The organism is Streptomyces sp. TM32 (genome assembly GCF_004122755.1).
Taxonomy (GTDB): domain Bacteria; phylum Actinomycetota; class Actinomycetes; order Streptomycetales; family Streptomycetaceae; genus Streptomyces; species Streptomyces sioyaensis.
Window position 1 is genome coordinate 1 of sequence record NZ_SDIG01000021.1, and the last position, 56297, is coordinate 56297.

At 71.6% G+C, this 56297-nt stretch carries 48 protein-coding genes, 2 tRNA genes, 1 pseudogene and 1 riboswitch (1 of these 52 running past the window's edge); of the genes and pseudogenes, 28 read left to right on the forward strand and 23 right to left on the reverse strand.

Going from position 1 to position 56297, the window contains the following annotated elements; genetic code table 11:
- Window positions 1-56: 56 nt before the first annotated feature.
- Window positions 57-1142 carry a magnesium and cobalt transport protein CorA gene (locus tag EST92_RS07675; protein WP_129280224.1) on the reverse strand — a complete coding sequence of 362 codons (1086 nt, stop codon included), beginning with the start codon at window positions 1140-1142 and terminating at the stop codon, window positions 57-59.
- Window positions 1143-1555: 413 nt separating this feature from the next.
- On the opposite strand from EST92_RS07675, the gene EST92_RS07680 reads away from it, so the two are divergent.
- A complete protein-coding gene (locus EST92_RS07680; protein WP_129280186.1) occupies window positions 1556-3865 on the forward strand; it encodes a heavy metal translocating P-type ATPase in 2310 nt (769 codons plus the stop codon).
- Between the two features lie 335 nt (window positions 3866-4200).
- Entirely contained in the window at window positions 4201-5139 is a 939-nt protein-coding gene (locus EST92_RS07685; protein ID WP_129244502.1) for a beta-ketoacyl-ACP synthase III, read from the forward strand.
- A 54-nt stretch (window positions 5140-5193) separates the two neighbouring features.
- Here EST92_RS07685 and EST92_RS07690 read toward each other — a convergent pair whose 3' ends face one another.
- Complete coding sequence (locus EST92_RS07690) at window positions 5194-5427, reverse strand: hypothetical protein (RefSeq protein ID WP_129280187.1); 234 nt, start codon at window positions 5425-5427, stop codon at window positions 5194-5196.
- Window positions 5428-5542: 115 nt separating this feature from the next.
- Window positions 5543-6469, reverse strand: a complete 927-nt coding sequence (locus EST92_RS07695) for a glutaminase (protein ID WP_129280188.1) — start codon at window positions 6467-6469, stop codon at window positions 5543-5545.
- A gap of 308 nt (window positions 6470-6777) precedes the next feature.
- Here EST92_RS07695 and EST92_RS07700 point away from each other — a divergent pair, with 308 nt between their 5' ends.
- From EST92_RS07700 to EST92_RS07715, 4 genes and pseudogenes are all read left to right on the forward strand, one after another.
- Complete coding sequence (locus EST92_RS07700) at window positions 6778-7011, forward strand: hypothetical protein (protein WP_006603185.1); 234 nt, start codon at window positions 6778-6780, stop codon at window positions 7009-7011.
- 166 nt (window positions 7012-7177) lie between these two features.
- Window positions 7178-7768 (forward strand): N-acetylmuramoyl-L-alanine amidase, encoded by a 591-nt coding sequence (locus EST92_RS07705; protein WP_129280189.1) that lies wholly within the window; start codon window positions 7178-7180, stop codon window positions 7766-7768.
- Between the two features lie 46 nt (window positions 7769-7814).
- A pseudogene (locus tag EST92_RS07710) lies at window positions 7815-7985 on the forward strand (1-aminocyclopropane-1-carboxylate deaminase); the annotation flags it as partial.
- A gap of 76 nt (window positions 7986-8061) precedes the next feature.
- Window positions 8062-9696, forward strand: coding sequence for a recombinase family protein (locus tag EST92_RS07715; protein ID WP_129280190.1), 1635 nt, complete (start codon window positions 8062-8064; stop codon window positions 9694-9696).
- A 698-nt stretch (window positions 9697-10394) separates the two neighbouring features.
- On the opposite strand, the gene EST92_RS07720 is transcribed toward EST92_RS07715, so the two are convergent.
- Window positions 10395-11117, reverse strand: coding sequence for a GntR family transcriptional regulator (locus tag EST92_RS07720; protein WP_129280191.1), 723 nt, complete (start codon window positions 11115-11117; stop codon window positions 10395-10397).
- 837 nt (window positions 11118-11954) lie between these two features.
- Between EST92_RS07720 and EST92_RS07730 the strand changes: the two genes are divergently transcribed.
- Window positions 11955-12908 (forward strand): pyridoxal-phosphate dependent enzyme, encoded by a 954-nt coding sequence (locus EST92_RS07730; protein WP_129280193.1) that lies wholly within the window; start codon window positions 11955-11957, stop codon window positions 12906-12908.
- A 14-nt stretch (window positions 12909-12922) separates the two neighbouring features.
- On the opposite strand, the gene EST92_RS07735 is transcribed toward EST92_RS07730, so the two are convergent.
- The gene (locus EST92_RS07735; RefSeq protein ID WP_129280194.1) at window positions 12923-14524 is read right to left on the reverse strand and encodes a Na+/H+ antiporter; all 1602 of its coding nucleotides are present in this window, start codon (window positions 14522-14524) and stop codon (window positions 12923-12925) included.
- Between the two features lie 59 nt (window positions 14525-14583).
- On the opposite strand from EST92_RS07735, the gene EST92_RS07740 reads away from it, so the two are divergent.
- The 4 genes from EST92_RS07740 to EST92_RS07755 all read left to right on the forward strand — a co-directional run bounded on the left by EST92_RS07740 (window position 14584) and on the right by EST92_RS07755 (window position 17071).
- On the forward strand, window positions 14584-14844 hold the full coding sequence (locus EST92_RS07740; protein ID WP_129280195.1) for a UBP-type zinc finger domain-containing protein: 261 nt from the start codon (window positions 14584-14586) through the stop codon (window positions 14842-14844).
- Window positions 14845-14876: 32 nt separating this feature from the next.
- Window positions 14877-15365, forward strand: a complete 489-nt coding sequence (locus tag EST92_RS07745) for a GNAT family N-acetyltransferase (RefSeq protein WP_129280196.1) — start codon at window positions 14877-14879, stop codon at window positions 15363-15365.
- Between the two features lie 289 nt (window positions 15366-15654).
- A complete protein-coding gene (locus EST92_RS07750; RefSeq protein ID WP_006603191.1) occupies window positions 15655-16068 on the forward strand; it encodes an anti-sigma regulatory factor in 414 nt (137 codons plus the stop codon).
- 43 nt (window positions 16069-16111) lie between these two features.
- On the forward strand, window positions 16112-17071 hold the full coding sequence (locus EST92_RS07755) for an RNA polymerase sigma factor SigF (protein ID WP_129280225.1): 960 nt from the start codon (window positions 16112-16114) through the stop codon (window positions 17069-17071).
- A gap of 89 nt (window positions 17072-17160) precedes the next feature.
- Here EST92_RS07755 and EST92_RS07760 read toward each other — a convergent pair whose 3' ends face one another.
- Window positions 17161-17622: a hypothetical protein gene (locus EST92_RS07760; RefSeq protein WP_129280197.1), complete on the reverse strand. Its 462-nt coding sequence runs from the start codon at window positions 17620-17622 to the stop codon at window positions 17161-17163.
- A 95-nt stretch (window positions 17623-17717) separates the two neighbouring features.
- Between EST92_RS07760 and EST92_RS07765 the strand changes: the two genes are divergently transcribed.
- Together EST92_RS07765 and EST92_RS07770 are read left to right on the forward strand one after the other, a co-directional pair.
- Window positions 17718-18701 (forward strand): diacylglycerol kinase family protein, encoded by a 984-nt coding sequence (locus EST92_RS07765; protein WP_129280198.1) that lies wholly within the window; start codon window positions 17718-17720, stop codon window positions 18699-18701.
- A gap of 320 nt (window positions 18702-19021) precedes the next feature.
- Entirely contained in the window at window positions 19022-19279 is a 258-nt protein-coding gene (locus EST92_RS07770; RefSeq protein ID WP_003983230.1) for a WhiB family transcriptional regulator, read from the forward strand.
- Between the two features lie 176 nt (window positions 19280-19455).
- Here EST92_RS07770 and EST92_RS07775 read toward each other — a convergent pair whose 3' ends face one another.
- Entirely contained in the window at window positions 19456-20928 is a 1473-nt protein-coding gene (locus tag EST92_RS07775; RefSeq protein WP_129280226.1) for a PAS domain-containing sensor histidine kinase, read from the reverse strand.
- A gap of 631 nt (window positions 20929-21559) precedes the next feature.
- On the opposite strand from EST92_RS07775, the gene nagB reads away from it, so the two are divergent.
- Window positions 21560-22342 (forward strand): glucosamine-6-phosphate deaminase, encoded by a 783-nt coding sequence (gene nagB, locus EST92_RS07780; protein WP_129280199.1) that lies wholly within the window; start codon window positions 21560-21562, stop codon window positions 22340-22342.
- A gap of 58 nt (window positions 22343-22400) precedes the next feature.
- Here the strand turns inward: nagB and EST92_RS07785 are convergent, their stop codons facing one another.
- A complete protein-coding gene (locus tag EST92_RS07785) occupies window positions 22401-23951 on the reverse strand; it encodes a glycoside hydrolase family 3 N-terminal domain-containing protein (protein WP_129280200.1) in 1551 nt (516 codons plus the stop codon).
- A 380-nt stretch (window positions 23952-24331) separates the two neighbouring features.
- Here EST92_RS07785 and EST92_RS07790 point away from each other — a divergent pair, with 380 nt between their 5' ends.
- The 3 genes from EST92_RS07790 (at window position 24332) to EST92_RS07800 (ending at window position 27249) form a co-directional block, all read left to right on the forward strand.
- Window positions 24332-25087 carry a GntR family transcriptional regulator gene (locus tag EST92_RS07790; protein WP_129280227.1) on the forward strand — a complete coding sequence of 252 codons (756 nt, stop codon included), beginning with the start codon at window positions 24332-24334 and terminating at the stop codon, window positions 25085-25087.
- A gap of 216 nt (window positions 25088-25303) precedes the next feature.
- The gene (locus tag EST92_RS07795) at window positions 25304-25564 is read left to right on the forward strand and encodes a DUF3311 domain-containing protein (protein ID WP_129280201.1); all 261 of its coding nucleotides are present in this window, start codon (window positions 25304-25306) and stop codon (window positions 25562-25564) included.
- Complete coding sequence (locus tag EST92_RS07800) at window positions 25561-27249, forward strand: sodium:solute symporter family protein (RefSeq protein WP_129280202.1); 1689 nt, start codon at window positions 25561-25563, stop codon at window positions 27247-27249. The genes EST92_RS07795 and EST92_RS07800 overlap by 4 nt, the downstream gene beginning before the upstream one ends.
- Before the next feature lie 72 nt (window positions 27250-27321).
- On the opposite strand, the gene EST92_RS07805 is transcribed toward EST92_RS07800, so the two are convergent.
- On the reverse strand, window positions 27322-27909 hold the full coding sequence (locus EST92_RS07805) for a Uma2 family endonuclease (protein ID WP_129280203.1): 588 nt from the start codon (window positions 27907-27909) through the stop codon (window positions 27322-27324).
- Window positions 27910-28068: 159 nt separating this feature from the next.
- Window positions 28069-28135, forward strand: a riboswitch (cobalamin riboswitch).
- A 213-nt stretch (window positions 28136-28348) separates the two neighbouring features.
- Between EST92_RS07805 and EST92_RS07810 the strand changes: the two genes are divergently transcribed.
- The 3 genes from EST92_RS07810 to EST92_RS07820 all read left to right on the forward strand — a co-directional run bounded on the left by EST92_RS07810 (window position 28349) and on the right by EST92_RS07820 (window position 33962).
- Window positions 28349-30811, forward strand: a complete 2463-nt coding sequence (locus tag EST92_RS07810; protein ID WP_174243954.1) for a ribonucleoside-diphosphate reductase subunit alpha — start codon at window positions 28349-28351, stop codon at window positions 30809-30811.
- Window positions 30811-31872, forward strand: a complete 1062-nt coding sequence (locus EST92_RS07815) for a ribonucleotide-diphosphate reductase subunit beta (RefSeq protein ID WP_129280204.1) — start codon at window positions 30811-30813, stop codon at window positions 31870-31872. The genes EST92_RS07810 and EST92_RS07815 overlap by 1 nt, the downstream gene beginning before the upstream one ends.
- Before the next feature lie 107 nt (window positions 31873-31979).
- Window positions 31980-33962, forward strand: a complete 1983-nt coding sequence (locus EST92_RS07820; protein WP_129280205.1) for a transglycosylase domain-containing protein — start codon at window positions 31980-31982, stop codon at window positions 33960-33962.
- Window positions 33963-34011: 49 nt separating this feature from the next.
- Here the strand turns inward: EST92_RS07820 and def are convergent, their stop codons facing one another.
- The 6 genes from def to EST92_RS07850 form a co-directional block, all read right to left on the reverse strand.
- On the reverse strand, window positions 34012-34656 hold the full coding sequence (gene def, locus EST92_RS07825) for a peptide deformylase (protein ID WP_129280206.1): 645 nt from the start codon (window positions 34654-34656) through the stop codon (window positions 34012-34014).
- A 68-nt stretch (window positions 34657-34724) separates the two neighbouring features.
- Window positions 34725-35723: a hypothetical protein gene (locus tag EST92_RS07830; protein ID WP_129244538.1), complete on the reverse strand. Its 999-nt coding sequence runs from the start codon at window positions 35721-35723 to the stop codon at window positions 34725-34727.
- A 427-nt stretch (window positions 35724-36150) separates the two neighbouring features.
- Window positions 36151-37326, reverse strand: coding sequence for an HD domain-containing protein (locus tag EST92_RS07835; RefSeq protein ID WP_129280229.1), 1176 nt, complete (start codon window positions 37324-37326; stop codon window positions 36151-36153).
- Between the two features lie 182 nt (window positions 37327-37508).
- Entirely contained in the window at window positions 37509-38978 is a 1470-nt protein-coding gene (locus tag EST92_RS07840; RefSeq protein ID WP_129280207.1) for an HD-GYP domain-containing protein, read from the reverse strand.
- A gap of 186 nt (window positions 38979-39164) precedes the next feature.
- On the reverse strand, window positions 39165-39575 hold the full coding sequence (gene rsrA / locus EST92_RS07845) for a mycothiol system anti-sigma-R factor (protein ID WP_129280208.1): 411 nt from the start codon (window positions 39573-39575) through the stop codon (window positions 39165-39167).
- On the reverse strand, window positions 39572-40267 hold the full coding sequence (locus EST92_RS07850; protein WP_216849082.1) for a sigma-70 family RNA polymerase sigma factor: 696 nt from the start codon (window positions 40265-40267) through the stop codon (window positions 39572-39574). Before EST92_RS07850 ends, rsrA begins: the two co-directional genes overlap by 4 nt.
- A gap of 362 nt (window positions 40268-40629) precedes the next feature.
- Between EST92_RS07850 and EST92_RS07855 the strand changes: the two genes are divergently transcribed.
- Window positions 40630-41220: an XRE family transcriptional regulator gene (locus tag EST92_RS07855; protein WP_129280210.1), complete on the forward strand. Its 591-nt coding sequence runs from the start codon at window positions 40630-40632 to the stop codon at window positions 41218-41220.
- Window positions 41221-41241: 21 nt separating this feature from the next.
- Here EST92_RS07855 and EST92_RS07860 read toward each other — a convergent pair whose 3' ends face one another.
- Window positions 41242-41889 carry an alpha/beta family hydrolase gene (locus EST92_RS07860; RefSeq protein ID WP_129280211.1) on the reverse strand — a complete coding sequence of 216 codons (648 nt, stop codon included), beginning with the start codon at window positions 41887-41889 and terminating at the stop codon, window positions 41242-41244.
- A gap of 133 nt (window positions 41890-42022) precedes the next feature.
- Window positions 42023-42856: an SOS response-associated peptidase gene (locus tag EST92_RS07865; RefSeq protein ID WP_174243955.1), complete on the reverse strand. Its 834-nt coding sequence runs from the start codon at window positions 42854-42856 to the stop codon at window positions 42023-42025.
- Window positions 42857-42891: 35 nt separating this feature from the next.
- Between EST92_RS07865 and EST92_RS07870 the strand changes: the two genes are divergently transcribed.
- From EST92_RS07870 to EST92_RS07885, 4 genes are all read left to right on the forward strand, one after another.
- Entirely contained in the window at window positions 42892-43605 is a 714-nt protein-coding gene (locus tag EST92_RS07870; protein ID WP_129280212.1) for a M50 family metallopeptidase, read from the forward strand.
- Window positions 43606-43777: 172 nt separating this feature from the next.
- Window positions 43778-45127 (forward strand): 3-phosphoshikimate 1-carboxyvinyltransferase, encoded by a 1350-nt coding sequence (gene aroA / locus EST92_RS07875; RefSeq protein ID WP_129280213.1) that lies wholly within the window; start codon window positions 43778-43780, stop codon window positions 45125-45127.
- A gap of 14 nt (window positions 45128-45141) precedes the next feature.
- Window positions 45142-46149, forward strand: coding sequence for a ribosome small subunit-dependent GTPase A (rsgA, locus tag EST92_RS07880; protein WP_129280230.1), 1008 nt, complete (start codon window positions 45142-45144; stop codon window positions 46147-46149).
- A 153-nt stretch (window positions 46150-46302) separates the two neighbouring features.
- Complete coding sequence (locus tag EST92_RS07885; RefSeq protein WP_128511529.1) at window positions 46303-46626, forward strand: multidrug efflux SMR transporter; 324 nt, start codon at window positions 46303-46305, stop codon at window positions 46624-46626.
- A 37-nt stretch (window positions 46627-46663) separates the two neighbouring features.
- Here the strand turns inward: EST92_RS07885 and EST92_RS07890 are convergent, their stop codons facing one another.
- Entirely contained in the window at window positions 46664-47401 is a 738-nt protein-coding gene (locus EST92_RS07890) for a TetR/AcrR family transcriptional regulator (protein WP_129280214.1), read from the reverse strand.
- A gap of 174 nt (window positions 47402-47575) precedes the next feature.
- On the opposite strand from EST92_RS07890, the gene hisN reads away from it, so the two are divergent.
- Together hisN and EST92_RS07900 are read left to right on the forward strand one after the other, a co-directional pair.
- Window positions 47576-48379 carry a histidinol-phosphatase gene (hisN, locus tag EST92_RS07895; protein ID WP_129280215.1) on the forward strand — a complete coding sequence of 268 codons (804 nt, stop codon included), beginning with the start codon at window positions 47576-47578 and terminating at the stop codon, window positions 48377-48379.
- Between the two features lie 151 nt (window positions 48380-48530).
- Entirely contained in the window at window positions 48531-48932 is a 402-nt protein-coding gene (locus EST92_RS07900; RefSeq protein WP_129244622.1) for a CBS domain-containing protein, read from the forward strand.
- Window positions 48933-49118: 186 nt separating this feature from the next.
- Here the strand turns inward: EST92_RS07900 and EST92_RS07905 are convergent, their stop codons facing one another.
- Window positions 49119-50600: a catalase gene (locus tag EST92_RS07905; protein WP_129280231.1), complete on the reverse strand. Its 1482-nt coding sequence runs from the start codon at window positions 50598-50600 to the stop codon at window positions 49119-49121.
- A 143-nt stretch (window positions 50601-50743) separates the two neighbouring features.
- On the opposite strand from EST92_RS07905, the gene EST92_RS07910 reads away from it, so the two are divergent.
- Window positions 50744-51163, forward strand: a complete 420-nt coding sequence (locus EST92_RS07910; protein WP_093485087.1) for a Fur family transcriptional regulator — start codon at window positions 50744-50746, stop codon at window positions 51161-51163.
- Between the two features lie 322 nt (window positions 51164-51485).
- Here EST92_RS07910 and EST92_RS07915 read toward each other — a convergent pair.
- The 4 genes from EST92_RS07915 to EST92_RS07930 form a co-directional block, all read right to left on the reverse strand.
- Window positions 51486-51559 (reverse strand) — tRNA-Met (locus EST92_RS07915).
- Between the two features lie 166 nt (window positions 51560-51725).
- Window positions 51726-53576 carry a tetratricopeptide repeat protein gene (locus tag EST92_RS07920; protein WP_174243956.1) on the reverse strand — a complete coding sequence of 617 codons (1851 nt, stop codon included), beginning with the start codon at window positions 53574-53576 and terminating at the stop codon, window positions 51726-51728.
- A 208-nt stretch (window positions 53577-53784) separates the two neighbouring features.
- Window positions 53785-53858: transfer RNA gene (locus EST92_RS07925), tRNA-Met, on the reverse strand.
- 109 nt (window positions 53859-53967) lie between these two features.
- On the reverse strand, window positions 53968-56297 hold the 3' portion of the coding sequence (locus EST92_RS07930; protein ID WP_254068618.1) for a UPF0182 family protein. The gene runs 556 nt beyond the window's last position; 2330 of the gene's 2886 nt are visible here — the last part of the coding sequence; the start codon falls outside the window, past its right edge; the stop codon is at window positions 53968-53970.

Sequence of the window (56297 nt, forward strand, 5' to 3'; positions counted from 1 at the left end):
GGGCCAGTGGCCGGTGATCGGCGTGGTGGCCGTGGGCGGCGGCGGGCGGCGCCCGGCTACAGCCAGCCGTTCCGCTTGAAGCCGCGGTGGATCACCCAGCAGGCGGCCACGATCAGCACCATCACCAGCGGATAGCCGAACGTCCAGTGCTTCTCCGGCATATGGTCGAAATTCATGCCGTACACGCCGCAGACCATGGTCGGCACGGCGAGGATCGCGACCCAGGCGCTGATCCGGCGCATGTCCTCGTTCTGGGCGACGGTGACCTGGGCGAGATGGGCCTGAAGTATGGAGTTGAGCAGTTCGTCGAAGGCGGTGATCTGCTCGGTGACCCGGTCGAGGTGGTCGGCGACGTCGCGGAAGTACGTCGTGATCCGGGAGTCGACCTCCCGCATGGGTCGCGTCGCCAGCTGCTGCATCGGCCCGTCCAGAGGGGCCACCGCGCGCCGCAGTTCCAGCAGTTCGCGCTTGAGCTGGTAGATCCGGCCGGCGCCGCCGCTGCCGCGGACCGAGAAGACCTCGCTCTCGACGTCGTCGATGTCGGCCTGGACGTCGGCCGTGACATCGAGGTAGTCGTCCACGACGAGGTCGGCGACGGCATGCAGCACCGCGGACGGGCCGAGCGCCAACTGCTCCGGCACGGACTCCAGTTGCTCCCGCAGTGGACCGAGGGAGCCGTGCCCGCCGTGTCGTACGGTGATCACGAAGTCGGTGCCGGTGAAGACCATGATCTCGCCGGTCTCCACGACTTCACTGGTGTCGGTGAGCCGGTCGTGCTCGACATAGCGGACGGTCTTGAAGACGGTGAACAGCGAGCCGTCGTAGTGCTCCAGCTTGGGCCGCTGATGAGCGTAGACCGCGTCCTCGACGGCGAGCGGGTGCAGCCCGAACAGCTCGACAATTCCGGCGAATTCCTTCTCGGACGGCTCATGCAGACCGATCCAGACAAATCCCTTGCGCGAGCCACGGACCCGCCGGATCGCCACATCGGCCGGGTGATCGCCGTCCTGCCGTACGCCGTCCACGTACACCGCGCAGTTCACCACGGCGGTGCCGAGCGGCGAGCGCGCCGGGTGACTGAGGTCGACTCCCCGGGTGCGCGGCTGCGGCAGCCGGACGGCCTTACGGAGGTTGCTGATCATCGACACCGGGCCAGTATGGCCCGCGCCGGCCCGGGAACGGTACGGCGGAGCGCGCGTTTTCACGCGGCGTGATGGTACGGAAACGCGGGGTGGCGCCTCGGGATCCGGGCCGCGCGCCGGCCCGGGCGACCCCGCGAGCGGGCCAACTCCGCGGATACCGCCGACCCTTGGCCGCCGGCACCGTCGATGCCGGGGCCGACGGAGAGCGCCCCACGGCTACCGTGCCGAGAACCGGCCGGCGTTCCGGTCGTCGCGAGGACCCCGTCGGCGATCCGGACAGCCGACAGCGCATGCCGCAGCCCTCACCGGCCACGAGACGACCAGGGGGTGAGCCATCACATGACCGGGAATACCCCGAGGGGGTATAAGGTTCTCACTGGGGACGGACACCCGCAGCACACCGAGGAGCACTCATGGCCACCGCGATCGGAGAGCACGGCGTCGAGCTGCAGATCGGCGGGATGACCTGCGCCTCGTGCGCCGCCCGCATCGAGAAGAAGCTCAACCGGATGGAAGGCGTCACCGCCACCGTCAACTACGCCACCGAGCGGGCGAAGGTGACCCTCGCGCAGGGCAGCGGCGTCCGGGCCGCGGACCTGATCGCCACCGTGGAGAAGACCGGCTACACCGCCGAGGTCCCCCGGCCGCCGGCCGCCGCACCGGCCGCCGCCCAGCTCCCGGACGGCGCGGACCGCAGCGCGGCGGAGGGCGCGGACGGCGACCGCGCCGACGGCCAGGGCGCCGACCCGCTCGCCGCGCTCCGCCGGCGGCTGCTGATCTCGCTCGCGCTCTCCGTCCCGGTGGTGCTGATGGCGATGGTGCCGCCGCTGCAGTTCACCTACTGGCAGTGGCTGTCGCTGACCCTGGCCGCGCCCGTGGTGGCGTACGGCGCCTGGCCCTTCCACCGGGCCGCCTGGACGAACCTGCGGCACGGCGCCGCCACGATGGACACCCTCATCTCGATGGGCACCCTCGCCGCCATGGGCTGGTCGCTGTACGCGCTGTTCTTCGGCACCGCCGGCATGCCGGGGATGACCCACCCCTTCGCGCTGACCCTCTCCCGCACCGACGGCGGCAGCGCCCTCTACCTGGAGGCCGCGGCCGGGGTCACCACCTTCATCCTGGCCGGCCGCTATGCCGAGGCCCGCTCGAAGCGGAAGGCGGGGGCGGCGCTGCGGGCGCTGCTGGAGCTTGGCGCCAAGGACGTCACGGTGCTGCGGGACGGCCGGGAGGTCCGCGTCCCGACCGCCGCACTGCGCGTCGGCGACCGCTTCACCGTCCGGCCCGGCGAGAAGATCGCCACCGACGGCACGGTGCTGGAGGGTGCCTCCGCCGTGGACGCCTCGATGCTCACCGGCGAGTCCGTACCGGTCGAGGTCTCCCCCGGCGACACCGTCACCGGCGCCACCGTCAACGCGGGCGGCCGGCTGGTCGTCGAGGCCACCCGGGTCGGCGCCGACACCCAGCTCGCCCGGATGGGACGGCTGGTCGAGGAGGCGCAGAACGGGAAGGCCGCGGCGCAGCGGCTGGCCGACCGGATCTCCGCGGTCTTCGTCCCGGTCGTGATCGTGCTCGCCCTGGGCACCCTCGGCTACTGGCTCACCGCGGGCGCGGGCGCGGCGGCGGCCTTCACCGCCGCCGTCGCGGTCCTGATCATCGCCTGCCCGTGCGCCCTGGGTCTGGCCACCCCCACCGCGCTGATGGCCGGTACCGGCCGCGGCGCCCAGCTCGGCATCCTGCTCAAGGGGCCCGAGGTGCTGGAGTCGACGCGGCGGGTGGACACCGTCGTCCTGGACAAGACCGGCACGGTCACCACCGGCGTGATGACACTGACCGGGATCCATCTCGCCGAGGGCGAGTCGGAGGCGGAGGTGCTGCGGCTGGCCGGTGCGCTGGAGCACGCCTCCGAGCACCCCGTCGCCCGCGCCGTCGCCGCGCAGGCCGCGTCCCGCGCCGGCACCCTGCCCACCCCCGCGGAGTTCACGAACGTCCCGGGCCTGGGCGTGACGGGTGTGGTCGAGGGCCACGCCGTCGTGGTGGGCCGGGCGCAGCTGCTGGAGCAGCGGGAGCTGCCCCTGCCGCCCGCGCTGGCGACGGCCCGGGCCGCGGCCGAGGCCCGGGGCCGTACCGCGGTGGCCGTCGGCTGGGACGGCGCGGCGCGCGCGGTGCTGGTGGTGTCCGACGCGGTGAAGCCCACCAGCGCCGAGGCGGTGCGCCGGCTGCGCGCGCTGGGGCTGACCCCGGTGCTGCTGACCGGCGACAACCAGGCCGTCGCGGCGTCGGTCGCGGCCGAGGTCGGGATCGACGAGGTGATCGCCGAGGTGCTGCCCGAGGACAAGGTGGCGGTGGTGGAGCGGCTGCGGTCCGAGGGCCGCTCGGTCGCCATGGTCGGCGACGGCGTCAATGACGCGGCCGCGCTGGCCACCGCCGACCTGGGGCTGGCGATGGGCACCGGCACCGACGCCGCCATCGAGGCCGGGGACCTCACCCTCGTCCGGGGCGATCTGCGGGCCACGGCGGACGCCATCCGGCTGGCCCGCGCCACCCTCGGCACCATCCGGACCAATCTGTTCTGGGCGTTCGGCTACAACGTGGCGGCGCTGCCGCTGGCCGCGGCCGGACTGCTCAACCCGATGATCGCCGGGGCCGCGATGGCCTGCTCGTCGGTCTTCGTCGTCGGCAACAGCCTGCGGCTGCGCCGCTTCCGGGCGCTCGCCGGATAGTCGCCGGACGCGCCCGGAAGTCGGGGCGCGCCCGATGGTCAGGGGCGCGCGCCCCGCCGGCCGCAGGACGCGCCCGCGAGCGGAGCAATACCCCCCGCGGGCCCCCGCTCTGCCGTTGGATCGGGCGGGCTGCTGCCCCTGCGCGATCCCGCGTCGCCGCCCGTGGGCGCCCCGCACCGTGCGGGGCGCCCACGGGTCCGGAACGGCGGGCGCCGGCCCCGGTTCTGACTACTGTCTCCAGTTCTGGCGACGGAAGATTGGCAGTTCACGCAGCCACCGGCCAGGAGCGAGGGGTGAGACTGGTGACTTACCGCCCACGACGTACAGGGGAACTCATGACCGGGTCACGCATCCTGGCCCTCGGCCATTACCAGCCCTCCGGCGTGCTCACCAACGACGACCTGGCCAAGATCGTCGACACCGACGACGCCTGGATCCGCAGCCGGGTCGGTATCCGCACCCGGCATGTGGCCGCCCCCGACGAGACCGTGGACGCGATGGCGGCCGCCGCCGCAGCCAAGGCCCTGGCCGCCAGCGGACTGGCCCCGCAGGACATCGACCTGGTGCTGGTCGCCACCTGCACGGCCGCCGACCGCAGCCCCAATGCCGCGGCCCGGGTCGCCGCCCGGCTCGGGCTCAGCGCCCCGGCCACCATGGACCTCAACGTCGTCTGCTCCGGCTTCACCCATGCGCTGGCCACCGCCGACCACGCCATCCGGGCCGGTTCCACGAAGCATGCGCTGGTCATCGGCGCGGAGAAGTTCACCGACGTCGTCGACTGGACGGACCGCACGACCTGTGTGCTGGTCGGGGACGGGGCGGGGGCCGCCGTCGTCAGCGCCTCGCCGGACCCGGAGATCGGGCCGGTGCTGTGGGGCTCGGTGCCGCAGATGGGCGGTGCGGTCCGTATCGAGGGCGAGCCGGCCCGGTTCTCCCAGGAGGGCCAGACCGTCTACCGCTGGGCGACCACCCAGCTGCCGGCCATCGCCCGCCAGGTGTGCGAACGCTCCGGGATCACGCCCGCCGACCTCGCCGGCGTGGTGCTGCACCAGGCCAACCTGCGGATCATCGAGCCGGTCGCGGAGCGGCTCGGCGCGGTCAACGCGGTGGTCGCCAAGGACGTCGTCGACTCCGGGAACACCTCCGCGGCCTCCGTCCCGCTCGCGCTGTCCAAGCTGGTCGAACGGCGCGAGATCGCCGCCGGCGACCCGGTGCTGCTGTTCGCCTTCGGCGGCAACCTCTCGTACGCGGGACAGGTCATCCGCTGCCCCTGAGGCGCACCGGGCCTGGTCTGGTCCGGCCAGGACCGCGCCACCACGGACGACCGGCTACGCGATGTCCCCCGGGTGCTCACGCAGGTACAGCGCGCCGCAGCTGTGGCAGAACGGCTCCCCCTGGGGCGTGCCCCACACCTCGGCCGACTGGGTGGCGGCCGCCGGGGCCAGCTCCCGTCCGCACATCGCGAGGGTGCCGTCCAGCCGCACCATGTGCCAGATCTTCACCGGTGTGTCCGCGTGCGGCAGGACACCTTCCTCGTACTCGGCGCGCATCTCGTGCTCCATGGCGCTGCACCTCCTACGCCCACGATGCGCCAGCGGACCAGGGGACACAACGGCAGCCCCGGCCACGCACCGGGCAGGCCGGGGCGGGCCGCGGCCATGCCCCCTCAGGCCCTGGCTAGAACACCGACCAGCCGGTCAGCGTCGTGAAGTGGTCCAGGGCCGCGGCGCCCGCGACGGAGTTGCCCCGGGCGTCGAGGCCGGGGCTCCACACGCACAGGGTGCAGCGCCCGGGGATCACGGCGATGATGCCGCCGCCGACCCCGCTCTTCGCGGGCAGCCCGACGCGGTAGGCGAACTCCCCGGCGGCGTCGTACGTCCCGCAGGTGAGCATCACCGCGTTGATCCGCTTGGCCTCGCGGGCCTCCAGCAGCCGGCTGCCGTCGGCGCGCAGCCCGTGGCGGGCCAGGAATCCGCCGGCCACGGCCAGGTCCCGGCAGCTCATCTCGATCGCGCACTGCCAGAAGTAGTGCTCGATGACGCTGGGGACCGGGTTCTCCAGGTTGCCGAAGGACGCCATGAAGTGGGCCAGCGCCGCGTTGCGGTCACCGTGGCCGGCCTCGGACTCGGCCACCGCCGGATCGAAGGCGAGGTCCGGGTTGCCGCTCTCCTCCCGCAGGAACTCCAGCATCGAGGTGCTGGCGTCACCGGTCAGGGTCTGCAGCCGATCGGTGACCACCAGCGCGCCCGCGTTGATGAACGGGTTGCGCGGGATGCCGTTCTCCGCCTCCAGCTGCACCAGCGAGTTGAACGGCGTGCCCGACGGTTCGCGGCCCACCCGCTTCCAGATGCCGTCCTCGCCCTGGCTGCCGGGGCTCTGGGCCATCACCAGCGCCAGCGAGAAGGCCTTGGAGATGGATTGGACGGAGAACGGGACCTCCCAGTCGCCGACGCCGTGCACCGCACCGTGGATGTCGGCCACCGCGATCCCGAAACGGTCCGCGGGGACCCGTTCGAGCGCCGGTATGTAGTCGGCGACGCGCCCCCGTCGCACCAGCGGCCGGGCGTAGGCCGCTACCTCTTCCAGAACGGCCTGGTAGTCCATGACGCACACGCTAACCCGGCGTGCCCGGCGCCCCCAGGGGAGCCCCCACCAGTGACTCCACCGCACGGCCGGGTTCTTGGGCCGGGCAGCCGCCGTGCCGTCGGAACCACCGGCCGCAGCGGGAACGGTGCACGGCGGATTCGCCTCCTCGCGCCGGGCGGCCGGGACACCCGCTCCCGGTATCCGCCGGCTACGCCGGGTGGCCCACCCGTCTCGCGCTCCGCGCCCGCATCGCCCAGCCTGGCACGGGAACCCCACGGCGGTCCGCGCCGTTGATCCCTTACGACACGGACTCACGGAGGTGGCACATGACAGGGTTTCTCGACCGCGCCAAGGAGCAGGCCCGGCAGGGCCTGGAGGCCGGCAAGCAGAAGGTCGACGAGGTACAGCAACAGCGGGCCGGCAACGACCTGCTGAAGAAGCTGGGTGCCGCCTACTTCGCCGAGCGGCGCGGCAGCGGCTCCCCCGAGGCGACCCAGGACGCGCTCAACGCCCTCGAAGCGCACGTCAACGCGCACGGCGACGCCTTCCTGCACGGATAACACCGCGCCCGGTCCCGCCGCGCGCGAGGCCGAAATCGCTCGCTCATCCCCCGAACGGCCGGCCCGCTTTTCGCCGTTCCCCTCCCGCGGCCCGGCCCGGTCCCGTACAAGCGAGACAGGAGGCGGTGCGCGGTCGGCGGCCGCCGTGTCCGCATCGGAGTGGGCCATGTCCGTACCACTGTCCGCCGCCCGGTTCCGCCACGCGCTCACGGCCGAGGGCCTGCGGGTCGCCGAGGTCGCCGGCTGGGAGACGCACAACCGCAACGGCAAGGGGCCCTGGGGCCCGGTGCACGGCGTGATGGTGCACCACACCGGTACCTCCGGCGCCGACAGCACCGTCCAGCTCTGCTACGACGGCCGCCCGGACCTGCCCGGGCCGCTGTGCCACGGCGTGATCACCAAGGACGGCACGGTGCATCTGGTCGGCTGCGGCCGCGCCAATCACGCGGGACTCGGCGACGGGGACGTGCTGCGCGCGGTGATCGCCGAGAAGCGGCTGCCGCCGGACAACGAGGCCGACACCGACGGCAACTGCTTCTTCTACGGCTTCGAGTGCGAGAACCTCGGCGACGGCACGGACCCCTGGCCGCCGGCGCAGCTGGAGGCCGTGGAGAAGGCCGCGGCGGCGCTGTGCCGGGCGCACGGCTGGACCGAGCGTTCGGTGATCGGGCATCTGGAGTGGCAGCCGGGCAAGGTCGATCCGCGCGGCTACACGATGGACTGGCTGCGCGAGCGGATCGGCGACCGGCTGAAATGAGCGGGCCGCGGTACGCGCCGGGCCCACCGCGGCGCCACCCGGGACAATGGGCCGGGTGACCCGCACCGCCCCCGGCCACCCGCCGGACCCGCACACCCTGCGCCCGCGTCTGCCCTCACCCGTCCAGGAACTCACGGACGGGCCGTTCGCCCGCCGCGGGATACGGCTGCTGCTCAAGCGGGACGATCTGATCCACCCGGATCTGCCCAGGAGTAAGCCGACTGGTGTTTGCGGGCCTGGCCTGGTCATTTAAACCGTGGACAGCCCGTGACGCCTTCCAGGAAGGTGGACTCATGGGCAAGGTAACGGACCCTGCCAAGCTGTGCGATCTGTTCCTCCGGCGCAGCACCTTGCAGGACGACAAGACGACTCTCAAGGCTCATGAAAGTGACCTCCGGCAGCGCGCCGAACGCGAGGGTCTGACCGTTCGCAAGGTCTGGAAAGAGGAACTTTCCGCATTCAAAGCGGAGGTAATTCGAGAGGAATTCGACTCGGCGATTTCCGCCGTGCTGGCCGGGGAAGTGCGACACCTCCTCGTCTGGAAGCTCGACCGACTGAGCCGAAAAGGCATGGGCCAAGTGGGGCAGGTACTCGACCAGTTCGAGGCGAAGGGCGCCCGGCTGCTCGCCCATATGGATGGGCTCGACAGCAGCGTTCCGCAGCATCGGGGGCTTTTCGCCTGGCTGGCCGAGCAAGCGCGCTCCGAGTCTTACAACACCTCCTTGCGTACCCGTCGCACGAAGGCAGCGAAGAAGGTCACGGGGGAATGGCCGGGTGGTCAACCTCCCTTCGGCTTGCGCGTGCGGAAAGGCAAGAAGGCAACCGAGGAGCATCCGAAGGAGTACGAGCCAGCGCGCCGAATTGCTGATGCTCTTCTCGGAAATCAGGCAGCGGGTGTCATCGCTGGCGCGCTCAATGCAGACGGCGTGAGGACTCGACGGGGCGGCAAATGGCGGTCGTCCACGATCACGCAGCTCGCGCACTCTCCGGCGTGGGCCGGACTGATGCCTGTGCACGAGCGCTACACGGATACTGCTGGGCGCGAGCGCTGGCGTGCGACAGATGAGCCCATGATCGGGGCGAACGGTGAGCCCGTCCGCGTAGGCAAGGGCGTCATCACTGTGGGCGAGCGGGTACGAATTCTGGCCGCGCTGCGGTCGCGTACCTCCGAATCGCTGGCTGCGGGACGACGCGGCAAGCCTGCGGCGCAATCGCTCCTTTCAGGATTACTGAAATGCGGCCGCTGCGGCGGCAACATGACGAAAGGCGGTCCGCAATACCGGTGTTATCGACGCGTGAATATGGGCAAGGCTGCATGCCAGGGCATGTCTGTACTGGTCAACGATGCTGACACCGTGCTGAGTGCGGCATTCATCTCGCGCGTCTCGAATCTCCCGGATGACCATGAAGCCTTCCGGTCCCTCGCTCTCCGCTGGCTGGCGTACGACAAACCCGAGGAAAGCGCACGACGTGCTGAGCTGGCCCTGACGGCGGAAGAAGCACAAGCGCGGATGGACTCGCTTGATGATGCCTACTACGTGCAAGGCCGATTCAAGGGAGCCAAGGGGCAAAATCGGTATGAGCAACTTCGAGCCGCAATCGAGGCCCAGCTAGAGCCCATGAGTGCTGAGCTGGCAGAGATCGCCGCATCGTTGGATCCCGAAGTTCTGCGCGATCCAGACGTACTGCACAAGGCATGGATTGCGGCCGACCTGGAGCGGGCCAGGATGCTCCTCCGCGTCGTGCTCCACTCTGTGACGCTGCTCCCCCCACCGGGCCCCGGCAAGCGCAGCATTTGGGAGCTTTACGCGCGCTGCTGCTTCCACTGGGTGGGGTCGAAGCAGGAGCCGCTGAAGGTGGATAACCGGCGGCTGCACAACACCGTCTGGTTTGATCCGGAGCCTGCCGCGTGGCAGTCGGCGGCTTGACGCGCGGTGCCTGGTGGCGCGCTGTGGGCACGCGGCCGGCGCTGCGAGGCTTTGGGCGGTAGCTGCCATGGGGTGAGAGAACAGGGGGCCATACGCTCGTGCGGCGAATCGGGCAGGCACATGTCCTGCCCGCGTTAGTGCCCGATTGGCCCCCTGTTCTTGGAGGCTCGCCCCATGGGAGCTGCCTAAAGCCTCGCAGTGCCGTCCGCCCCAGCCACAAGCGCCCGGCCGCGATGAGGCGTCCTGGAGGGAGTGCAGACGAGTCACGCCGATACGTAGTGGCGACGCTCGCACGCCTCAAGGACGCAAGGGAGCAGGGCGGCTGGCCGACCGGACGGGACCGGCCGAAGGCCGCACGCCCGGCCGGGGCGGCCGGGCCGCCCGGACGGGACCGGCCGAAGGCCGCACGCCCGGCCGGGGCGGCCGGGCCGCCCGGCGCGCCGTAGGCGCGCCCTTGATGAAGTGAAGAAAAGTTAGACACGCTCGCCCCCGGCCGCTGCCTCGTCGAACACGGATCGCTTTCCGGCGTCGGCTGAGCGGCCGGGAGTGCCGGGGCGTCAGCGGTCGGCTCGACGGGGCTTGCAGGCTGCGCCCGGCAGCGGCCAAGACGGCTAGTTGGCAGACGGGGTCGTACCGGGCCAGTGCGGGGTCGTACCGGGCCAGTGCGCGGCGGGTCGTGACGGCCGACTCGTAAACCGTCAGGGCTGGTACTCGTACCCGATCGTGAACCGGGGCGGCAGGCACCATTCCCCGTACTCAATGACCCCGTCGGCGTCTGACCAGCGGTGTGCGCCTGCCAGGATGGGGGAGCCCACAGGGAGCCCCAGGGCGCTTGCCTCGCGCGCGTCTGCGGGTCGGGCGTGCATGTCGTCCCGGGCGTGAGTGATCGTGCGCCCTGTGACCTCCAGTACCTTCGCTGACACCCCGTGGTTGCGTCCCGGCGCGGTGTTCAGCAGGTCGGGTACGAGAGCGGCGAACGCTGCTGGATACCACGTGACTGCGAACACTGTCCGGGTCTTGCCTCGCCCTGCCAGCCATTCCCGACGAACGACCTGATCTCCTGTATCGAGATCAAAGATCTCGCCGATGTACAGGGGAGGGGTCACCAGTTCAGCGGCCGTGACGCGGCTGGTCTCGCCATCTGCGAGGAGCGATTTCACGCGCTGAACCCTGGCGAGCCTGTCACGTGCTGACAGTGTCCACACCGGGTCATCGGCAACGTATGTGCCCCGTGGGGTGGTCCGGATGTACCCCTCGACCTGTAGTGCCTGGAGGGCGCGGGACACGGTGGCGGCGGCTACCTGCCACTGCCCCGAGATCTCTCGGTTCGTGGGCACCTTCGCCCCTGGCTCCAGATCGCCCGACAGGATCCGCTCCCGGAAGTGATCCGCGATCTTCGTGAATGTTTTCGGGCTGGCCATCTCCCGTGCTCCTCACGCAAGTTGGGTCTCGATCCTGCTCGGCACACTAGAGCACCGCGAACCGTAGCGGGAGTGCTTCGGCCACTCAGATACTGACCTAGTTCACTCAATCAAACGGCGAGCGAGGATCCGGTCATGACCAATCCGAGGACCTATCAGGAAACTCCCCCAGAGTCTCCGTTGGACGGTCGGCTGCTGGAGGGTGACCCGGCCATAGGCTGCAAAGTGTGTACCGCGCTCGCCGTTCAGCGCCGGGAAGCACGGGCCCGGAACGACTGGGCGGCCGCCTGCGCTGCTGCTCGGGAAATCAGGAACCACGGCCGCGGGCACGGTGAGGCTGGATGAGCGCCCCCGAGCTGGTCACGCCGGAAGCTGATAGCCCTGAGGGCTGGTGGAAGCCATTAGACGGGCGCGCGGACGCGCATTCCGGAGTAGTGGCGATTCCTCAAGGGGTGGAAGTGCCACCGTGCCCCTTCCCGTGCTCCATCTGCCGGGCCAAGGGGCGCCAGTAGGTGCTGTGCCGACGTGGGCACCCGATGACGCTGCCCGCCCTTGAGCTCCGTGCTGTTGGCTGCACCCCAGCGGCACGGGAAACGGCGACGCCCCCGACTGGACCAGCCATGAGCAGGGACAGGCCGTGTCCCGTCTGAGTCGACGTGCTCAGGCTCTCGCCCCGGTCCGCCCGAAGGTGCGCCAGTTCTAGGCGGCGCGCTCACGTGGGTGCCGCTTCGGCGGTGAGGGCGTAGCCATTGGCCCCGCTCGCTGCCACCCCATGGCATGCGGGCGGGGCTTTTCGCTGGCCCTGCCTGCTCCCGGCCCGCAACGCACAATGGACGGGTGAACCACCCCGTAGACCTCGCCACCGCCCTCCGGCCCCGTCCTCCCTCGCCCGTCCAGGAGATCGAGGATGAGCGGTTCGCCCGCCGGGGCGTGCGGCTGCTCCTGAAACGGGACGACCTGATCCACACCACGCTGCCGTGGGATACGGCTGCGCTTGGACCAGTGGACCTGTACCCTCCGGGCAACAAGTGGCGCAAACTGGAGCCGAATCTGCGGGCCGCCGCCGCGGCCGGCGACCGCACGCTGCTGACCTTCGGCGGGGCGTACTCCAACCATCTGCGGGCGACGGCCGCGGCGGGCCGGCTGCTGGGCTTCCGCACCATCGGCGTGGTCCGCGGCGACGAGCTGGCCGGGCGGCCGCTCAATGCGTCGCTGGCCCGCTGCGCCGCCGACGGGATGCGGCTGCACTTCCTCGACCGGACCCGCTACCGCCGCGCCACCGACCCGGACGTCCTCGCCGTCCTGCACGACCGCTTCGGCGCATTCCGCCTCATACCGGAGGGCGGCAGCAACTCCCTTGCCGCCCAAGGCTGTACGGAGCTGGGCCGGGAGCTGCGCGGCGTGGCGGACACGGTCGCGGTGGCCTGCGGCACGGGCGGCACGCTGGCCGGACTCGCCGCCGGGCTGGGCCCGCGACAGCGCGCCCTGGGCTTCCCGGTGCTCAAGGGCGGCCGTCCGCATTTCCTGGGGCGGGCGGTCGCGGAGCTGCAGACCGCCGCGTTCGGCGGGCCGCGCGGCACCTGGCGGCTGGACGACCGCTTCCACTGCGGCGGCTATGCCCGCCGCACCCCTGAACTCGACGCGTTCGCGGACGCCTTCGAGGACCGGCACGGGCTGCCGCTGGAGCGCAGCTACGTCGCCAAGCTGCTGTACGGGCTGACCACGCTGGCCGGGGAAGGTGCCTTCGCCCCCGGCAGCGCAGTGGCCGCCGTGGTCACCGGTCGGCCATAAGGCTCGCCCCTCCCCTACGACGCCACTTCCCGGTAGGCCGTGGCCTCCTCCAGGTCCAGCCTGCGCAGCAGCGTCCGCAGCATCTCGTCGTCGATCCGCCGGGCGTCCCGCAGCCGGACGAACACCTGCCGCTCGGTGTCGATCATCTCCCGGGCCAGCCGCCGGTAGGTCTCGTCGGCGGACTCCCCGGTCACCTCGTTGACCGCGCCGAGCCGCTCCCACACGGAGTTGCGGCGCCGTTCCATGACCGTGCGCAGCCGGTCGGCGAGCGGTCCCGGCAGGGCGTTGCGGTCGTCCCGGAAGAGCTCCTCCAGACGTTCCTCGGCGGCCCGCGAGGCCTCGTTCTGCGCCTCTGCCTCGGCCAGCGTCTCGGCCTGGGCGTCCCGGCCGGGCAGCTTCAGCGCGCGGATCAGCGGCGGCAGCGTCAGCCCCTGGATCACCAGGGTGGCGATGACGGTGGTGAAGGTCAGGAAGAGCACGAGGTTGCGGGCCGGGAAGGCGCCGGCGCCGTGCCCGGCCGCCGGGATGGAGAACGCGATGGCCAGCGACACCACCCCGCGCATCCCGGCCCAGCCGACGATGACCGGCGCGGTCCAGTTCACCCCCGGTTCGCGGGCGCGGATCCGGGCCGACAGGGCGCGCGGCAGATAGGTGGCCGGAAAGACCCACACGAACCGCGCCAGGACCACGACCAGGAACAGCACCACCGCGTACGCCAGGGCCTGCGGCCCGCTGAACCGTCCCAGGCCGCGCAGCACGACCGGCAGCTGCAGCCCGATCAGCGCGAAGACGGCCGACTCCAGGACGAAGGAGACCATCTTCCACACCGCCTCCTCCTGGAGCCGGGTCTCGAAGTCGACCTGCCAGGAGCGGTGGCCCAGGTAGAGGGCGACCACGACGACGGCCAGTACACCGGAGGCGCCGAACTGCTCGGCCACCGCGTAGGCGACGAACGGGATGAGCAGCGAGAGGGTGTTCTCCAGCAGCGCCGATTCGCGCAGCCGGACCCGCAGCCAGTGCAGCGGCACCATCAGGACGACGCCGATGCCGATGCCGCCCAGGGACGCGACGGCGAACGCCCTGAACCCCTCTCCCCAGGTGGCGGCCGCGCCGAGGGCCGCGGCCAGCGCGACCTTGTACGCGGTGATCGCGGTGGCGTCGTTGACCAGGGATTCGCCCTGCAGAATCGTGGTGATCCGGTGCGGCAGCCCGAGTCTGCGGGCGATGGCGGTGGCCGCGACCGCGTCCGGCGGCGCGACCACGGCGCCCAGGACGAGCGCGGCGGTCAGCGGCAGGCCCGGGACGACGAGATGGGCCGCCCAGCCGACCACGAGCGTGGCGAACAGGACATAGCCCACCGACAGCAGCGCCACCGGCCGCAGATTGGCCCGCAGGTCCAGGTAGGAGCTGTCCAGCGCCGCGGTGTGCAGCAAGGGGGGCAGCACGAGCGGCAGCACGATGTGCGGATCGAGGGTGTAGTCCGGCAGGCCCGGGACGGCGGAGGCCGCGAGCCCCGCGGCGACCAGCAGCAGCGGGGCGGGGACCGGCGTACGGCGTGCCAGTCCGGCGACCGCCGCGCTCCCCGCGACCAGCAACAACAGCGGCATGACAGCCATCGGCCCCGTCCCGTCCCGGTATTCTCCGCCGGCCGTCCCGGCGCTCTAACCTGGCCATCATGAGCGAGTGCCCCCACGTTCCCGGACTGCCGCGCGCCGAACCGGCCCCGCTGAGCGCCACCTGCCTGGAGTGCCTGGCCGTCGGCAGCCACCCCGTACAGCTGCGGCTCTGCCTGGTCTGCGGCCATGTCGGGTGCTGCGATTCCTCGCCGTTCCGGCATGCCACCGGGCACTTCGAGGAGACCGGCCATCCCGTGATGCGGACCTTCGAACCGGGCGACTCCTGGCGCTGGTGCTTCGTCGATCAGCAGCTGGTGTGAAGAGCCGGACGGCGTCCGTTTAGCCTTCAGACATGATCCGCGCAGCGACCCCCGAGGACGTCCCCGCCATCCTGGCCATGATCGGCGAGCTGGCCGCGTACGAGCGCGAGCCCGAGGCCGCGCAGGCCACCGAGCCGCAGCTGAAGGAGGCCCTCTTCGGCCCGCAGCCGGCCGCCTTCGCCCTGCTCGCGGAGTCCGGTGACGCCCCGGTCGGCTTCGCCCTGTGGTTCCGGAACTTCTCGACGTGGACGGGCACGCACGGTGTCCATCTGGAGGACCTGTACGTCCGCCCCGAGGCGCGCGGCGGCGGTCATGGCAAGGCGCTGCTCGCGGCTCTCGCGGAGATCTGCGTGGCCCGCGGTTACGAGCGTTTCGAGTGGTCGGTCCTGGATTGGAATGAACCGTCCATCGGCTTTTATCGGTCCATCGGGGCCCGGCCCATGGACGAATGGACGACCTTCCGGCTCACTGGGGAGGCACTGCACAACCTTGCCGCCACCTCACGCGTCAACGGAGCGTAATCGGCATCGATTTGGCAGTGCACACCCCTAGCCACTTTCCGTACCCGTGGATTTACAATCAGTAACAGCGGTGGCGCCGGGAGACCCGGGGCCGGATCGCCCTCCGGACGGCAGTCGTCCTTCTTCCGGGCGACACCGGCCCACAGATCGCGATAGCGTCACAGCCGAACCATGCATCGCGCCTGATCGTTCTTCTTTCACGGAAGGGGAAAAAGGCCGGCGCATATCCCGAACAACGCGAATATCGCGCATTCCAGCTCAACCAGCTTGTGCCACCTTGGAGGTGAGGGTGTCCCAGATCGCAGGCGAGCCCGGGACTCAGGACTTCGTGGAAGTCCGTCTGCCCGCTGCGGGTGCCTACCTGTCCGTGCTGCGTACGGCCACGGCCGGACTCGCAGCCCGCTTGGACTTCACCCTCGACGAAATCGAGGATCTGCGCATCGCGGTCGACGAGGCCTGCGCGATCCTGCTGCAACAGGCCGTCCCCGGCAGCGTGCTGAGCTGCGTCTTCCGCCTGATCGACGACGCACTTCAGGTCACGGTGTCGGCCCCGACGACCGACGGCCGCGCCCCGGAGCGCGACACCTTCGCCTGGACGGTGCTCTCCGCACTCGCCGGCAAGGTCGATTCCACCGTCGCCGAGGACCAGACGGTCACCATCAGTCTGTACAAGGAGCGCGGCGCCGGTCCCGGACCGTCATGACCGAACAGGGGGCCCCGTGAAAGATCTCGAACGCGGCGGGCGGATGGCGGCCGGTACCACCATCCCCGGGCAGCAGGCCCGGCCGCATCCGGTGGGCGTGTCCCACCACGGCGGCCGGTTGAATGCGGCGGAGCAGGCAGAGCGGGCGGACCACATGGAGCAGAGCGAGCAGCCGGGGCAGCAGGAGCATCAGCACGATGCGCCGGCCCCCGAACACCAGCTGCAGGATCACCAGCATTCCCAGGAGCCGCACGACCGCAGCGGCGCCCGGGCGATGTTCTACGAACTGCGCGGACTGCCGGACGGTTCCCCGGAGCGCGCGGAGCTGCGCAATGCTCTCGTGCGGATGCACCTCCCGCTCGTCGAGCATCTGGCGCGACGCTTCCGCAACCGCGGTGAGCCGCTGGACGATCTGACCCAGGTCGCCACCATCGGTCTGATCAAGTCCGTGGACCGCTTCGACCCGGACCGCGGGGTGGAGTTCTCCACCTACGCCACCCCCACCGTCGTCGGCGAGATCAAGCGGCACTTCCGCGACAAGGGCTGGGCGGTCCGCGTCCCGCGCCGCCTCCAGGAGCTGCGGCTGTCGCTGACCACCGCGACCGCCGAGCTGTCCCAGCGGCACGGCCGGGCCCCCACCGTCCACGAACTGGCCGAGCATCTGGCGATCTCCGAGGAGGAGGTGCTGGAGGGCCTGGAGTCCGCCAACGCGTACAGCACGCTCTCCCTGGACGTCCCGGACACGGACGACGAGTCCCCCGCGGTCGCCGACACCCTGGGCGCCGAGGACGAGGCGCTGGAGGGCGTGGAGTACCGCGAGTCCCTCAAGCCGCTGCTGGAGGACCTCCCGCCGCGGGAGAAGAAGATCCTGCTGCTGCGGTTCTTCGGCAACATGACCCAGTCGCAGATCGCCCAGGAGGTCGGCATCTCCCAGATGCACGTCTCCCGGCTCCTGGCCCGCACCCTCGCCCAGCTGCGCGACAAGCTGCTCGTCGAGGAGTGAACGGACCCGGCGCGCACGCACCGGCCGACAGCCGAAGGGGCGGGATCCACCGGATCCCGCCCCTTCGTCCGTTCCGTTCCCCGCGCCGGTCAGGGAGCCTCCCGCGGCCCGATGCCCAGGGCCTCGGTGGCCGTCGGATTGACCAGCAGGACGAGCACCACCAGCGCGGCCACGGCCAGTGCGATGCCGGCCGCGATCAGCGCACCGCCGCCGTTCACCAGCGTCCAGGCCACCGGCAGCGCCACGATCTGGGTGATCAGCGCGGGGCCCCGGCTCCAGCGGCGGCGCAGCCACAGCCCCCGCGCGGCCACCAGCGGCAGCACCGCGAGCGCGAGGACGGTCAGCCCGCCCATCTCCGCCTGCTGCGCACTGTCCGGCGCACCCGCGAGCCCCATGATCAGCATGTACGCACCGAGAGCGGCCAGCGCCAGCCCTTCGACCGCGGTGAGCGCCGCGGCGGCGGTCAACCGGGCGGGCCGCGGACCGGCCGGCTCCTGGACGGCGGGGCCGTCGGCGGCTCGGGACGGGGACTGCTTCTGCTGACTGCTCACCCCAGCAGGGTAGCGCCGGTGCGCGCCGCCGCCGGGGACGCCCCGGGGCGGACGGGGCGTAAGACCGGTAACAGCAGGTAGGTACGCTGCTCCATATGCGCGCACTCCTCGTGGTCAATCCCGCAGCAACCACCACCAGTGTCCGCACCCGGGAGGTCCTCACCCACGCGCTCGCGAGCGACCTCAAGCTGGAGGTCGCCGAGACGCAGTACCGCGGGCATGCACGTGATCTCGCCCGGCAGGCCACCGAGGGCGGGGAGACCGATTTGGTCGTGGCGCTCGGCGGCGACGGCACGGTCAACGAGGTCGTCAACGGTCTGCTGGCGAGCGGCCCTGATCCGGAGTCACATCCCCGGCTGGCCGTCGTCCCCGGCGGCTCCACCAATGTCTTCGCCCGCGCCCTCGGGCTGCCCAACGACGTGGTGGAGGCGACCGGCGCCCTGCTGGACGCGCTGCGCGACGGCAGCGAGCGCACGATCGGTCTGGGCCTCGCCGCGGGCACGCCCGGCACCGAGGACGAGGGCGTACCGGAACGCTGGTTCACCTTCTGCGCGGGTTTCGGTTTCGACGCCGGTGTCGTCGGCCGGGTCGAGCAGCAGCGCGAGCGCGGCAAGCGTTCGACCCACGCCCTGTACGTGCGACAGGTCGTACGGCAGTTCCTGGGCGAGGCGAACCGCAGGCGGGGCGTGATCACCCTCGAACGCCCGGGCGACACCGAGGGCGCCGCGGAGATCGTCGAGAACCTCGCGCTGGCCATAATCTGCAACACGGCTCCGTGGTCCTACCTGGGCAATCGGCCGATCTACCCGGCGCCGGACGCCTCGTTCGACACGGCCCTGGACGTGTTCGCACTGAGCAAGCTCTCACCGGCCGCGGTGACCCGGTACGTCACCCAGCTCCTGACGTCCACACCCGAGCGCGGGCCCCACGGCAAGCACGCACTCTCACATCACGACCTCACGAACTTCACCTTGCATTCGCAGGTGCCGCTGCCCTTCCAGATGGACGGTGACCACCTGGGACTGCGTACGAGTGTGACGTTCACAGGCGTTCGCCGTGCACTGCGTGTGATTGTGTGAGCAGTAGGGGCCAAAGTCCTTTCACTCGAACGTTTAGACTGGTTTCCACCCCCTGGAATGACGGCTGTGAGCTAGGCGACACCAAGGATTCAAAAAAAAGTTTCCGGAAGGGGTTGTATCCGCAGCCGAGGTTTGCGAGTCTCTTCCTGGCGATCGGGACGGCCGCTTCACCGGCCCCCTTGAGAGCCCGAATCCTCCTCCTCATTCTTCAGGACCGCGCCAGTTCACGACTGGGGTTCGGCCCTTCCCTTGTGGAGGGATTCGTGAAAGCGTTCACATTCACAAGCAACGATCCCGTCACACGAGGAGATGGAGCAGCCATGGACTGGCGTCACCGCGCCGTTTGCCGCGAGGAAGACCCCGAGCTCTTCTTCCCCATCGGCAACACCGGTCCTGCGCTCCTGCAGATCGAGGAAGCCAAGGCCGTCTGCCGCCGCTGCCCCGTCATGGAGCAGTGCCTGCAGTGGGCGCTCGAGTCCGGCCAGGACTCCGGCGTCTGGGGAGGTCTGAGCGAGGACGAGCGCCGCGCCATGAAGCGCCGTGCAGCTCGCAACCGGGCGCGCAACGCCAGCGCCTGAGCCAGCCGCCCCGTGGCCCCCGAGCCGCAGCGCGCAGTACCCCCGATGCACCTCCGGAGCCGATCAGCCCGGTCGTAATCGCATCGCAAGAGCTTTGAGCCCCGGACCGGATGGGTCCGGGGCTTGCTGCTGTCCGGGGCGGGTACGGACCGGCGGCGGGGACGGCAGCCCGGGTCTCAGTGCTGCTTGTCTGCCCGTACGGGAACGTCGAGGACGACCTGTGTGCCGCGTTCGGGGGCCGGCACCATGTCGAACGTGCCGCCCAACTCCCCCTCCACCAGGGTCCGTACGATCTGCAGCCCCAGATTTCCGGCGCGCTGCGGATCGAAGTTCTCCGGCAGGCCGCGGCCGTCGTCCTGGACGGTGACCAGCAGCCGGGGTTCCGTACGGCTGCCGCCGCGCACCGCGCTGACCTCGACCGTGCCGTGCTCCGCCGGGCCGAAGGCGTGCTCCAGGGCGTTCTGCAGGACCTCGGTGAGCACCATCGACAGGGGGGTGGCCACCTCGGCGTCCAGGATGCCGAAGCGTCCGGTGCGGCGGGTGGTCACCTTGCCCGGGGAGATCTCCGCCACCATGGCCAGCACCCGGTCGGCGATCTCGTCGAACTCGACCCGTTCATCGAGGGTCTGGGACAGCGTCTCGTGCACGATCGCGATCGAACCGACCCTGCGTACGGCCTCGTTGAGCGCGTCGCGGCCCTGGGCGGAATCCATCCGGCGGGACTGGAGGCGCAGCAGCGCGGCCACCGTCTGCAAATTGTTCTTCACCCGGTGGTGGATTTCCCGGATGGTGGCGTCCTTGGTGATCAGCTCGCGCTCGCGACGTCTCAGTTCGGTCACATCACGCAGCAAAACCAGGGAACCGATGTGCGTCCCCTTCGGTTTGAGCGGAATGGCGCGCAATTGAATGACGCCCTCATTTCCCTCGACCTCGAATTCCCGGGGGGCCCAGCCGCTGGCGAGCCGGACCAGTGCCTCGTCCACCGGGCCGCGGGCGGGGGCGAGTTCGGCGGTGGCCCGGCCCAGGTGATGGCCCACCAGGTCGGCGGCGAGACCGAGCCGGTGGTAGGCGGAGAGGGCGTTGGGGCTGGCGTACTGGACGACACCGTCCGCGTCGAGCCGGATCAGTCCGTCGCCGGCGCGCGGCGAGGCGTCCATGTCGACCTGCTGGCCGGGGAAGGGGAAGGTGCCGGCGGCGATCATCTGGGCGAGGTCGGAGGCGCTCTGGAGATAGGTGAGCTCCAGCCGGCTGGGGGTACGTACGGTCAGCAGATTGGTGTTGCGGGCGATCACCCCGAGCACCCGGCCCTCGCGGCGTACCGGGATGGACTCGACGCGTACCGGCACCTCCTCGCGCCACTCCGGGTCGCCCTCACGCACGATGCGGCCCTCGTCCAGGGCGGAATCCAGCATCGGGCGCCGCCCGCGGGGAACGAGATGGCCGACCATGTCGTCCTGATAGGAGGTGGGGCCCGTATTGGGCCGCATCTGGGCCACCGAGACATAGCGGGTGCCGTCGAGAGTCGGCACCCACAGCACCAGATCGGCGAAGGAGAGGTCGGAGAGCAGCTGCCACTCCGAGACCAGCAGATGGAGCCACTCGAGGTCGGTGTCGCTCAGAGCGGTGTGCTGGCGTACGAGATCGTTCATGGAGGGCACGTCTTGGAGCCTACCGGCGTACCCTGTAGGCGCTGCGTCTGCTGGGGCATGGACAAGTGAGAATGGTCTACTCCAGAATGCGGCAAGGCCTCCGTTCTCCCCGCACAGGAGAACGGAACGAGGCCGCAGGCGCTCTCTGCCCTGACTGCGCCGAGGCCTCCGATCGACCGGTCCCAGGACGGGACCGTGCCCCCACCGCACACGGGGGTGCCTTCCGCCCGTAGGGCGGGACCGGCCGATGTCAGCTCCGGGCTGCGGTGCCGGACAGGTTGAGGGTCCTGTCCCGGCGCCGCGGCCCGCGGGTGTTTCCGGGGCCCGTGCACCGGCCGCGGGCCTGTGCCGTGCACCTCCGGCCACTGCCGCCGGGCCGATGGGCCGGGGCCGAGCGCCCCGCCCGCCCCGCGAGGGCGATCCACCTCTCCACCCCACCGCTCGCGTCCGCGAGTTCGCCGGCGCGCCGCCGTCCGGCCCCGCGCCACCCCGGCGCGCCTCGGCGCCTCCGGAAGCCCCCGTTCCCCCGGATATCGCAGCCGTCCGTTCGGCAGCGCCACCGGGTTCCGGGGGCCGCGCTCTGCTAGATTGGTCTATACCACATGAGACTCTCCAGAACGGCAGGCCAAGCGTGGAAGTTGTCATCGTTCCGGACGCCATGGCGGGTGGCGAGCTGATCGCGGAGGCTCTCGCGGCCCTGCTGCGCCGTAAGCCCGACGCGCTGCTCGGTGTGGCCACCGGCTCCACCCCACTGCCCATCTACCAGGCACTCGCGGCCCAGGTCCGGGCCGGGTCGGTGGACGCCGCACGGGCGCGCATCTGCCAGCTCGACGAATACGTGGGCCTGCCGGCCGGGCATCCCGAGTCCTACCGTTCGGTGGTCCTGCGCGAGGTGGTCGAGCCGCTCGGCCTCGGCGCGGACTCCTTCATGGGGCCCGACGGCGCGGCCGAGGACGTCCAGGCCGCCTGCGAGGCGTACGACCGTGCGCTGCGCGAGGCCGGCGGGGTGGATCTTCAGCTGCTGGGCATCGGCACCGACGGGCACATCGGCTTCAACGAGCCCTGCTCGTCGCTCGCTTCGCGTACCCGGATCAAGACACTGACCCAGCAGACCCGCAAGGACAACGCCCGGTTCTTCGACAGCCTCGACGAGGTGCCGCACCACGTCATCACCCAGGGCATCGGCACCATCCTGGAGGCCCGCCATCTGGTGCTGCTCGCCACCGGCGCGGGCAAGGCCGACGCCGTGGCCCGGGCCGTCGAGGGGCCGCTCACCGCGCTGGTCCCGGCCTCGGCGCTGCAGCTGCACCCGCATGCGACGGTCGTCGTGGACGAGGCCGCCGCGTCGCGGTTGAAGCTCGCGGACTATTTCCGCGCCACCTACGCCGCGAAGCCGCACTGGCAGGGCCTCTGAGAGGTCCGGAGCTCCCGGGTCCGGAAGGTCCCGAGCCCGTAGGTACCGGGCCCGGTGGTCAGTCCCCGTCCGCCGGGACCGGCCGCCCGGTGAGGACCTCGGCGGCGGCCCGGCCGCAGACCCGGGCGGCGCCGTGGGTGGCGAGGTGCAGAGCGCCCCGCGGCGGGGACTGCGGGACACCCATGTCGACGACCGCGGTGTCGGGGCGGGCGGCGAGGAGGGCGTCGAGCGCCTCGGCCATCCAGGGGTGGCGGTGGACGTCGCGGACCACGGCGACCAGACGTCGCCCGGCGGCCGCCGTGAGCAGGCCGTCGACCAGCGCGGGGATGCCGGCCGCGGCCGCGGACTGTGCGGTGCAGGTGACCGTCCCGGTGCCGGGGAGCAACCGGGCCAGTTCGGCGGCGACGCCCCAGGGGGTCTCGTCGCCCACGGCGATGTTGGCCAGCGGGGTGAAGGCCGCGACGCAGGCGGGCGTGGTCAGGGGGGCGAACGGGCCGTCGGCGGTGCGGCGCAGGGCCCGCCGGGCCGCGGTGAGGCCGATCCCGGGGGCGGGCGCGCTCCCCTCCCCCGCGTCCGTGCCCCGGGTCCAGCGCGCCAGGGCGCGTACCCGTGCCGCGGCGTCCGCGAGCCGCGCTTCGGGCAGCTCCCCCGCGCGCACCGCCCGCACCAGGGCATCGCGCAGCCGCAGCACGGTGTCCTCGTCCGCCAGTCCGCCGCCCACACAGAGGGCGTCCGCACCGGCCGCGACGGCCAGCACGCTGCCCCGTTCGAGGCCGTACGCGGCGGAGACGGCCCGCATCTCCATCCCGTCGGTGATGATCAGCCCGTCGAAGCCGAGACCGCCGCGGTCGACGGGGGCGCGCAGCAGACCGCCCAGCGCGGCCGGGCTGAGGGTGGCGGGGCGGTCGGCGTCCAGCGCGGGCAGCAGGATGTGTGCGCTCATCACGGCGCGGGTGCCGGCGGCGACAGCGGCGCGGAACGGCACCAGCTCGCGTTCCTGGAGGGTGGTCAGCCCGGCGGTGATCCGCGGCAGGTCGTGGTGGGAGTCGACGGCGGTGTCCCCGTGCCCGGGGAAGTGCTTGGTGCAGGCGGCGACGCCGGCGGACTGCAGCCCCTCGACATAGGCGGCGGTGTGCCGGGCGACCAGCTGCGGATCGTCGCCGAACGAGCGAACGCCGATGACCGGGTTGTCGGGGTCGGAGTTGACGTCGGCGCAGGGCGCCCAGTTGAGGGTGATGCCGCACTCGGCCAGCCGCCGCCCGAGCTCCCGGGCGACGTCGCGGGTCAGGGCGGTGTCGTCGACCGCGCCGAGCGCATGGTTGCCGGGGAAGGAGGAGCCACCGCGCACTTCGAGGCGGGTGACGTCGCCGCCCTCCTCGTCGACGGCGATGAGGAGGTCCGCGCGTTCGGCGCGCAACCGGGCGGTGAGCGCGGTGAGTTGCGCGGGGTCGGCGACATTGCGGCCGAAGAGGCCGACCGAGGTCAGGCCCTCGCCGATCCGGCGCAGCAGCCAGTCGGGGGCGGTGGTGCCGGTGAAGCCCGGCTGGAGGACGGTGAGTGCGTCGCGGGTGAGGGTGTCGGTGGGTACCGCGCGGACGAGAGGGGCCATGGGCTGCGTCATCCCTTCACTGCGCCGGAGGTGGGACCGCCGACCGCCTTGTGTTGCCGGAACGGGTCTCCCGGGCGGGCCGCCCTGGGTGCGGTCGTCCCGGTCTCCTGGATTGTCGCCGCTGCGCCCACGCTTCACGGCGCGCTCCCCCAAGGCCGGGCGTGGTCTTTAATGGTTTAGACCAGCGCCCGCAGCTTGGCCTAGACCTTTTGGGGTGTCAAGAGGTGTATAAGGGTCGCTGCCAGGTCCGTTGCCTGACCGACATCCGGGGGGGCCGGGACCTGCAACAGCGCACGGGGAATGCTCTCGTGCCACGATGTGAGCCGCTACGTACGGAGGAGCCGGTGACGGCAGCACGACAGGAGTCGGAGAGGCGGGTCATGGAGACGGACGGGGGCAGCACTGCCGAGAGCGGCGCACGGACCGCGCGGGTGCCCAAGTACTACCGGCTCAAGCGGCACTTGCTGGAGATCACCGAGACCCTGCCGCCCGGCACCCCGGTCCCACCCGAGCGCACGCTCGCCACGGAGTTCGACACCTCGCGCACCACGGTGCGGCAGGCCTTGCAGGAGCTGGTCGTCGAGGGCCGGCTGGAGCGCATCCAGGGCAAGGGCACCTTCGTCGCCAAGCCCAAGGTCTCCCAGGCGCTGCAACTGACCTCCTACACGGAGGACATGCGGGCCCAGGGCCTGGAGCCGACCTCCCAGCTGCTGGACATCGGCTATGTCACCGCCGACGACCGGCTCGCCGGGCTGCTGGACATCGCCACCGGCGGGCGGGTCCTGCGCATCGAGCGGCTGCGGCTGGCCAGCGGGGAGCCGATGGCCATCGAGACCACCCATCTGTCGGCGAAGCGCTTCCCCGCGCTGCGCCGGAACCTCGTCAAGTACACCTCCCTCTACACCGCGCTGGCCGAGGTCTACGACGTCCGGCTGGCCGAGGCCGAGGAGACCATCGAGACCTCCCTGGCCACCCCGCGCGAGGCCGGTCTGCTGGGCACGGACGTCGGGCTGCCGATGCTGATGCTCTCCCGGCACTCCCTCGACGCGCAGGGGCAACCGGTGGAGTGGGTGCGTTCGGTCTACCGCGGCGACCGCTACAAGTTCGTCGCCAGGCTGCGCCGCCCCACGGACTGATCCGCCGGCCCCGGGGCGGGGCCGGGCACCGTCGCCCGGCCCCGCCGGGCCGCGACCACCGCTGCCCGGATCCGGCCCGGCCACCGCAACCCCCGCGGCCTGCCGCAAGGTGGAGTCTTCATACCGATATGCGGATGGGTGGTGACGCGCGCCACGTCGCTGCCATAGATTTCCAGCCGATTACGCAGGACACCGCGAGGGGACGGAGCAACGGTCATGACACAGTCAGCTGCAACGCCGGATCGCAGACAGGTGGTCACGCCCACACGGGTGATCGCCGGGCTCTGCCTGATCGCTCCGTTCGTCGCCATGCTGTGGGTGAGCTCGTACGCCAGGATCGAGCCGACGCTCATCGGGATCCCGTTCTTCTACTGGTACCAGATGGCGTGGGTGCTGATCTCGACCGTGCTCACCATGATCGCGTACAAGCTCGTGCAGCGTGAGCAGCGGGCGCGCAAGGGCGGTGGGGCGCAATGAGCCTGACCACGACCGCACCGGAGGCCTCGGCCGTGCTGGCCGTCTCCGCGACCAAGGGCGTCAACGGCGTGGCGCTCGCCGTCTTCATCTTCTTCTTCCTCGCCGTGACGGTCATGGGGTTCCTGGCCGCCCGCTGGCGCAAGGCCGAGGAGTCCGCCAACCTCGACGAATGGGGGCTGGGCGGCCGTAGCTTCGGCACCTGGGTGACGTGGTTCCTACTGGGCGGCGACCTCTACACCGCGTACACCTTCGTGGCCGTTCCGGCGGCGATCTACGCGGCGGGGGCGGCCGGCTTCTTCGCCGTGCCGTACACGATCCTGGTCTACCCCCTCATCTTCACCTTCCTCCCGCGCCTGTGGTCGGTCTCGCACAAGCACGGCTACGTCACCACCTCGGACTTCGTGCGCGGCCGCTTCGGCTCCAAGGGCCTGTCGCTGGCCGTGGCGCTCACCGGCATCCTCGCCACGATGCCGTACATCGCGCTGCAACTGGTCGGCATCCAGGCCGTCCTGGACGTCCTGGGCATCGGCGGCGGCGAGCACACCAACTGGTTCGTCAAGGACCTGCCGCTGCTGATCGCGTTCGCCGTCCTGGCCGCGTACACCTACTCCTCGGGGCTGCGGGCGCCGGCGCTGATCGCGTTCGTCAAGGACGGGCTGATCTATCTCGTCATCGGCGTGGCGATCATCTACATCCCGATCAAGCTGGGCGGCTTCGACGCGGTCTTCCACTCGGCCGGCAAGGCGCTGGCCCAGCCGGGACCCGTGCCCGGCAAACCGCGCGGCGAGCTGACCAGCGGGCCCAACGCCCAGTGGGCGTATGCCACTCTGGCGCTCGGCTCGGCGCTGGCGCTCTTCATGTACCCGCACTCGATCACCGCGACGCTGTCCTCGCGCAGCCGCAATGTGATCCGCCGCAACACCACCATCCTGCCGCTGTACTCCCTGATGCTGGGGCTGCTGGCGCTGCTGGGCTTCATGGCGATCAAGGCCGGCACGGACATCCAGGGCAACCCGCAGCTGGCCATCCCGCAGCTCTTCGAGGACATGTTCCCGAGCTGGTTCACCGGCGTCGCGTTCGCCGCGATCGGCATCGGGGCACTGGTGCCCGCGGCCATCATGTCGATCGCCGCGGCCAACCTCTTCACCCGCAACGTCTACAAGGACTTCCTGAAACCTGACGCCACGCCCGCGCAGGAGCACAAGGTCGCCAAGCTCGTCTCGCTGCTGGTGAAGGTCGGCGCGCTGGTCTTCGTCCTCACCATGGACAAGACCGTCGCGATCAACTTCCAGCTGCTGGGCGGGATCTGGATCCTGCAGACCATGCCGTCGCTGGTCGGCGGCCTGTTCACCCGCTGGTTCCACCGCTGGGCGCTGCTGGCCGGCTGGGCGGTCGGCATGCTCTACGGCACGCTCGCGGCGTACGGCGTGGCCAGCCCGACCCAGGCGCACTTCGGCGGCTCCAGCAAGGAGATCCCCGGCATCGGTGAGATCGGCTACATCGGCCTGACCGCCTTCGTCCTGAACGTCGTGGTGTCGGTCGTGTTGACCGTCGTCCTGAAGGCCGTCAACGCTCCCGAGGGCACCGACGAGACCAGCCCCGCGGACTACACGGCGGACGCCGGCGACGAGGGCGTCGTCGTCGAACTGCCGCCCGCCACGGCGGGAGCACCGGCCGGCCACTGAGCCACCGGCCGTCCTTCGGCACCGGGCCGTCGCGTCCCTTCGAGGAAGCGGCGGCCCACTGCCGTGCGCGGGTCAGTTCACCCAGTCCTTCAGCTGCTCGGTTTCGAGGGTGATGCCGACGGGGTCGGGGAGGTGGAGCGACTTGCCGTACGGAACGGTGCGGACGTCTTCGTAGCGGGTGCCATCGGGGTCGCTGTACAGCGACACCTGGCATTCCTGCCGGTCGATGAGCAGATAGAGCGGGATACCGGCTCCCGCGTACGCACGGGGCTTCTCCACACGGTCGCGCTGGTGTGTGTCGGAGTCGGCGGAGGTGACCTCGACGGCCATCAACACCGGTTCAGGGGCCACCCATTCCCCCTCGCCGACAAAAGCGCCACTGACGGAGAGCACCCCGTCCGGCCGGGCCCTGCCGCTGCGGCACTCCTCCACTTGGAGCCCCTGGTCCGGATAGAGCCACAGCTCGGGGCGGGACTGAATGCAGAGGCGCGTCAGCCACTCGATGATGCGTCCGTGATCCCCGTCCGGCATGGGCTTGCTCTTGACCTTCCCGTCGATGAGTTCCCACCGCGCGCCTTCTTCCAGGCGGGCGAGTATCCGGGCGGCCTCTTCGAAATGCTCGGTCTCCATGATGTGCGGCCGGTCGGCGAGCGCGGTCATGAGGCCTGCTCCTTACTCCACGGGACGGAACAGAGAACTGCCACCGACCATAGCCGAGGCCACTGACAGACACTGTGTGATCACTCACGACACACTAGATATGGGGGTGCGCCTGACGGGCCACCACCACATGTATGCTCGTCCTCGCTGTCGCCGCAGGGGAATCCGGTGCGAATCCGGAACTGTCCCGCAACGGTGTCACGGCGCGCTTCCCCGGCCGGAAACCGGCCCCGACGCGCGCCCGGAGTCCGAGGACCTGCCGACGGTACGACCGCACCGCCATGGGTGTGGACGTCAATACGTCCGGGCCCCGAGGGCTGGGCCGGTGGACGCCGCGTGGTGAGCCCGCGCACTCCTGACCGTGTCGGGGTGCCGCATGCCCGCGTGCGCCCGTCGCGTCCGGCTCTCCCGGCCCCCGCCGAGTGAGGGAGAGCATCACGTGACCATCGCGCCAACGGAGCCCGCGTCGGACGCCGAGGTCGTGCCGCCTGCGGTGGCCACGCCTGCCGGCGGTGCCGACGGCGGCCCGGGCGAGGACGGCCCGGGCGTCGCCCTGCTGCGGACCCTGACCGAACTGACCGAGGACCTGACCGCGACCGACCCCGGCAAGGTGGCCGCCGCCGCCCTGCGCGGCCGGTACGAGGGCGCCGGCGCGGCCGAACTGCGGTCGCTGGCCACCGATGCCGCGGCCGGTCTGATCGGTGACGAGCCGCAGTACTCCAAGCTCGCCGCGCGGCTGCTCACCCTCGCCATCGCCGAGGAGGCCGCCGGCCAGGGCGCCGTCTCGTTCTCCGCCTCGGTCGAGACCGGCCACCGCGAGGGCCTGATCGCCGACGAGACCGCGGAGTTCGTACGGACCCACGCGGCCCGGCTGGACGCGCTGGTCGAGGGGGCCCTGGCCGACGGCGCCGACGAACGCTTCGGCTACTTCGGGCTGCGCACCCTGCACTCGCGCTATCTGCTGCGCCACCCCACCACCCGTCAGGTCATCGAGACCCCCCAGCACTTCCTGCTGCGGGTGGCCTGCGGCCTCGCGGAGCGCGCTGATTCCGACGAGGGCCGCGAGCGCGCGCTGGACGACGTCGCCGAGCTCTACCGCCTCACCAGCTCGCTGTCCTACCTGCCGTCCTCCCCCACCCTCTTCAACTCCGGCACCCGCCACCCGCAGATGTCCTCCTGCTACCTGCTGGACTCCCCGCTGGACGAGCTGGACTCGATCTACGACCGCTACCACCAGGTCGCGCGGCTGTCCAAGCACGCCGGCGGCATCGGCCTGTCGTACTCCCGCATCCGTGCCCGCGGTTCGCTGATCCGCGGCACCAACGGACACTCCAACGGCATCGTGCCGTTCCTGCGCACGCTGGACGCCTCGGTCGCGGCCGTGAACCAGGGCGGCCGGCGCAAGGGCGCCGCCTGTGTCTACCTGGAGACCTGGCACGCGGACCTGGAGGAGTTCCTGGAGCTGCGCGACAACACCGGTGAGGAGGCCCGCCGTACCCACAACCTGAACATCGCGCACTGGATCCCGGACGAGTTCATGCGCCGGGTCGAGGCGGACGCCGACTGGTCGCTGTTCTCCCCCGCGGACGCCCCGGAGCTGGTGGACCTGTGGGGCGAGGAGTTCGACGCCGCCTACCGCCGGGCCGAGGCCGAGGGCCGGGCCGTCAAGCAGGTCCCGGCGCGGGTGCTGTACTCCCGGATGATGCGCACCCTGGCGCAGACCGGCAACGGCTGGATGACGTTCAAGGACGCCGCCAACCGCACCGCCAACCAGACCGCCGAGCCCGGCCAGGTCGTGCACTCCTCCAACCTGTGCACGGAGATCCTGGAGGTGACGAACGACGGGGAGACCGCGGTCTGCAACCTGGGGTCGGTGAACCTCGCCGCGCACCTCGGCAACGACGCCGGCGGCTGGGAGGAGGCGATGGACTGGGAGCGGCTGGACGCCACGGTCCGCACCGCCGTCACCTTCCTCGACCGCGTCGTGGACATCAACTTCTACCCGACCGAGCAGGCCGGCGCCTCCAACTCCCGCTGGCGGCCGGTGGGTCTGGGCCTGATGGGCCTCCAGGACGTCTTCTTCCGGCTGCGGCTGCCCTTCGACTCGCCCGAGGCGCAGGAGCTGTCCACCCGCATCTCCGAGCGGATCATGCTTGCCGCGTACGAGGCGTCCGCCGACCTCGCCGAACGGCACGGACCGCACCGGGCCTGGTCCGCGACCCGCACCGCCCGCGGGGTGCTGCACCCGGACCACTACCCGAACGCCGAGCCGCGCTGGGCCGACCGCTGGGCGGCGCTGCGCAGCCGTATCGCCCTGACCGGCATGCGCAACTCCCTGCTGCTGGCGATCGCGCCGACCGCGACCATCGCCTCCATCGCGGGCGTGTACGAGTGCATCGAGCCGCAGGTCTCCAACCTCTTCAAGCGCGAAACGCTGTCCGGGGAGTTCCTCCAGGTCAACGCCTACCTGATCGAGGAGCTCAAGGCACTGGGCCTGTGGGACGCCCGGACCCGTGACGCGCTGCGCGAGGCCAACGGCTCGGTGCAGGACGTGGCGTGGATCCCCGAGGAGGTCCGGGCGCTGTACCGCACCGCCTGGGAGATCCCGCAGCGCGCCCTGATCGACATGGCCGCGGCCCGTACGCCGTACCTGGACCAGAGCCAGTCGCTGAACCTCTTCATGGCGTCGCCGACCATCGGCAAGCTCAGCTCGATGTACGCCTACGCCTGGAAGCGCGGCATCAAGACGACGTACTACCTGCGCTCCCGGCCGGCGACCCGGATCGCCCAGTCCGCGCGCGGCACCGCCGCCGCGAGCGCCCCCGTACCGCAGCAGGCCACCGACCCCGAGGCCGTCGCCTGCTCCCTGGAAAACCCCGAGTCCTGCGAGGCCTGCCAGTAATGTCCCACCCGTCCCCCGACCAGACCACCGCCGCGGCCGCGCACACCGCCACCACCGGCGAGAAGAACCTCCTGGACCCGGGCTTCGAGCTGACCCTGCGGCCCATGCGGTACCCCGAGTTCTACGACCGCTACCGGGACGCGATCAAGAACACCTGGACCGTGGAGGAGGTCGACCTCCACTCCGACGTCGCCGATCTCGCCAAGCTCTCGCCGGGCGAGCAGCACATGATCGGCCGGCTGGTGGCGTTCTTCGCGACCGGTGACTCGATCGTCGCCAACAACCTGGTGCTGACGCTCTACAAGCACATCAACTCCCCCGAGGCGCGGCTGTACCTGAGCCGTCAGCTCTTCGAGGAGGCGGTGCACGTCCAGTTCTATCTGACGCTGCTGGACACCTACCTCCCCGACCCGGACGACCGCGCCGCCGCCTTCGCCGCGGTGGAGAACATCCCGTCCATCCGGGAGAAGGCCGAGTTCTGCTTCAAGTGGATGGACTCGGTCGAGAGCATCGACCGGCTGGAGTCCCGGGCCGACCGGCGCCGCTTCCTGCTGAATCTGATCTGCTTCGCGGCCTGCATCGAGGGGCTGTTCTTCTACGGCGCCTTTGCATACGTGTACTGGTTCCGCTCGCGCGGTCTGCTGCACGGGCTGGCCACCGGCACCAACTGGGTCTTCCGCGACGAGTCCATGCACATGGAGTTCGCGTTCTCGGTGGTGGACACCGTCCGCCAGGAGGAGCCGGACCTGTTCGACGACAAGCTGGAGCAGCAGGTCACCGAGATGCTCCAGGAGGCCGTCGAGGCGGAGCTCCAGTTCGGGCGCGATCTGTGCGGTGACGGCCTGCCGGGCATGAACACCGCGTCGATGCGCGAGTACCTCCAGTGCGTCGCCGACCAGCGCCTGCAGCGGCTGGGCTTCGCGCCGGTCTACGGCTCGGAGAACCCGTTCTCCTTCATGGAGTTGCAGAACGTCCAGGAGCTGACCAACTTCTTCGAGCGCCGGGCCTCCGCCTACCAGGTCGCGGTCGAGGGCTCGGTCTCCTTCGACGACGACTTCTAGAAGGTCTGAAGACGGACCGCGACGCCCCTTCGCTCCGGCCACCCGCCTTTTGTGAGCGTTCTGTTACCTCGGCAACCGGAACGCGTGGCTACCACATCTAAGCGGGCATGAAGGGCACGAAGGGGCGTCGTCGGTTCATCGACTATCCGCGTCAGGGACGGGAAGGTCTGCGCCGTTGGCTGCCGTCATGGAGACAGTGGCTGAGCGCCGTCGCGCTCAGCGTGGGCGGCCTGGCGGGGCTGTTAGCAATCGTGTACGCAAAGGTCGACATACCGAGTGAGAACGCGCTCGCCGGCCAGGAGGCGACCGTCTATTACTGGGCGGACGGCAGCCAGATGGTGAGCGTGGGAGCCGTCAACCGGCAGAACGTCACCCTCGACAAGGTTCCCGACTCCGTCGAGAATTCCGTGATCTCGGCGGAGAACGCCACCTTCTACACCGACCCCGGAATCTCGCTCAAGGGCATCGGCCGGGCCCTGGTCACCATGGTGTCGGGCGGGGACACCCAGGGCGGCTCCACCATCACCCAGCAGTTCGTGAAGAACACCTATCTCTCGCAGGACCAAACGGTCACCCGTAAGGCGAAGGAATTCATCATCGCGCTGAAGGTGAGCAACCAGAAGTCGAAGCGGGAAATACTGCGCGGCTATCTGAACACCAGCTGGTTCGGCCGCGGTTCGTACGGCATCCAGGCGGCCGCCCATGCGTATTACGGCATCGACGCCACGAAGCTGAACCCCAGTCAGGGCGCGCTGCTGGCGGCCCTGCTGAAGGGCTCCGAGCAGTACGACCCGGGGCTGAGCAAGGCCAATCACGCGCGCGCCGTGGCCCGCTGGAAGTGGATACTCGACCGGCAGGTCGACACCGGGAAGATGAGCGCGCGGGAGCGCGCGAAATACCGCACCTTCCCCGAGCCGCGCGCGCTGTCGAAACCCACCAGCCAAGCCGGTCAGACCGGCTATCTCGTCGATGTCGCCAACAAGTTCATCAAGGCCGACACCGGTCTGACCGACAAAGACCTGGCACGCGGCGGATACCGCATCCATACCACGTTCGACAAAAAGCGCACCCACCGCCTGGAAAAGGCCGTCACCGACGTACGCCGCGACAGCATCGATCCGAAACGGCGCACGGCCGACAGGTTCGTGGAATTCGGCGCCGCCTCGGTACGCCCCAAGGACGGGGCGATCGTCGCGCTCTACGGCGGCGCGGACGCCACCAAGCACTTCAGCAACAACGCGGACACCACGGCGGTCCCGGTCGGGTCCGCCTTCAAGCCGTTCGTGCTGGCGGCAGGGCTCCAGCAGCTGGTCGACGAGCCGGACGCCGCGTGGCACGGCCCGGCGACCGCGGCACCGGGGGCCGACCCGTCCGGCGCGGCGGCCGGCAAGGCCCGGTTCGGGGACCTGCGCGGCGCCCTGCTGAAGGCCCAGAGCCCGCCGTTCGTGCAGGCCGGCAAGGAGATCGGGCTGGAGCGGATCCGGGATCTGGCGGTGGCCTCGGGGCTGCGCAAGGAGAGCATGGCACGCCTGGAACAGACCTTCCCGCTGGGCACCTCGGCCCCCAGCGCGATCCGGATGGCGAGCGCCTACACCACCTTCGCCAACGGCGGGCTGCACACCGACCCGTATGCGGTGTCCGCGCTCACCCACGAGGGCCGCCCGGTACCCGGCCTGCGCCGCCCCGAGTCGCACCAGGTGCTCGACGCCGGGGTCGCCCAGCAGGTGTCCGGCGCCTTGGAGGAACGCGGCCGGCAGGCCCTGGAAGCACAGGGCGGCAAGGCGGCACAGCAGCCGGTCGCGGCCGGTCTCACCGAGCCGGGCGACCGGATGAAGTCGGCGTGGTTCATCGGCAGCCCGCCGGCCGGTGTGCCGGACCTCGGTACGGATCCCGGCAGCGGGGGCGGTTTCCGTCCCGGCAAGCTGCCCGGCGACGGGGACGGCAATGAGCCGACCACCGCCGTCACCATGTTCCGCAACAAACCGGGCGCCCCCGATCTGCTGCCGATGCAGGACGTCGGCGGCGCGGAGACCGGGCTGGGGACGACCGTCCCGCCCAAGGTCTGGAGCGCCTACCAGCAGGCACCGTGACGGCGAAGGGCGCCCGGCCCACCGGCCGGGCGCCCGCGCGCCCACGTCGTCAGTCGTTGGCGACGACGGGGTAGCGGGGCTCCCGCTCGGCCATCTGCTTCAGCGCTTCCTTGCGCTCCCGCTTGCTCAGCCGGTCGATGTAGAGGTAGCCGTGGAGGTGGTCGGTCTCGTGCTGCAGACAGCGCGCGAAGTAGCCGGTGCCCTCGATCGCGATCGGTTCGCCCTTGGCGTTCTGGCCGCGGACCACGGCGTAATCGGGGCGGGCCAGCTCGGCGTAGGCGCCGGGCACGGACAGACAGCCCTCGTTGGAGTCGTCCAGGATGCGGCGCTCGGCCGGCAGCTCCTCCAGGACGGGGTTGCAGACCGCACCGACGTGCCGGACGCCCTCGTCGTCCAGGCAGTCGTAGACGAAGACCTTCAGGTCCACACCGATCTGGTTCGCGGCCAGGCCCACGCCCTCGGCGGTGCGCTGGCTGGCGAACATGTCGTCGATGAGCCGGCCGAGCTCCTCGTCGAACACCGTGACGTCCTTGCACTCCTTGTGGAGCACCGGGTTGCCGACCACCGTGATCGGCCGCGAGGTACCCCGCGCACGGTGGGCTTCCTCCCGCTCCCCGGCGTCGGTGACGTCGTCGACGAACGCCTCATCCACGCGCTGGTCACCCTCTTGATCAAACACAGGCTGCTGGGCCATCTCCGCCGTACGCCTTCCTGAAAACCCTGGTTAGTCGCCCTACAGCCTACGGGGACGCCGGCGGGCGCTCAGCAGACCTCTTCAAGATCCCGCCATTCCCGGGTGTCCGGGCTGTCCGCGACCCAGCCGTCCAGCAGGCCGCGCACCAGGGCGGACGGCGCCGCGATGCCGCATTCGCGCTCCGGCACCCAGAGCGAGCCCGAGCCCGCGGTGCGGTGCCCGAGCGGCCCGGGGTGGCCGGGCTCGCTGTGGTCGTGCGGGTCCAGGTGCTCGCCGTCGCCCTCGTCGCTGGGCATCCGGCTCTCCGAGCACGTACGGCACAGCAGGCGCACCGAGGACGACCAGTCCTCTGCGGCGAAGCCCGCGTCGGCCGCCAGCCGCTCCAGGGCGTCCCGGTCGGCCTCCGACGCGGCCTCCAGGAGCACCACCCAGGTGGGGACCGGGGAGGGCGCCCACAGCTCGATCTCGTCGAAGACCGGATAGGCCCTGGTGGCGCCGTCGGCGCTGAGGATCGTCCGCTCGCCGTGCGGGACGCCGTCGTGCAGCACCACCTCGCCCCAGCGCCGCCCGGAGGACGGCAGCGGGATCGACAGCACCTCGATCCGCGCCGGGTCCAGCCGGCGGCCCCAGACGACCTCCGCCTCGCCCTCCGGGGAGAGCCGGACGGCGGCGCTGCCCAGCGCCATACCGAGCGGTTCACCGGACGGGGAGCCCTCACCGGGGACCTTCAGGCCGTACGCCTGCCAGGCGCGGCGGGCCAGCGGCCAGTCCTGCAGGGCGGTGGCGGCGATGCCGACGTTCCACCAGTCGGGCGCCCCCGCCTCGCGGTCCAGCAGCGCCACCGCACGCAGACCGGCGGCCCTGGCCTGCTCCCAGTCGTGCCGGAACTTGTGCAGCAGGGCGAGGTTGAACCAGGACTCCGAAAGCCACGGCTCCATGTCCGCGGCACGGGTCAGCAGCGCCCCCGCGTCCTCGTAACGGCCGTCGCCGATCAGCGTGAAAGCGCGGTCGGTCGCCTGACGCCACGAGGCGGAGGGCCGGTGCCGTACCTTGCCGAAGATCCTCACGATTCCCGCCTGCTGGTTGCTCTTGATGCCGCCGAGGAGGTCTCCCCGGGCGGCGCCCGGGGCCTTCCGAGGGGCCTACTCGACAACCTGCCACAGATTGCCGCCGGGCTCAGCCCGGTTTGCCGCTCCCCTGCGGCTCCTTGCCCTTCGCCGCCCCCCTGAATCCCCTGGAAGGGGCTTCCTTCGCATCCAACCATGCCCATCTCGGCGGCCGCTCATTACCCATGGGTTCCCGCACCTCGGGCGCACGGCGCGGGCCCAACGGCGGGGACGGGGCGGCAGGGCGGCCTCCGGGGCCCGCGGGAGGCCGTCCGCGGGCGGTGTGCGGCCCGCCGGGGGCTGCCGGGGCGGGACGCGGCAGGCCGGGGCTCCGCGGGCGGCGGAGCGGGCGTCGGCCGTCCCGCGCCGTGCGCCACAGTCGGCCATCTCACACCGCGCGGCCGCCGCACGACAGCACCCGGGCCAGCGCCTCGACGACCCGTGGTTCGTGGTCCTGCGCGGTGGCCAGCCGCAGCCGCTCCAGCGCGCGCAGCGGGCCGCCCGGGCCCGCGGAGCCGCCCGACAGGTCGTCGTAGGCGTTGACGGTGCGGACGATACGCGCCGTGACCGGCTGGTCCCGGTACGGATCGGCCTGCCGCTCGACGATCATCGCGACCTCCGCGGGGGCCCCGGTCTGCCGGACAACGGCACCGCCCAGCAGCGCGATCCGGCGCTGCTGGGCGGGCGGCAGCGGCGCGGTGGCCCCGTCCGGCACCGGGTCCAGCAGCGAGAGCTGGCCGATGTCGTGCATCAGGGCGGCGTATTCGAGCACGTCCAAGTCCGGCCCGTGCAGCCCCAGTTCGCGGCCCACGGCGCGGCTGAGCGCGGCGACCCGGCGGGCGTGGCCGTGCGGGGTGTAGCCGGCGATCTCGGTGCAGCGGGCCAGCGAGGCGATGGTCTGGCCGTAGGTGGCGCGGACCGCGGCGAAGCGGCGGAAGGCGAACTGGGTCAGCAGCAGCGGCAGACAGAAGACGGGCAGCGCCCACAGCCCGGCGACCGCGGTGGCCAGCGCGATCACCACGCCGGTGGCACAGATCGCCGAGCCGATGCCGGGCAGCGCCCGCAACTCGTCGCGCAGCAGCGGCCCGTACGGCCAGCCGGTGCGGGCCCGGGCGAGCGCGGCCGCCAGCACCGCGTCGCACAGCGCGGTCAGCGCCATCAGGGCGGTCATGAAGAGGGGGTACACCGGCCCGGAGGCCACCCAGGTGTCCAGCGTCCCGGTGTTGTAGAGGGGCTGGAAGCAGGTGGCGGCGAAGCCGATGGTCAGTACCCGGCGGGCGAGATGGTCGAGCGCGGGACCCTGGCCGCGCGCGAGCTGAGGGACGAGTCCGATCAGGCCGGCCGCCAGGACCACGGCCACGATCTGCGGGACGCCGTGGGTGGTGGGCCGGCCGCCGGCCGCGCCGAGCAGGGCGTAGGCCAGGGCCCCGGCCGCACCCAGCGGGGCGCCCTCCCGCTCCCCCGGCATCCGCCCGGGCCCCGCCGCGGGAGCGGGGCCCCGACCCACCAGCTCGCCCACCGCGATCAGCACCCCGAAGGCCAGCGCGATCCCGGGCTGTCGCATTCCGTCCCACAGCGTCCGGGCGAGCGACCAGCCGGCCAGCGCGGCGGCCGGGGCGTAGACCGCGGCGACGACGGCGCGCGCGCCGCAGGCCGGTGCCCCGGCGCGCGGGCCACCGGCGGCGCGGCCGTCCGCCGTCCGGCGCGCGGCCGGCCACGGGCGCCGGGGGTCGCCCCGGGCGCCGCTCACCGGGTGCCGTCCCGTCCGGCCCCTTCGGGCCGCAGCCTGGGCCGCACCGCCGAACGCTCCGGGCCACCGTCCGGCTCCCCGTCCCGCGCCGCGATGACTGTGTCCGCCTCCTGCCGCGGCACACCGCCGTCCGCCGCCGCGGCGGGCTCCGTGTCCGCCGCCGTCACCAGGTCCGGGTGCCAGCCGTAGCGGTCCAGCGAGGCCGCCAGCGCCCGGACCATCCGCGGGTCGAACTGCGCCCCGGCGCACTTGCGCAACTCCTCGACGGCCGCCTGCACCGGCCGGGCCCGCCGGTAGGAGCGGGTCGAGGTCATCGCGTCGAAGGCGTCGGCGACCGCCACCACCCGGGCGTACTCCGGAATGTGATGGCCCCTCAGCCCGTAGGGGTAGCCGCGGCCGTCCAGCCGCTCGTGGTGGTGCAGGATCGCCGCCCGGGCCTCCCCCAGGAAGCCGATGCCGCGGACGATCTCGTGTCCGTACTCGGGATGCAGCTCGATGACCCGGCGCTCCTGCGGCGTCAGCGGGCCGTCCTTGCGCAACAGCCGGGTGGGGACGCCGAGTTTGCCGACGTCGTGCAGGATGCCGGCGAACCGCAGCACCTCCACCCGGTCCTCGGCCATGCCCAACTCCCGGGCGATCATCACCGAGGCGCGTCCGACCCGTTCGCCGTGTCCGCGGGTGTAGCGGTCCTTGATGTCGACGGCCTGCACGAGGGCGCGGATGGTGGCCTGATGGGCGGCGCGTTCCCGGTGGTACTGGGCAAAGACCCAGCAGGACAGGCACATCGGCAGCAGCACCAGCAACGCCGCCGGCGGCCCGTACGAGCTGCGCCACAGCACCGCCATCATCAACCCGGCCAGCCCGTGCACCAGATGCGGCCCCAGCGAGCGGGTCAACAGCCCGCGCCAGGCGGTGCGTACGGGGTGCCGCTCGGCGGCGATCAGCACCCCGCCGTCGAGCGCCGCCAGCACCGCGCAGAAGGTCGCCGCGGCGGCCGCGGCGGGCAGCAGCAGGACGGGGAACTGCGGGGCGGACCAGGGATGCTGGCCGCCGGTGATCCGGAAGACCTGCGCGGCCGCCCAGCACGCCGGCGCGAGTTCGGCGGCGTGCCAGAGCCTGCGGGCGCCGGCCGGGCGGGCCCCGGCCGGTCCGGTCAGCGCCCCGGGGACGGCGGTCAGCGCGGCCAGCGGCGGCGGCAGCAGACAGACGCCGGCGAGCAGGACGGGGCTGGCCCAGCCGGCGGGAAAGCACGCGGGCCCCTCGACGGGACCCGTACCGGACGGCGCCCGGACGCCCACCGGCGGGCAGCGGCGCACCTGTTCACACCCGGCGTACAGCAGGGCCAGGGCCAGGGTGCTGCTCCAAGGGGCGGCGGCGCCGAGCCGTATCGCGGGGGCGACACACAGTGCCGCGGCCAGTGCGGTGCCGCCGATGTACCCTCGCGCGGCCGCCGGAAGTCCCCGCATCGCGCCCTCCTCGTCGCCCACCGCTCTCCCGCGCGCTCCGGAGGAGCCGGGAAGGTCCCTTTGCGCCGCCTCAGAGGTGCGCTCGGGTCGGTGAGAATAGACGGGCCGGGAGGCCGGGGAAGGGGCATCGGGGAATCGGGCGGGACGAATCGGCCCGCCCCTCACCCCTTAGGGTGATGTGCCGCGTTATTCGGTCCGCGCGGTCTTGGTCCGTGCATCGGACGGGCCGGCGTCGGACGGGCCGCCCGCCGGCCCGGAGCCGCTCGCCTCGGCGTCCGCCTGCTCGCGCTGTGCCTGTTCCTTCTTGGCCTGTTCGAGCACGCTCACCTCGGGGACGGTCTCCCCGGCCCGGATGAGGTCGATCCGGCCCATCACCTTGGACCGCAGGTCGCTGGGGACGTCGTCATGGCCGCAGCAGCGCTTGACGAGCTTCTTGACGGCCTGCTCCAGGCCGTACTTCTCCAGGCACGGCGAGCACTCGTCGAGATGCACCTGGAAATCTGCGCACTCCCCCTCGGGCATCTCCCGGTCGAGATACTCGTAGAGGTGGTCAAGGACCTCTGAGCAGTCCTTCTCGTGCGGCTCTCCGCAGCTCATGATCCCGAGCCTTTCCGGTCGTGCGACTCCGTCGTCCGCGCGGCCTGCGGGTCCGCAGCCCCCGCCCCGGCCGGGACCAGCCCGCGCTCACGGGCGTAATCCTCCAGCATGCCGCGCAGTTGGCGCCGGCCGCGGTGCAGCCGGGACATCACCGTGCCGATGGGTGTCCCCATGATGTCCGCGATCTCCTTGTAGGCAAAGCCCTCGACATCCGCGAGGTAGACCGCGATGCGGAACTCCTCGGGGATGGCCTGGAGGGCGGCCTTCACGTCGGAGTCGGGGAGGTGGTCCAGGGCCTGCGACTCGGCGGAGCGCAGCCCCGTCGACATGTGCGACTCGGCGCGCGCCAGCTGCCAGTCCTCGATCTCCTCCGCGGCGCTGCGCTGGGGCTCGCGCTGCTTCTTGCGGTAGGAGTTGATGAAGGTGTTGGTGAGGATGCGGTACAGCCAGGCCTTGAGGTTGGTGCCCTCGCGGAACTGGTGGAAGGACGCGTACGCCTTGGCGTACGTCTCCTGCACCAGGTCCTCGGCGTCGGCCGGGTTGCGGGTCATGCGCAGCGCGGCGGAGTACATCTGGTCCAGGAAGGTCAGCGCGTCCCGCTCGAAGCGCGTGTTGCGCTCGGCGGCGCTCTCCTGAGCCCTCTCCTCAGCCGTGCCGTCGGTCCCTGCGTCGGTACCGGTGACCGGACCCACCTCCTCCAACACCTTCGTGGCCCCGGATGTGGACCCACCCGATTCGGAGAATAGACGACGATCCGGTGCCGCCGCCGCTCCGGCCAGGGCGGGCTGCGTCACCTGCATCTGCGACCACGACAGATCGGTGGCCGGGCGGGCGGGGCAAGCGATTCCCATGCGGCGGACTCCCATTCCTCATGCTGCGCCGGACGTACTGGGGCGTTACGTGTGGCACAACAGCCGCACCCGCCCGGTCATTCCCGGTCCGCCGGCCCGGCTTTCCCACCGCCTCCCCGGGACCGGCCCGGACGGACACCCGGCGGACGCCGCCGCCCGCCCCGGGTCTTGACAAACCCACTTGCCGCTTCGGCAATGGAGGGGTGACCGATCACGCATACGCGAAGGTGCTCGCGGACGTGGGCCCCCGGCTGCGGCGGCTGCGCCAGGAGCGCGGGGTGACGCTGACCGCGCTGTCCGCGGCGACCGGCATCTCGGTGAGCACCCTGTCGCGGCTGGAGTCCGGCGGCCGCAAGGCCACCCTCGAACTGCTGCTGCCCCTGGCGCAGGCCCATCAGGTGCCGCTGGACGAGCTGGTGGGGGCGCCGGAGGTGGGTGACCCGCGGGTGCGCGCGACGCCGCTGCGGCGCGCGCACCTGACCGCCCTCCCGCTGACCCGCCAGCCGGGCGGACTCCAGGCGTTCAAGCTGGTCATGGACCCGGCCGGCGGCCCGCGCGAGCAGCGGACGCACGAGGGGTACGAGTGGCTGTACGTGCTGTCCGGGCGGCTGCGGCTGCTGCTCGCGGACCGCGACGTGGAGCTGCGGGCCGGGGAGGCGGCGGAGTTCGACACCCGGCTGCCGCACTGGTTCGGGCCCGCGGGCGACGCCCCGGTCGAGCTGCTGAGCCTGTTCGGCAGCCAGGGGGAACGGGTGCACGTCCGCGCCCGCCCGCGCGCCCGGGGCGGCGACTGACCCGCACGCGGGCGGGGGACGTCAGCCGAACATGCCGTCCAGCCAGGCCGCCACCGTGTCCGTGAGCCGCTCCATCGATTCCGCCTCGCCGACGTCCGCCTTCTTCGGGACCGCGAAGCCGTGGTCCCCGTGGGCGATCTCGGTGAGCTCCGTCCCCGGCGGGAACTCCTCCGGCCGTCCGAACGGGTCCCGGCCGCCCTGGACGACCAGCGTCGGCACCCCGGCACCGGTCAGCTCCTCCGCCCGCGACTTCTCCGGCCGGCCCGGCGGATGCAGCGGGAAGCTCAGCGCCAGGACGGCCTGGGCGCCCAGTTCCCGCGCCGTACGGCAGGCCACCCGGGCCCCGGCGCTGCGGCCGCCGGCGACCACCGGCAGCCCGGGCTTCTCCAGCGCCGGCCACAGCGCGGTCCACGCGGCGTCGAGGGTCTTCGGCGCGGGCGCCACTTTCTTGCCCGCCACCCGCCACGGCTGCTCGACCAGCGCCACGGTGTAGCCGCGGGCCGGCAGCGCGGCCGCCAGGGCCCGCAGATCACGTGCCTCGATGCCGCCGCCGGCACCGTGGCTCACGGCCACCACGGCCCGGGCCGGCTTCGCCTCGCGGTACCAGGTGATCCGGGCGTCGCCCGCCGGCGTCCCGACCGTCTCGGTCTCCCTCGCCCCTGTGCTCATGCCGCACCCTCGCTTCACTCGGCCTCGCCTGCGCACCGCGCGCACCCTGCGGTGACTCCGCGCCGCGCTCGCCCGTACGCCCATCCTGCCCGCGCCACCGCCGGAGGGGCACCGCAGCACGCCCGTCGGCGCCTCAGAACAGCGTGCCCACCTCCGGGCCGTCGAGCTCGGTGACCAGCTCGGGCCCGTTGTTGCGGACGTTGCTGACCTCGGTCGGGACCGGGTAGGCACGCATCAGCCCGGCCGGCGGCGGCGCCAGCAGCTCGCGCACCGCGTCGGGGTCGGTACGGGCCGGGTCGAGCCAGTCGTCCCAGCGGTCCGGGGTCAGCACCAGCGGCATCCGGGGGTGGATGTCGGCCAGCGCCTGCGGCCCCTCGCCGCCGCTCGCCCCGGCCAGCGGGGTGGTCTCGGCCTCGGTGGTGACGACCGTGCAGGTCACCCACCAGGCCAGCGGGTGGTCGCCGGGCAGGGTCGCGTCCCGCCAGAACTCGTACAGACCGGCCAGCGCCATCACCGAGCCGTCCGCCGGGGTCACGAAGTACGGCTGCTTGCGGGGCCGCTTCTTCCTGCCCTGCTCCTCCAGCTGCCGCTCCGCGGGGGCGGTGACCCACTCGAAGTAGCCGTCACCGGGGAGCAGACAGCGGCGGGCCGCGAAGGCCTGCCGGAAGGACGGCTTCTCGTGCACGGTCTCGGCCCGCGCATTGATCATCCTTGCGGCGCCCTCAGGTGATTTCGACCACGACGGGACCAGGCCCCACTTCAGCGTCCGCAGCTGGCGCACCGGGCTGCCCGGCGGGAAGGCCTCGGCCGCCGGGCCCTTGAGGGGACGCTCCAGCACCGCGTGCACCGGGTCCGTCGGCGCCACGTTCCAGCTGGGCGCCAGCGTCTCGGTGGGCTCCCACTGCTGGACGCCGAATATTCCCACCAGGTCCTCGGGGCGACGACTCGCTGCATACCTACCGCACATGCATGCCACACTGCCATGCCACACGAAGGGGAGACATGGACACCGACCACCTCACCGACATATGGAGCCGGGTCTTCGGGACGCAGCCCGCCCCCTCGCTCTGGCTGGTGATCATCACCGCGGTGCTCGCGCTGGGAGTCGTCGTCCCGCACACCGCCTGGCGGCTGTCGCGGAACGCCGTCACCATCGCGCACGAGGGCGGGCACGGGCTGATCGCGCTGCTGACCGGCCGCCGCCTGGACGGCATCCGGCTGCACTCGGACACCTCGGGGCTGACCGTCTCGCGCGGCAAGCCGACCGGCCTGGGCATGGTGCTCACCGCCGCGGCCGGCTACATCGCCCCGTCGCTGCTGGGCCTGGCGGGCGCCGCACTGCTCGCCGCGGGGCACATCACCGCGCTGCTGTGGGGCGCCACCGTACTGCTGCTGGCGATGCTGGTCATGATCCGTAACGCCTACGGCGTGCTCACCGTCGTCCTGACCGGTGCCGCGTTCGTGCTGGTCTCCTGGCTGACGACGCCGCAGGTGCAGGCGGCGTTCGGCTACGTGGTGGTGTGGTTCCTGCTGCTGGGCGGGGTGCGGCCGCCCTTCGAGCTGATGGGCAAGCGGCGCCGGGGAGGCGCCGCGGACTCCGACCCGGACCAGCTGGCGCGCCTGACCCACGTACCGGCCGCCGTCTGGCTCGGCCTCTTCCATGTGGTGACGCTGTGCTCCCTGATCGGGGGCGGGCGCTGGCTGCTGGGCCTGTGACGCCGACGGCCGCCGACCCGCGGCGGGCCGCCGGGTGCCGCGGCGCCGCGGCGGACGCTCCGGCCGCCCCACCCGTCGCGGCGGGAAGTCGCACTACCAGTGCCGTGTTTCGCAGGGGTTGCGCCGCTTTTGATCAAGATCGGCACCCCTGTCCAGCCATTAAAGTAAAGGCATGACCGAGAGCCCCGCACATCCCGCCCTGTGGCCCGCCCCCCTCGCCCCCGGGGCCGTCGACGCGACCGTCACCGTTCCCGGCTCCAAATCGGTCACCAACCGCGGCCTGGTACTGGCCGCCCTCTCCTCCGAGCCCGGCTGGCTGCGCCGGCCGCTGCGCTCCCGGGACACCCTCCTGATGGCCGAGGCGCTGCGCACCCTGGGCGTCGGCATCGAGGAGACGGCGTCGTCGAGCTCCGCCGACAGCGCGGGTGAGGCCTGGCGGGTGATCCCCGCGGGGCTGCACGGCCCGGCCACCGTCGACGTCGGCAACGCCGGCACGGTCATGCGCTTCCTCCCCCCGGTCGCCGCCCTCGCCGACGGCCCGATCCGTTTCGACGGCGATCCGCGCTCCTACGAGCGCCCGCTCGGCGGCGTGATCGAGGCGCTGCGCACCCTGGGCGCCCGGATCGACGACGACAACCGCGGCGCGCTGCCGATGACGGTCTTCGGCGGCGGCGCCCTGGAGGGCGGCCCGGTCGAGATCGACGCGTCCTCGTCCTCCCAGTTCGTCAGCGCCCTGCTGCTGTCCGCGCCGCGCTTCAACCAGGGCGTCGAGGTCCGGCACGTGGGCGCGGCGCTGCCCTCGATGCCGCACATCCGGATGACCGTCGACATGCTGCGCAGCGTCGGCGCCCAGGTGGACACCCCGGAGGCGGGCGGCGAGCCGAACGTCTGGCGGGTCACCCCTGGCGCCCTGCTCGGCCGCGATCTGGTCGTCGAGCCGGACCTGTCCAACGCCCAGCCGTTCCTGGCCGCGGCGCTGGTCACCGGCGGCCGGGTCACCATCCCGGACTGGCCGGCGCACACCACACAGCCCGGTGACGCGCTGCGCGAGATCTTCACCACCATGGGCGGTTCCTGCGAGCTCACCGAGCAGGGACTCACCTTCACCGGCAGCGGCCGGATCCACGGCATCGACGTCGACCTGAGCGAGGTCGGCGAGCTGACGCCGGGCATCGCCGCGGTCGCCGCGCTGGCCGACTCCCCCTCCACGCTGCGCGGTGTGGCTCATCTGCGGCTGCACGAGACCGACCGGCTGGCCGCGCTCACCAAGGAACTCAACGAACTCGGCGGCGACGTCACCGAGACCGCGGACGGCCTGCACATCCGGCCGCGCCCCCTGCACGGCGGGACCTTCCACACCTACGAGGACCACCGGCTGGCCACCGCCGCGGCCGTCATCGGCCTGGCCGTCGAGGGCGTGGAGGTGGAGAACGTCGCCACCACCGCCAAGACCCTGCCGGACTTCCCTGCGATGTGGACGGACATGCTCGATCCGGCGGCCGTCCCCGCCCGGAGAGCGTGAGGGCTGACGCCGCCATGCGCCGCTACGGCAAGAACCCCGACGAGGACGACATCCGCGTCCGGCCCAACCCCAAGGGCAACCGTCCCCGTACCAACATCCGTCCCAAGCACGCGGACGCCGGCGAGGGTCTGGTCCTCACCGTCGACCGCGGCCGGCTGACCTGCCTCATCGACGGCCGTACGGTGACCGCGATGAAGGCCCGCGAACTGGGCCGCAAGAGCGCGGTGGTCGGCGACCGGGTCGCCGTCGTGGGCGACCTGACCGGCGCCAAGGACACCCTCGCCCGGATCGTCCGGGTCGAACCGCGCTCCTCGACGCTGCGCCGTACGGCCGACGACGACGACCCGTTCGAGCGGGTCGTGGTCGCCAACGCCGACCAGCTCGCCATCGTCACCGCGCTCGCCGATCCCGAACCCCGCCCCCGGCTCATCGACCGCTGTCTGGTCGCCGCCTACGACGCGGGCCTCGACCCCCTGCTGGTGCTGACCAAGTCCGATCTGGCGTCCCCCGACGCCCTGTTGGAGTCCTACGGCGCCCTCGGCGTCCCCTACATCGTCACCAACCGCGACGAACTCGCCGACGGCAGCGCCGCCGACCGGGTGCGGGACAGCCTGGCGGGCCGGATGACGGCGTTCGTCGGCCACTCCGGCGTGGGCAAGACCACCCTGGTCAACGCCCTGGTCCCGGAGCGCCGCCGAGCCACCGGACACGTCAACGCGGTCACCGGCCGCGGGCGGCACACCACCACCTCCGCGCTGGCGCTGCCGCTCCCCGGCGGCTCGGGCTGGGTGATCGACACCCCGGGCGTGCGCTCCTTCGGACTGGCCCACATCGACCCGTCCCGGGTCATCCACGCCTTCCCCGACCTGGAGCCCGGCACCGCCGGCTGCCCGCGCGCCTGCAGCCACGACGAACCGGACTGTGCGCTGGACGAGTGGGTCACCGACGGCCGTGCCGACCCGGCCCGCCTCTACTCACTGCGGCGTCTGCTGGCCACCCGGGAACGACGCGAGGGCGACTGACCGTCGACGTTTGCCACCGCCCGCCCACGGTAAAGGCATAATCACACCAAGGCCGGCGTAGTGCTCAAGCGGGCCCCGATCGCCCGGACGGGGCCTGAGCGAGTGATTCTGACGTCCCGTCGTCGCTCAGCTAGCTGACGGAGGCATGCGGACATGGCGTGGCTGCTGGTCGTGGTGGCGGGGATCCTGGAGACCGGCTTCGCGGTCTGCCTCAAGCTCTCGCACGGCTTCACCCGCCTCTTCCCCACCATCGCCTTCGCGGCCTTCGCCCTCGGCAGCTTCGGTCTGCTGACGCTGGCGCTGCGCAAGCTCGACGTCGGCCCCGCGTACGCGGTGTGGACCGGCATCGGTGCGGCCGGTACGGCGATCTACGGCATGGTCTTCCTCGGCGACCTGGTCTCCACCCTGAAGATCGTCTCGATCACCATGGTCATCGTCGGCGTGATCGGGCTGCAACTGTCGGGCTCCGCGCACTGAGCCGGAGCGTCCGCCCGCCACTGCCCCTGACGCCTCGTCACTTCCACTCGGCCGGCTGCGTACCGGCCGTCATTCCGGCGAAGGCGCTCCGTACGAGCCGGGACACCGCCTCCGTCTCCGGCTCCCGGCGCGAGCGCTGCGCCGGTACGCGTCCCGGTGCGGGCGCCGCCCCCGAAGCCGGCGGTGCGAGCACCCAGGACAGGGTCAGCCGGGCCGCGGTCTCGCAGGCGGTGCCCAGGGCGGGCAGCTCCTCCTCGGGCCAGCCGGGCCGCAGGGCCGCGACCGCCTGATCGCAGAACCGGCCGACGAGTTCGGCGGGCCCCGGCAGCGGCCCCTCACCGGACGGCGCGGCACGCTGCGCGGGCACGCCGGGCGGCCGGGGCGTCCCGGCCCGCGCGGGGCCGGCGGACCCCGTCGGGGCGGGCGGCAGCCGGTCTCCCCAGCAACCGGTCAGCGCGGCCCTGACCAGGGGGTTGGCACGGGCGGTGCGCACCGTCCAGGCGGCCGCGGCCACGATCCGGCCCGCCGCGTCGCCCCGCGCCCCGGTCGCCGGGGCGCCGCGGGACAGCGCCCGCGCCACGCCGGCGAGGTAGTGGTCGGTCTCCCGGCGGACCAGGGCGCGGGCCAGCCCCTCCTTGCTGCCGAACTCGTTGTACAGCGTCTGCCGGGAGACCCCGGCGGCGGCCGCGACCTCGACCATCCGCACCGCCGCCCAGGGCCGCTCCGTCAGCGCCGTGTAGGCGGCATCCAGCAAGGATTCGCGCGCTGCGGGCATCCGTCCCTCCCCGGCCGCCGGCCCGGTCGGCCGGTGTGCGCACAGAATTGACGGGGCGCCAGGTACTGTCAAGGGTCGTCACAGCCGGTACCTGCCGGCGGGGTCGGTGGCGTCACACGCCCGGCGGCGCATGGCCGTGTGGCTCCGGCGTATACCAATGGATACTGTTCGCACATGCCCGACTATCACGATGATCTTCGCCTCGGCCATGTTCTCGCGGACGCCGCGGACGCCGCCACCATGGAGCGCTTCAAGGCCCTCGACCTCAAGGTCGAGACCAAACCGGACATGACACCGGTGAGCGAGGCGGACAAGGCCGCCGAGGAGCTGATCCGCGGCCAGCTCCAGCGGGCCCGGCCACGGGACGCGGTGCTCGGCGAGGAGTTCGGCAGCGAGGGCGCGGGGCCGCGCCGCTGGATCATCGACCCGATCGACGGCACCAAGAACTACGTCCGCGGGGTGCCGGTCTGGGCCACCCTGATCGCCCTGATGGAGCGCGGCGAGGGCGGTGACCGCCCGGTGGTCGGCATCGTCTCCGCACCGGCACTCAACCGCCGCTGGTGGGCCGCCGAGGGCCTGGGCGCCTTCACCGGCCGCAGCCTCACCTCCGCGACCCGGCTACAGGTCTCGAAGGTCGGCCGCATCCAGGACGCGTCGTTCGCGTACTCCTCGCTGACCGGCTGGGAGGAGCGCGGCAAGCTGCCCGGCTTCCTCGATCTGAGCCGGGACTGCTGGCGCACCCGCGGCTACGGCGACTTCTGGCCGTACATGATGATCGCCGAGGGCTCGGTGGACATCTGCGCGGAGCCGGAGCTGTCGCTGTGGGACATGGCGGCCTGTGCGGTGGTCGTCAACGAGGCGGGCGGGCAGTTCTCCGGCCTGGACGGCAAGCCGGGCCCGCACAGCGGCAACGCGGCGGCCTCCAACGGCCTGCTGCACGAGGACCTGCTGGGCTATCTCGGAGATTCCGCGCGCTGACCTGCGGCACCGCGAGTATTCGGACAACCGTCCACCACTTACCCCTTGTTGCGTCACCGGAGGCATGTGAACATGAGAATCCCCCACTTTGTGAACTTGTGAATCCCTTCGCAAGGCACATTCACCAAGGAGGTGGCTGCACTCCATGCCCATGCACGTCAAAGACGCCATGAGCACGGCGCTCCTCACCATCGGGCCCGCTCACACCCTCCGCCAGGCGGCGCGGCTGATGGCGGCCCGCCGCCTCGGCGCGGCCGTGGTCCTCGACAGCGACACCTGTGGCATCGGCATCCTCACCGAACGCGACATCCTCAACTCGCTCGGCGCGGGCGAGAATCCCGACCGCGAGACCGCCCAGACCCACACCACCCCGGACGTGGTCTTCGCCGCTCCGGACTGGACCCTGGAGGACGCCGCGGAGGCCATGGTGCGCGGCGGCTTCCGCCATCTCATCGTGCTCAACGACCAGGAACCGGTGGGCGTGGTGTCCGTACGCGACATCATCCGCTGCTGGTCGGCCACTACGGAGCGAGCCCGGGCCGTGCCCGCCTGAAGGGCCGCGCGTCCCCTCGGCCGGGCACACGAAGAGGCCGGAGCCCCATGGCGTCCGGCCTCTTCGCTTGTACGGCAAGCGACAATTGAGCAACCCCAACGGCGCGCCACCACCTCCGCGAGAGCGATGGGGGTCCCCCCGCGCCTCAAGCGTGGGGGAGGCTCAGCCGCAAAAAGGGCCTACCACTCAGCCGCGCAGGGCCTGGACCGCGGCTTCCAGCCGCTTGCCGTAGTCCGCGTCCGCCTTGCGGAAGTTCTCGATCGCCCGCTGCGCGATGTCGTCGCGGGAGACCTGCGCGATGAAGCCCGCCAGGTTGTCGATCAGGCGGCCCTTCTCGTCCTCCGACATCAGGCGGTAGAGGTCACCGGCCTGGACGAAGTCGTTGTCCTCGGGGTGCGAGGGCGCCGCCTGCTCGCCGGTGGCGCCGGCCACGGCGGCCGGCTGCCACAGCGGACGGCCGGTCTCGACCGGGCCGCCGAAGCTGTTGGGCTCGTAGTTCTTCCGACCCGCGTGGCGGCCGTCGTAGAGCACGCCGTCCCGGCCGTGGCTGCGCGCCTCGGTGGCGTGCGGGCGGTTCACCGGCAGGTGGTCGGCGTTGATGCCGACGCGGTAGCGGTGCGCGTCGCCGTACGCGAACAGGCGCCCCTGGAGCATCTTGTCGGGGGACGGGCCGATGCCCGGCACGAAGTGGTGCGGGGAGAAGATCGACTGCTCGACCTCGGCGAAGACGTTCTCCGGGTTGCGGTTGAGCTCCAGCTTTCCGATCTCGATCGGCGGGTAGTCCTCGTGCGGCCAGACCTTGGTCAGGTCGAACGGGTTGAAGCGGTAGGCGGCCGCCTCGTCCGCGGGCATGATCTGCACCTGCACGGTCCAGCTCGGGAAGTCGCCCCGCTCGATGGACTCCCGCAGATCCCGCTGGTGGCTGTCGGGGTCCTGCCCGGCCAGGACCGCGGCCTCTTCCGTGGTCAGGTTCTTGATGCCCTGGTCGGTCTTGAAGTGGTACTTGACCCAGAAGACCTCGCCGGCCGCGTTGTTCCACTGGAAGGTGTGCGAGCCGTAGCCGTTCAGGTGGCGGTACGAGGCGGGGATGCCGCGGTCGCCGAACAGCCAGGTGACCTGGTGGGTGGACTCGGGCGACAGACCCCAGAAGTCCCAGACGTTGTCCGCCTCCTGCGAGCCGGTGTACGGGTCGCGCTTCTGGGTGTGGATGAAGTCGGGGAACTTGAGGGCGTCCTTGATGAAGAACACCGGGGTGTTGTTGCCGACGAGGTCGTAGTTGCCCTCTTCGGTGTAGAACTTCAGCGCGAAGCCGCGCGGGTCACGCACCGCGTCGGCCGAGCCGAGGTTGCCCGCGACCGTGGAGAAGCGCAGGAAGGTCTCGGTCTGCTTGCCGACCTCGGAGAGGAACGCGGCGCGGGTGTACTTGGTCACATCCGCGGTCACGGTGAACGTGCCGTAGGCGCCGGCGCCCCGCGCGTGCACGACGCGCTCCGGAATCCGCTCGCGGTTGAAGTGCGCGAGCTTCTCGATCAGGAGCTGGTCCTGGATCAGGCCCGGTCCGCCGACGCCGGCCGTCTCGCTGTTCTGGTTGTCCCCGACCGGAGCCCCGGACTCGGTGGTCAGCGGCCCGGTGATGCCCTCTACCGACACGTGCGCCTCCTGAAATATCTGCTGTGCCTGCCCTTGGCTTGCGCCGAACACGATCCTACATTGGACAAAGTCTAAGTCAAGAAGAGTGTGAAACCAGTACACGATCCGGCCATGGACCGGACACTGCTACCCTGGCTCTATCTGACTGATAGGTGATTGGCATGAGTGACCTGCTGGAACGTCTCCGGGGACGCGGCTGGCGGCTGACCGCACAGCGGCGCGTCGTCGCCGAGGTCCTCGACGGGGACCACGTCCACTACACCGCCGACGAGGTGCACGCGCTGGCCTCCGACCGGCTCCCCGAGATCTCCCGCGCCACGGTCTACAACACCCTGGGTGAGCTGGTCTCGCTCGGCGAGGTGATCGAGGTGAGCACCGACGGCCGGGCCAAGCGTTACGACCCCAACGCCCACCACGACCACCAGCACCTGGTCTGCTCGCAGTGCGGCACGATCCGCGACGTCCACCTCCAGGGCGACCCGCTCTCCGCCCTCCCCGAGCCGGAACGCTACGGCTTCCAGGTCTCCGAGGTCACCGTCACCTACCGGGGCATCTGCCCCCACTGCAGCGCCCCGTCCTGATCTCGCGGGGCCCTGCCGGACCGGCCCCGCAGCCATCCGCCCTGTCGAGCCCGCGCCCCTCCGGCCGCGGGCTCCTTCGTATGCCGGGCCCGCTGCTGCCACCACCCGCCCACGCATCCGCCCGCCGGCACCCGCGCCCGCCCACTCGCCCACCCGCCACCTGACCGCATCTGACGGGACGTCGCCCCGTCGGGGAACCGCCAGGATCCGGCCACCGGGCGCCCCTGCGCCCGGCCAGCCCCCTCCGGCCTCGGCAGCAAGACACCGGAAGACGACATGACGAAGGCCCGGATTCCGTGGAATCCGGGCCTTCGTCATTCAGTAGCGGGGACAGGATTTGAACCTGCGACCTCTGGGTTATGAGCCCAGCGAGCTACCGAGCTGCTCCACCCCGCGTCGTTGTGTCCTCACTTTAACCCCGGCCCGACGACCAGCGCAAATTCCTTCCGCGCGGCCCAGGGCCCGGTCCATGGGACCGGGCCCTGGGCTCCATCGGCCCACGCGCCCCGTCAGGCGTCTCCTGGCCGGATCGCCCCGGGACGATCCGCACAAGGGACCCGCTCTAGGCGCTGAGCTCCTCCTGGAGGGCCGTACGCAGCCGGGCCGCGCGCTCGGCCACCTCGGGCGGCCCCAGCTCGACGGCGCGGGCGCACCAGTTCTGCGCCTCCGCGAGCGCCCCGCGCCGGGCGGCGAGCAGCGCCAGCCGCAGAGCCGCCCGGCCGTGCCCGCCCTCGGCGGCGCGCTGCCACCACAGGGCGGCCTCGGGCAGGCTGCCCTCACGGGCCAGCAGCAGCCCGAGGTTGAAGGCACCGTTCCGGCTGCCCGCCTCGGCCGCCGCGCGGTACCAGTCCGCGGCCTCGAGCACGTCCCCGCGCGCCGCGGCGAACATGCCCATACGGACCTGGGCACGGCGGTGGCCCTGGCCCGCGGCCCGCTCGTACCACTGCAGGCTCTCGTCGTCCGCCGGCCGCTCGCCGTCCGCGAGCCCGTCGCCGGCGGCCGACGCCTGACGGTCGAGGAGGTCCGCGAGCCGGAAGGCCGCCTCGGCGCTACCCCCGCCGGCCGCACAGCGCAGATTCCGCTCCGCGTCCTGTAGTTCGCCGTCCCGCAGCTGCACGATGGCGACCTGCAGCGCCGCGTCGGTGTGCCCGGCCGCGGCCGCCCGCTCGTACCAGGCGTGCGCCGTACGCTCGGCGCCGCGGCCGGCGTGGAGGATGCCGAGGTTGAAGGCGGCATCCACACTGCCCGCCTCCGCCGCCTTGGAGAACCACGGCTCGGCGCCCGAGGCGTCGCCGCGCTGGAGCAGCAGGATGGCCAGCGCGTTGGCGGCCTCGCGGTGCCCGGCGTAGGCGGCGCGGCGGTACCACTGCTCACCGCGCCCTTCCCGGCCCTGTGCGGCGCACAGCAGCCCGATGTTGTAGGCGCCGTTGACATCCCCGGCGTCCAGTGCGGCGCGGTACCAGCGCTCGGCGGTCTGCAGTTCGCCGCGGTCGGCGTGCAGGGCGCCCAGCGCGTTGGCGGCGTTGCCGTCGCCCTCCTGGGCGGCGCGCCGCCACCACTCCGCGGCGCTCTCCTCGTCCCCGGCATCGCGCAGCAGGAAGCCCAGCGCACAGGCGGCACGGGCCTCGCCGTCCTTGGCGGCGGACAGATACCAGCGGCCCGCCTCCTGGACGTCCCCGCGTTCCTCCAGCAGTGCGCCCAGCTGCAACGCGGCCCGCCGGTGGCCGCGCGCGGCGGCCTGGCGGTACCACTGCTCGGCCTCCTCCTGCCGGCTCAGCTCGCCGTACGCGGGGGTCGCGCGGTGATCCGCGTCCCCGTCGTCCTCGATGAGCCGGGCGAGGCGGTAGGCGGCCTCGCGGTGGCCGCGCTCGGCGGCCGTACGGAACCAGCGTCCGGCGCCGATGTCGCCGCGGTGCTCCAGGAGATCGGCCAGCGCGTAGGCACCCAGGCAGTGGCCGGACTCGGCGGACTGGCGCAGCCAGTACTCGGCGGCCGGCTCGTCGCCGCGCTCGCGGTAGTGGCGCCCGAGCGCGTGTGCGGCAGCGGCGGAGCCGGCGACGGCGGCGATCCGCCACCAGCCGCCCGCCTCGTCCCCGTAGCCCCGCTGATGGAGCAGGACGCCCAGGTTGTTGGCCGCGGCGCGGTCACCGGCGGCGGCCGCGGAGCGCAGATGCGGCTCGGCGCCGTCGAGGTCTCCGCGGCGCAGCAGCATCGCGCCCAGTGCGCTCATCGCGGCGGTGTCGCCCGCCTCGGCGGCCCGGCGGTGGCCGGACTCGGTCACGGCATCGGACGCCTCGGCGGCCTCCGCCACCTCCATCGCGTCCATCTGCAGCTCGGATTCGCGCCCGTCGTCGGGCGCATGCACAAACCGGTCTGTCTCCAACAACCTTGCCTTGTCCCCCATAAGACCCATCGTCGCATCACCTGTTACCCGCGTACACCTGGTATACCGCAGCAAGTGAGGTCACTTCAGCGGTTTGTCGACTTCCCGACACGACGACTTGTCAAACTCAAGCACACACCTTCCCCACATCGGCCGCACGACCCGGCCCTGACCGATATCGGCCGGAACACATGACGAAGGCCCGGATCCCTGAGGGATCCGGGCCTTGGTCATTCAGTAGCGGGGACAGGATTTGAACCTGCGACCTCTGGGTTATGAGCCCAGCGAGCTACCGAGCTGCTCCACCCCGCGTCGTTGTGCCCTCAAGGTATCACGGCATCGGCGGGCCCCTGGACCGACGCGGCCCTGCGGCCGCCGGTTCGCACCGGCTGCCGCAGGGCCGTACGTCGTGCCGGCCGGCTCAGCCGCCCGGCGTGCCGCCCTTCTCGGACGCCTTCGCCGCCCGGTCCAGTGCGGCCTTGAGCTTCTTCTGGGCCTCGCCGTAACCGGCCCAGTCGCCCGCGGCGCGCGCCTTCTCGCCCTCCTCGTAGGCCTTCTGGGCGTCGGACAGGGCCTGCTGCACCGTCTGGCCGGACGGCTGCTGGCCGGTGTCGCCGCCGCCCGGCGGCTTCTCGGTGCCCGCACTGGGCGCCTTCTTGCCGAAGACCACGTCCAGCGCGTCCTTGAGCGAGTCCTCCATGACGGGCTTGTTGTCGCCGTAGCTGACCAACACCTTCTTCAGGAGCGGGTAGTTGGTGTTGGCGCCGCGCAGGTAGACCGGTTCGACGTACAGCAGTCCGCCGTCCAGTGGCACGGTCAGCAGATTGCCGTACTCGATCTCCGAGTCACCGAGCTTCTTGAGGATGTTGAGCTCATTGGCGATGTTCGGATCGGAGTTGAACTTCGACTGCACCAGCTGTGGTCCGGGCACCGGTGTCTGCGAGGGCAGTTTCAGCAGTCTGATCTTGCCGTAGTCCGGACTCGTCGCGTTGGCGTCGACGGCCATGAACGCACCGAGGTTGTCGCGCTTGTTCGGCGTGAAGCTCGTCGTCAGCGAGAAGGTCCGGTTCTTCTGGTCCGGCATCTTCATGCTCAGGTAGTACGGCGGAACGGCGTTGCCCGACTTGGTCGTCGGGTCGTTCGGGATCTGCCAGCGCTCGGATCCGGTGTAGAAGGTGCCGGGGTCCGTGACGTGGTAGGTGGTGAGCAGCTGACGCTGCACCTTGAAGAGGTCCTGCGGGTAGCGCAGGTGCTCGCGCAGCGACGGGCTGATGGCGCTCTTCTTCTGGACCGTGCCGGGGAAGGACTTCATCCACGTCTTGAGGACGGGGTCCTTGTCGTCCCACTGGTAGAGCTTGACCGACCCGTCGTAGGCGTCCACCGTCGCCTTGACGGAGTTGCGGATGTAGTTGACCTGGTTCTGCTGGGCCACCACCGCCCGCTGGCCGTCGGTGAGCGAATCGGCGGTGCTGTCCCCGAGCGTGGTGCGCGAGGCGTACGGGTAGCCGTTGCTGGTGGTGTAGGCGTCCACGATCCACTTGATCCGGCCGTCGATGACCGCCGGATAGGCGTCGCCGTCGATGGTCAGCCAAGGGGCGACGGACTCGACGCGCTCCTTGGGCGTGCGGTTGTACAGGATCCGCGAGCCGTCGCCGATCGCGCCGGAGTAGAGGATCTGCGGCTCGCCGAACGCCACCGCATAGGCGGCGCGGTTGACGGGGTTGGCGAGGCTGACGCCGCTGTTGCCCCGGTAGCTGTAGCTCTTCTCGCCGCTGTCGTCGGAGTAGTCCAGCTCCTTCTGCGGACCGCCGACGATGGAGTACTGCGAGGTCTTCTCGCCGTAGTAGACCCGCTGCTGGTACGAGCCGAGCTGCCCCTTGGCGGGCAGATCCGACTCGGTGTACTTCGGACCGCCGCCGTCGGCGGCCTCGGTCCCCTTGGCGGCGACCGCACCGTAGCCGTGGGTGTACTTGAAGTGGTCGTTGATCCAGTTGCGCTCGGGGATACCGGCGATGTTCAGCTCACGCAGGCCGATGACGGTGTCCTGCTCGGCGCCGCTCTTGTCCTTGTAGCGGTCGACGTCGAGGGTGGAGGGGAACTGGTAGTACCCGCGCACCTGCTGCTGTTGCTGGAAGGCCGGCGAGACCACATTCGGGTCGAGCAGCCGCAGGCTGGCGGTGGTGTCGGCGTCGTCGCGCAGCCGCTGGCTGTCCGCCTTGTCGGCGGGCTTGTAGTTGCCCTTGTACGGGGTGACCTCGGAACCCTGGATGTCGTACGCGTCCCGGGTCGCCTTGATGTTCTGCTTGATGTACGGCGCTTCCTTGGCCTGCTCGTTCGGCTGGACCTGGAACTTCTGCACGATCGCCGGGTAGAGCCCGCCGATCAGGATCGCCGAGAGCACCATCAGCCCGAAGCCGATCACCGGCAGCTGCCAGGTGCGCCGCCACAACGTCGCGAAGAACAGCACCGCACAGATCGCCGCGATGAAGAACAGGATGGTCTTCGCCGGAAGGTAGGCGTTGGCGTCGACATAGCGCAGCCCGGTCCAGTTGTCGGCCGACTTCAGGCCGCTGGACTTGACCGCGAGGCCGTACCGGTCGAGCCAGTACGCGATCGCCTTGAGCGAGACGAAGATGCCCAGCAACACCGACAGATGACCGGTCGCCGCTGCCGTCGCCCGCGAGCCGGGGCTGGTCAGCCGCAGTCCGCCGTAGAGGTAGTGCGTCAGCGCCGCGGCGACCAGACACAGCA

What these genes read in the sequence shown, in the direction of transcription:
- EST92_RS07675 (WP_129280224.1), bottom strand. Translation starts at nt 1,142, where the DNA reads ATGATCAGCAACCTCCGTAAGGCCGTCCGGCTGCCGCAGCCGCGCACC.
- EST92_RS07680 (WP_129280186.1), top strand. Translation starts at nt 1,556, where the DNA reads ATGGCCACCGCGATCGGAGAGCACGGCGTCGAGCTGCAGATCGGCGGG.
- EST92_RS07685 (WP_129244502.1), top strand. Translation starts at nt 4,201, where the DNA reads ATGACCGGGTCACGCATCCTGGCCCTCGGCCATTACCAGCCCTCCGGC.
- EST92_RS07690 (WP_129280187.1), bottom strand. Translation starts at nt 5,427, where the DNA reads ATGGAGCACGAGATGCGCGCCGAGTACGAGGAAGGTGTCCTGCCGCAC.
- EST92_RS07695 (WP_129280188.1), bottom strand. Translation starts at nt 6,469, where the DNA reads ATGGACTACCAGGCCGTTCTGGAAGAGGTAGCGGCCTACGCCCGGCCG.
- EST92_RS07700 (WP_006603185.1), top strand. Translation starts at nt 6,778, where the DNA reads ATGACAGGGTTTCTCGACCGCGCCAAGGAGCAGGCCCGGCAGGGCCTG.
- EST92_RS07705 (WP_129280189.1), top strand. Translation starts at nt 7,178, where the DNA reads ATGTCCGTACCACTGTCCGCCGCCCGGTTCCGCCACGCGCTCACGGCC.
- EST92_RS07715 (WP_129280190.1), top strand. Translation starts at nt 8,062, where the DNA reads ATGGGCAAGGTAACGGACCCTGCCAAGCTGTGCGATCTGTTCCTCCGG.
- EST92_RS07720 (WP_129280191.1), bottom strand. Translation starts at nt 11,117, where the DNA reads ATGGCCAGCCCGAAAACATTCACGAAGATCGCGGATCACTTCCGGGAG.
- EST92_RS07735 (WP_129280194.1), bottom strand. Translation starts at nt 14,524, where the DNA reads ATGGCTGTCATGCCGCTGTTGTTGCTGGTCGCGGGGAGCGCGGCGGTC.
- EST92_RS07740 (WP_129280195.1), top strand. Translation starts at nt 14,584, where the DNA reads ATGAGCGAGTGCCCCCACGTTCCCGGACTGCCGCGCGCCGAACCGGCC.
- EST92_RS07745 (WP_129280196.1), top strand. Translation starts at nt 14,877, where the DNA reads ATGATCCGCGCAGCGACCCCCGAGGACGTCCCCGCCATCCTGGCCATG.
- EST92_RS07755 (WP_129280225.1), top strand. Translation starts at nt 16,112, where the DNA reads ATGGCGGCCGGTACCACCATCCCCGGGCAGCAGGCCCGGCCGCATCCG.
- EST92_RS07765 (WP_129280198.1), top strand. Translation starts at nt 17,718, where the DNA reads ATGCGCGCACTCCTCGTGGTCAATCCCGCAGCAACCACCACCAGTGTC.
- EST92_RS07770 (WP_003983230.1), top strand. Translation starts at nt 19,022, where the DNA reads ATGGACTGGCGTCACCGCGCCGTTTGCCGCGAGGAAGACCCCGAGCTC.
- EST92_RS07775 (WP_129280226.1), bottom strand. Translation starts at nt 20,928, where the DNA reads ATGAACGATCTCGTACGCCAGCACACCGCTCTGAGCGACACCGACCTC.
- EST92_RS07785 (WP_129280200.1), bottom strand. Translation starts at nt 23,951, where the DNA reads ATGGCCCCTCTCGTCCGCGCGGTACCCACCGACACCCTCACCCGCGAC.
- EST92_RS07790 (WP_129280227.1), top strand. Translation starts at nt 24,332, where the DNA reads ATGGAGACGGACGGGGGCAGCACTGCCGAGAGCGGCGCACGGACCGCG.
- EST92_RS07795 (WP_129280201.1), top strand. Translation starts at nt 25,304, where the DNA reads ATGACACAGTCAGCTGCAACGCCGGATCGCAGACAGGTGGTCACGCCC.
- EST92_RS07800 (WP_129280202.1), top strand. Translation starts at nt 25,561, where the DNA reads ATGAGCCTGACCACGACCGCACCGGAGGCCTCGGCCGTGCTGGCCGTC.
- EST92_RS07805 (WP_129280203.1), bottom strand. Translation starts at nt 27,909, where the DNA reads ATGACCGCGCTCGCCGACCGGCCGCACATCATGGAGACCGAGCATTTC.
- EST92_RS07815 (WP_129280204.1), top strand. Translation starts at nt 30,811, where the DNA reads ATGTCCCACCCGTCCCCCGACCAGACCACCGCCGCGGCCGCGCACACC.
- EST92_RS07820 (WP_129280205.1), top strand. Translation starts at nt 31,980, where the DNA reads ATGAAGGGCACGAAGGGGCGTCGTCGGTTCATCGACTATCCGCGTCAG.
- def (WP_129280206.1), bottom strand. Translation starts at nt 34,656, where the DNA reads ATGGCCCAGCAGCCTGTGTTTGATCAAGAGGGTGACCAGCGCGTGGAT.
- EST92_RS07835 (WP_129280229.1), bottom strand. Translation starts at nt 37,326, where the DNA reads ATGCGACAGCCCGGGATCGCGCTGGCCTTCGGGGTGCTGATCGCGGTG.
- EST92_RS07840 (WP_129280207.1), bottom strand. Translation starts at nt 38,978, where the DNA reads ATGCGGGGACTTCCGGCGGCCGCGCGAGGGTACATCGGCGGCACCGCA.
- rsrA (WP_129280208.1), bottom strand. Translation starts at nt 39,575, where the DNA reads ATGAGCTGCGGAGAGCCGCACGAGAAGGACTGCTCAGAGGTCCTTGAC.
- EST92_RS07860 (WP_129280211.1), bottom strand. Translation starts at nt 41,889, where the DNA reads ATGAGCACAGGGGCGAGGGAGACCGAGACGGTCGGGACGCCGGCGGGC.
- EST92_RS07865 (WP_174243955.1), bottom strand. Translation starts at nt 42,856, where the DNA reads ATGTGCGGTAGGTATGCAGCGAGTCGTCGCCCCGAGGACCTGGTGGGA.
- EST92_RS07870 (WP_129280212.1), top strand. Translation starts at nt 42,892, where the DNA reads ATGGACACCGACCACCTCACCGACATATGGAGCCGGGTCTTCGGGACG.
- aroA (WP_129280213.1), top strand. Translation starts at nt 43,778, where the DNA reads ATGACCGAGAGCCCCGCACATCCCGCCCTGTGGCCCGCCCCCCTCGCC.
- rsgA (WP_129280230.1), top strand. Translation starts at nt 45,142, where the DNA reads ATGCGCCGCTACGGCAAGAACCCCGACGAGGACGACATCCGCGTCCGG.
- EST92_RS07885 (WP_128511529.1), top strand. Translation starts at nt 46,303, where the DNA reads ATGGCGTGGCTGCTGGTCGTGGTGGCGGGGATCCTGGAGACCGGCTTC.
- EST92_RS07890 (WP_129280214.1), bottom strand. Translation starts at nt 47,401, where the DNA reads ATGCCCGCAGCGCGCGAATCCTTGCTGGATGCCGCCTACACGGCGCTG.
- hisN (WP_129280215.1), top strand. Translation starts at nt 47,576, where the DNA reads ATGCCCGACTATCACGATGATCTTCGCCTCGGCCATGTTCTCGCGGAC.
- EST92_RS07900 (WP_129244622.1), top strand. Translation starts at nt 48,531, where the DNA reads ATGCACGTCAAAGACGCCATGAGCACGGCGCTCCTCACCATCGGGCCC.
- EST92_RS07910 (WP_093485087.1), top strand. Translation starts at nt 50,744, where the DNA reads ATGAGTGACCTGCTGGAACGTCTCCGGGGACGCGGCTGGCGGCTGACC.
- EST92_RS07920 (WP_174243956.1), bottom strand. Translation starts at nt 53,576, where the DNA reads ATGGGTCTTATGGGGGACAAGGCAAGGTTGTTGGAGACAGACCGGTTT.